Here is a 57,671-nt window from a genome sequence, read left to right as displayed (position 1 = left end):
GAAAGTAGCTTAGGTACAAGTACACTCCCCTTATACCCCGTTGCGCCTGTCACTAAAATTTTTTTCATAAGTCATTTTTCTTGTCTAAATATGTTTTAAAGGCTGCCCACATAAAATCACAAGTATCGGGTTGCCAGAAAATTTTTTGTTGTTTGTGCTGTGCCCAGAAGTATTGACTATCTCTTTCGTCGATAGCATAACGAAGTCTAAAAAACTCTTGTGTTGTACATAACAAAGATTCATCCACTAACTTAAAGACCATGTAATTAACCTTGTGGTTAAAACTAGCTAATGCAACTGGGCCGTTATTGACAAAAAAGTTCATCGCTGCACGCTCGTATAATGCCATTCTTATGCCAATATCTAAAGACGCATTAGAAAAACTTTGATATTTAGCAAGTTTTTCTATCGCTTTCTTACCACAGTTGGCCGTGTCTCGAATAATAACGGGCACAAATCCACAATTTTCTACTTTGGTCAGAAACTTGACGAGCTCATCAATATCGTTGTTTCTTTTAGGTTGGTCTAAGTACTCCCTAAGCGTTACCGTAATCAGGGGTTGATTATTGACTCCAAACATATCTTCAACAAATTTGGATGAACGAATATCAGCCGTAAAATATCCAATAGGTATATTCTTTGGCAACAAAGCTACAGGGTTATGAGTATCTTTAGGTCTGTTTAGATCAACCAGTTTAGGAAAAAGTGCTTTTTCATGTAACAATGCCTCTGCTTCTTCTCGATGCGCTAACACACTGCAACCAATTTTACTTGGTATTAGCGATAAAATAGGTACGAGTAATTTCTCTATTCGCTCTCGAAAGCTTTGCTCGGCGCCTTGATTGTAAAAACTGGCGTCACACAAGCGACCATATTTTAAAATGGGAGGAACTACAACAAAATGAATATTATCAAAGCCTTGTTCACGTCGATAATATTCGGCTGCATTGGCAAATACACAAACGTCGAATGATGCTGGGTTCATTTCCAAATCATAAACTGCATAGAGTGTTTTGTTTGGTTTAACTTGTCTCAACAATGACTCTACAGGCAGTACCGTATTATTGACGTTGTTATAACAATAGACTTGAGCAACATTTATGGTAGAACGCTTAATTTCACAATAGATCTCGTAAAAGTACTGTGAAGCAATCACCACATGATATTCACCACTTGGTAATGTTGAAAATGCAGCTGCGGTTTTATTTAAAAACCCCTCACCACCATGTGTAGTGCAAATACTATATTGCTCAGCTTGCAACTGAAAGTATTCTACCAATTGCTGGCTAGCTGCACCTGCCCCATATATGACTAACTGCGATATTGTTTTAAGGTCTACTCCGCCTACCATAAATAGTCCTCTAAAAATACGGTGTTTACATTATATTCAGACAGACTCTTTACTAATTGCTGCTTTCGCCCTATAACGGTTATGATTAATTCGTTCATCTGACTTGTGTAATCTGCCAACCTGCTGATAGATATAATTTTTGAGCCATTCAAATTTTCCCCATTCAATTTTTCATTGCTATCAAAAATAATAACTTCACGACCTTTAAAGTGTGGCAATATCAATTTAGTGCCACTACCTGCTCCATATAAAAAAATAGTATTCTCTGTAAGTTTTCTTTGGTTTATAAATGATAGAAAGCGATAGATCCCGCTCTGAGTGTTTGTTAAGTGGCTATTGACCTTAGCTTCAGCGTTCAATAACGAATTACTAAGAGGTTGATGTATATCATCAAGAACTGACGTGGAAACTTGTTGCAATTGAAATACTGAAAGTAATGTATCAGGCGTATACTCACAAACACTGATTAATCTGTTCAATGCCTCTTTTGCATCCCATGTCTTCCCACTTTCTTTGGTAAGTTTTAGTTTATCCATTACCCCTTGTTGTACAGTTAACCGTTTGTCATTTTGTACAAGAGAAGCTTCTGATAAAAAGATAGGCTGCCCATCATCATCAAAACCAATACAAGCGGGACTGATTTCACTACAACAATACTCAATAAGTTCTCTAACCTCTGCAACTTGATGAATCTTGTCTTTAAACTCATTGTCTCCATGAATAAACGCGCCGAGATTTTTAATCAGAGTATCAGTGCAAGTAAATAAATAACCAAACAAATGTTCATTTTGATTTTCTGCGTTTAATTTTTTGAATATTGAGCCACGCCAACCAACATCTACTAGACAAGTAATTTCACCTTTTTTGTTGTTGAGCTGCAAATGATTGTTTGCATTGGTTTGCTTTCTTTTAATATCGCCCTCAAAAATACTAACTAATTGGCGGTTAGATAAAAGCTTTGATACTACATCATTAGTTAACAAGTTTTTTTTTGAGTAGTTTTCTTTTTTAAGCCAGGTTTTCAAGTGTTTATCAAAAGAAGTATTCTCTAAACCAAACAAGGTGACAAGTGATAAAACACCTTGATTTGGATAATTACTAACAATTTCACCAAGGACTTTTTCATCAAGCTTTTTAGTGGTTAGTTGGTTGAGAATGATACGGTTTATATAGATATACTCTTTTGCACATTTTTCGTCTAAAAGTAACTTACTTGCCCTATATAGCAAGTGCCCGTCTCTTGCTAAAAACTTAAGAGACTTAATGTTATTTTCATCGGCGTATTGTTTTAGGTAATGAGTAAAAGCACCAATCACGGGGGCCATTACTTGATAGCCAAAAAAGTATAATTGAGTATCTTTTTCTAAATCACTTATATGTGAATCAACGTCAACCTGAAGAGCTTTGATACCAAGGGTTTTGGCCAAATGAACATCTGAATATGAATTATCCCCTATATGTAAGAGACATTCAGGTTCAACATTTTTATCAGTTAAAAGTTTTCGAAATAATTTTCCGCTTGCTTTATTTATTGAAAACTCACTAGAAATATAAACTTGGTGAAACAGTTCTTTAATACCAAGCTTTTCGAGAAAAACACTCATATCTTGCCGAGTGTAATAAGTATCACTTGTTAACAATAGTTTGACACCTCGATTAAACAAAGATGTCATCCAATTTTTAGCACCATTAATTAAGCGTAGATTATTCGCTTCTAGCAGTTTGCGTTTAGCTAAAAATTTTGAGAAATATCTATTATCAATGTTGCTTAGTTCAAAAGCCTTCAGATATATATCATCTATCGTTGCTTCTTGATCTCCACCTTGGTTGGCTGTTAGGTTTCTACAATATGTTTCAGCCTTGTCTATAGCAGAAAGAAAACTTGCCTCATCGATTAAACAACCATTAGCGTGAAGTTCCTCTGCAATAGCCTTCAATATTAATGAGTGCTCACTTACCTCTCGAATCACTAATGTATCGAAGAAATCGAGTGAAACATAATGATACTTTTCAATTTTTTCTTGAGGTATCTCACTAATGTTTGAATATATCAAATACTTCCCCTACCCAACTATAACTAATCAACGTAATTTTCTTCACCAAACGTTGGTGTTGCTAATTCATAAAACACGTTTTATTAAACCTCGTAGCAATTACACTTGCTCAGTACAATGTTGCTTAATTAAGTCAATGCCATCCCACACAGGTGTAAACTCAAGCGCTCTACCTAACTTTACTATTTGTCTATGTGGCCATTTCGTTTGTTTTTCTATTTCATTTTGCACATTGCAGCTTAAGTCAAACACACCTATTGTTTGACAGTGCGACAGCAGATTTATCGGTTCCAGAGACAGAACATTGTGACTTAGAAAAATAAATAAGCCGGGATGAGCGGTTAACAATTCACCGTTAAAATCATCACCTTCTATTACTGTCAAAGTATTGTCATTAAATCCAATAGCGCAGTTGTTATCTGTTAACAAACTCGCTTGTTGCAAAAATAAATAGCGCCGCAAACTGTCGCCGGCAGACAAGGTTAGTTTCGCTTTGGTTATTAACGCTGATACTTGCTGCCAGAATACTTTTTGCAATTCTTGCGCCGTATTTACCCAATAAACCACTTTTGGTGATGCACAAGCTTGTTGAAAAAATGGTTTTACATCAGCGGCAAATGCAGTAGCCGCTGCATTAATTTCAGATACATCGCTTAGCGTTAATATCGAGATGGAATATCTATCAGGGAAACTACAATCAATAGCGCCATTTTTAATGGGCAGTTTTTGTATTGCCGTAACGGCTTCGTTACCCCCCCAAATCACTCGAACATCTGCGAACTTGCTCAACAGCGCAGAAATTTCAGAGGACTTTTCATAGGTAAAAATGACTAAGCGCTCAGCGAGTTTTTTTCCTAGCGGATGACAATTTACAAATTCATTTAACATGGCAAGTAAAGGCGCTGCCGCTTGATGATTTTGATGACTTACTCGCACCATAGTTAAGTTCCCTGTCACTACGGAAATAATGGCTGAATAAAAAAACAAGGTATCAACGTTACCTGGAGCAAAATGAAGTGATATTCCTCGGCCATGTAAACTTCGATACTGCGACTTAAGCATTAGTAAATGTTGCTTTCTCAGCCAAAAGCCAACAGCAATAATATTTGGCAGCTCTCGACCATGTTCTCGTAAAAAAGCCCCTAGCTCAGATAATACATCGAGTACTTCATCAGAAAATGCATTTATGGGCTTTTGTTGAACAAATTGCTCAAGCTCAAATTCATGGTTAATAGGAAACAGTAGTTGTAAATTATTGACCAAATTAAGATTGTGTATCACTGCACCCCCTAATTTCAGCGCGTTTAACGCGCCCCGTCACCTGAAAATACTTCCCTTTTCGCCCACAAGGACAATCGTCGATGCCAACTAGAAAACCGGTATCTTCGGTAAGAATTTTGTGTCCTGGGTAACTGGTAGGTAATAAGGAATGTAATTCAATGATACCGCTTTTCTTTATCGGTAACGGTATCAAGTTATCAGGTGAGACTACATGAACATCGCTCCACGTAGGGCAATGCAAATGACCTTGTTCACATTCCACATGAATGGTGCCAGTTTGCTCAACCATGCCATAAAAATTGTGGACATTTACCGCACCAAGGTATTGTTGAGCCGTTGTTTTAAATTGCTCATTTGATACCGCTTGGTCAATAAGCTTCTTCCAACCACCGCTATGTAATAAAAGCGCATTACTGAGCTCAAAACGTTTTTGGTTTTTATCCAAAAGCTGCAACAAGTATTGCCACACCATAAAAGTAAAACCAAAGATGAAAATTTTTTCATCTTTATATTGTTCAATAAAACCTTCAACGCATGGCCAGTTAATACTCATGTCTTCATTTAATGCATAGGTATGATGGTGCCCAAACAAAGATAACCCTTGAATACCAACACCTCGAGCAGAATATGAAAACCGGTCCTTGATCACATTTGGATGATCTATGATCAACATAGGTAATCGCTTATTCCCTAACCATTCTTTAACAATACTGCTTAATATTTTTTGCTGACGCGCGATATTTGTTTTATCCAGATAAATTTTCGACACTTGCTGGCCAGTAGTGCCTGACGAAGTGGTGACCTTAAAAACATCGTTTTGTTGTATAGAGCGCAGTTCATGAAGTTTAAACATGCTGGTATGTAGGGGCGGCGCTTGCTCAAATGTTTGCTCAGTTAAATGAAAAAAATCGAGAATGTTTTGATATGGCTGACAATGTTCATAATGATGCTTAACGAGCTCATTACCATATTTTGCAAAAATGGCCGCCTTTTCTTCGTGCGATAGCGCATAAGGAGCTAGAGAGATTAAGTTATGCCATGCAGAGTTAATCACTACAATCTCCTTTTAGACATTGTGCGGTTATGCTTGCATAATCAACTTTCCCTGACGACAATCGAGGCAAACTTGTCAGTAATCTAACAACTAACATACTGCCATGTAGTTTTAGAAATTGACCAAGCGCTGATTTTAGCGCTTTACTATCCAATTCAGTTGCTCCTGGCCAAACAAGCAACACAAACAACTTTTCATCTAGTTCTATTACAGCAACACTTTCAATTTGAGAATTTTGCTCAACAATATATTGTTCAATCTCGTCTAGGTTAATTCTAATACCTTGGGCTTTCGCGATTCGTTTTTCTCGTCCTGTTATATAAAAATCACCGTCATCATCAAAATATGCAAGATCGCCTGTCGCCAATTGTTCAGATGATTCAGTAACGACAAGATCATCACGTTGTTGTGCATAACCTAACATCACGTTTTTTCCCTGATAATATAGCTGCCCCTTCTTCTTTGGCTCCGTAATTAAGCAACCTTTATTATCTAATAACCACAACTTACCATTTGGAATTGCTTGTCCAATCGAGTTAGGTTTAGCTAGTGCTTTATTAGGCGGCAAATAACTGATTCGCGCAGTCGCCTCTGTTTGTCCATACATGATAAACAACTGTTTGTGATTATCATGACACCAAATCGCCAGTTCCTCGGCATATTTTTCTGGTAGTTTACCACCAGCAACCGCAAAGTATTCAAGACAATGCAATTTTAGTCGAGCTAAGCCCAAACGACTTAACATGGCAAATTGATGAGGAACCCCATAAAAACAATGGGCTTGATGCAGTTCAAATAACTGCCAAAAATCTTTAGTGACAATACTACTAGCACTCAACACAAGTTGTGCACCACTAGCAAGATGGGTATGTAAAATGGATAAGCCAAAACTATAGTGAAACGGTAAGGTGGTAATGGCAGTACCTTTTATCGGTAAATAGGTACAAATTGCCTGGCAATTGCTGGCTATGTTTTCCACACTTAATTTGACCAATTTGGCGCTCCCGGTTGAGCCAGAGGTCGAAAGTAACAAAGCAAGATTGTCTGCTATAGGAGTATCAATAGGTTGGCTCGTCTTCCGCCAAAATAAATTGCCGTCATCAATCACCATATCAAATTGATAACGTTCAAACCAATTATCTAACACGAGTTGCGACGTTTCGGGATCAATTAACCATGCTGTATGTCCTATACGTAAACATGCCAGGTAATAAACAACAAAATCGATACTTGGCTTAGCTTTAATTAATACCAATAACTTTTTATCAATGGCTAATGACTGTTGAGCAAGTTTTATTGCCGCTTCAAGTTCTTTATAACTTAACTGACGGCCTGTTTGGGCACATGATAGCGCTACGTTGTCAGCATAGCAGTTTGCAAGAACATCGGTTTGCCAAAAGTATTGATTCATTGGGCTAAAGCCTAAGCCCACCATCAACCGAAATAATTTGCCCGGTAATGTAGCTTGCTGCTGGTGATGATAAAAAGCAGGCCACCTTGGCAATATCGTTTGGCGTACCTAAACGTTTAAGTGCTACTTTGCTGGTCAGTGATTTTCGCTGTTCGTCATCGTAATGAGCAACTAAAGGTGTTTCGATAAAACCTGGAGCAATTGCATTGACACGAATGTTTAATGCGCCAAGCTCTTGTGCTAATGACACAACTAAGCCGTCTATTGCCGCTTTACTTGCACAATAGACTGATTGTCCCGCTGCCCCCTGTTTAGCAACAATAGAGCTCATTAGGGTAATAGCGCCTTTTTTCTGACGGATCATTAACTTGCTAATTGCTTGGGTAACTTGAATACTGCTGATGATATTAGTGCTAACGAGATCAGTAATTTCTTCTGGTCGTGTCATCATAAGCGGTGCTTCATGCATCATGCCCGCACAATGCACCATTACATCAATTGAACCCACTTGTTTTCTCAGGGTATTACACATAGCATTGATTTGTTCTGGCTGATTAAGATCAATACATTGCATCGTAGTACTAGCGCTGAATTCACTCTCAAGTGATTTTTTTAGCGTATTTAGTTTATCAAGGTCGCGCCCTACAATAATCAAGTGAGCACCTAATTTAGCATATGCACGGCAAACAGCTGTGCCAATACCGCCGTATGCGCCTGTAACCAGAACATTATCCATATTAGCCCTTAACCATCAAACGATAATGAAGGTTGATATTTGGTCAATATTTCTTTTGCTTTTTTCACTGAACTCATATCGATAATGTCATCAATTTCAAACATAACATCAAAGTCAGCTTCCAGTTGTGCAACAAGTATCATATGTGCCGTTGAGTCCCACTTAGGATGTTCGCTATAAGTAAGTGAATCAACAACCTCTTGCGGTTCAATTTCTAAAGCGACGGCAAATGCTTCAATTAAGGTTTGCTGAGCTGGCATGTATATTCTCTTCTTGTTTAATATGTACGAGCGTTATCCTAGATTATTAGCGCTACGCCTTTGACAATCAACGGTTTTATGAAATTTGCCTAGTAACGGGACAATAATCCACCTATTTTACTTGTCGCTTGCTCAAACTGCTGTGCGCTAAGGTGCATGGTCAATATTTCTTCGCTCGATCTTGTTGAGTCAATGACATAACCTAAACTTTTGTTATACCTCAACGCACTGGTATTCTCCGTTAACACTTGCGCTGTAAATTGTTCACATTGACCTTGAGAAAAAAACTCATCAAGTAAAGCAAGCGACGGTGCAAAGGCTAACAGGCTACTTTTTAGCTGACTGGCCGGGTCTAGGTATAAACCTGGTTCAATAAATTTAGCTTGATAAAGAGCTTGGTTATCTAATGACTTTGCATAAACCACACCAAATTCTTGGTCACGAAACGTAACCATGTAGTAGCATTCATTCAATTTTTGCGATACTGATGAAAACCAAGCTTGCTGTTGTTCTGGCGAAATAAAATCTTGTGAAAACATAAATCTTGAAACCTCAGGGTGGTTTCGCCAGCAACGAATAGTTTCTATGTCTTTTTCAGCAATTGGTGTTAACGAAACACCATACTTATTAATTGTGCTAAACAAATTCGCTCCTGTACTACCAACGTATGATTTCAGTGGCAATTCTTTGCCCACCATCAAGATCAACGAGCCCTTGTGTGGCACTATACATTTTATTTAGTTGCGCTTTATTTTTTAAAAGCTCAATTGCCATACTTATTCCTAACCTTACTTGTTGGTCATCCAATCCATTAACTACGTTACACCAGCCTTTTAATTGGTGCTGCTGCGCCGACATGATTTGGTTATCTGCGACCGTAAAAAACACACTAGGTACACGACAATAAGCTAGTTCATAGACTATACTGCCAGGTGCAGCAACAGCAAAATAACAATCATTAAGCAATTCAGCCATATTGTTGCATTGCTCTGTATAAGTGAAACCGTGTGTTTGTGCTAGCGCCTTTAATCTGCTTTTGTTTGGTGCTAACTGCCCGACCACCACTTCAATTTGCTCAACTATTTTCTTAGGTAATTTAGCAACAAGTTGTTGGCACACATTAAAAGTTAAGCCGCCAATATCACTACCACCAAAACACACTAATATTTTCTGTTTTTCAGCCAATGGCTTTACTTTAATGTGATGAAATTCTTCTCTTAAAAGTGCAAAAGATAATCCTAAAAAAGCTTTTTCCAGATAGGGTGAATTCTGATACATCAGTTGATGAGCATTAGGAAGTGCATTGATAACACCATGACAATAAAGATCTTCAAGTGATTTAGTATCATCAAATGCAATCAGCTTTACCTTAAAGTTGCTCAGTTGCTGCCGATAGGCACTGTCGAAGTGATAACCATCAAGTAACACAATGTCAATTTGATAAACAGCGATAGTTTTTTCTATTTGAGTAAGTTCACTATCAATGGTCTTATCTGCTAAAAGAAGGTAGGTAACACCTGACTTTGTCAATTTTTCTATGAAAAATGAGGGCAATTCTTTGGCGAGAACGTAAACCTCAACACTGGCTTTTTGTAAGGCTTGTATCAAAGCAAAACAGCGCATCGCGTGGCCTGTACCCATTTCTGCATTAGCATCAAACCTAAATAATACCCGTTTATTTATCATGTTAAATGGCGCAATACCTGAAATGCTTCAGCATATGAAACCCCGATACGCATGCCGTGGTAGTTAGCGAGTATTTTTATACCTTCGACAGAACGAGGATGAGGAAATGCTCGAAGTTCGTATTGATAACACTGCATTGCGGTAATTTTTTGCTCTATAAAGTCACTAACATCAACAAACCAATTGGCAGAAAATTTTTGCTCGGTAAATTGCCATTCTGTACTAGATAACACTTCAAACGTTAGAATAGTTTTTACCGAACAATCAGGTTGTGGCCTAAAGGCCGTTTGTACCGCTCTACAGGTAAGCTGATGGTCAATGTTTAAGTCACTGGCATTGTGGGTATAAATAATATCAGGGCTTAAACCTTGGGTTTTATTTTCAATACACTGCACAATATCTAATAACGCGACACTATCTAGTTGGTTATCAGGAAAATCACACTGAACCACCTTATGGATTCCTAGGGTTTTAGCTGCATTACTTAATGCCAGCTCTCGTGATGCAATATCGGTATCATTCGCCCCCTCTCTGGCGGAAACTCCATTAGTTAACACTAACAAATGAACCTGATCACCTTCAGTTACATGTTTTGCAATAGTGGCACCACAACCTAAAACTTCATCATCACTGTGAGCCGCTACAACTAATACTGTTTTCACTTGATATGCTCCCATGTTAGGGCTGTGCCGAGAGTTGCGTCTTTTGTTACCCTTGAGCCTAACACCTGTTGCCAATATTTAGGTGCTAAACCAAAACCAGGACGCACAATTCGAAGGTTTTCTGCAGATAAAATATCGCCTTTTTTGACATCTTTACTGATATAAATTGAGCGTCGGTATTTTTTAGAATCTTGTTCAATAACGGTACCGCCATAGGTAACCATACCAACAGCTTCAAACGCTCTTTTACTTTCTCTCACCAACATGGCTAATTCTTCGGGCTCCAGTGAAAAGGCTGCGTCAACACCACCATGATCTCGTGATAACACAAAATGCTTTTCGATAACGCAAGCCCCCAGCGGTACACTCGCCAAAGCGACTCCCAGTCCTAATGTATGATCTGACAAACCAACAGGACAATTGAAGGTATTGGCTAAATGGGTAATGGTTGCCAAGTTAGCCTCACTAGCCAAGGCAGGGTAAGCACTAGTACATTTTAGTAGGACAAAATCACTACAACCGTTAGTACGCAGGGTATCTACCGCCTCTGATATCTCAGTTAGTGAGGCCATACCGGTCGACATGATGACGGGTTTCCCTGTTTGGGCAATCCGTTTTATTAACGGCAAGTCGTTATTTTCAAAGGATGCTATTTTATAACATGGCACATCAAGTGTTTCTAAAAAGTCTACCGCTGAAATATCAAACGGTGAACTAAACGCAATTAAACCTTTGCTTTTTGCATAGCCAAATAGCGCTTCATGCCACTCCCAAGGAGTGTAAGCTTGTTGATAAAGTGTATGCAACGATTGACCTTTCCAGAGGTTATTTTGTTCATCAATTTGAAAGTCGGGCAACTCACACGCTAAGGTCATGGTATCGGCAGTATAAGTTTGTAATTTGATGGCATGTGCACCTGCTTCTGCAGCGGCATCAATCATGCTTTTTGCGTAGTCAAAAGACTGGCCATGATTACCAGAGAGTTCTGCAATTACAAAGGGAACATGTTGTTGACCAATACTACGGCCGTCTATATATATTTCATTCATCACTTATTTCTCTAAAAAGCACAGTGGCTTTTATTCCTTCCGCGGTTTGCTTGGCATCAGAAAATTCCGCTCGAATTTTTTTCCCTTGCATATATGCCCTGGGGTAGCCTTGAGCATCTAACATTCGAATATGATCATATATTTGAATTAATGGGGCTTTTTCTTTAGTGGATTCAGGATGCAAGTTACTGCCATCAATAAATAACGGTGCAATATCACTTTGCGCTTGATTTCGACGGACAAATATTTCTGACTCACCACTTTGTGCTTCAGGGGTTATGTTATGTTTAATAATCAATTCAATTAAAGAAATTACTAATTCGTCTGCCCGAGCAAAAATTTCAGTGGCAGAACCCTGCAATGATAAAGGTAACTTGGCGTAAATAGGCCCTGCATCCATAGAGCCCATACACTTAAACGCCGTTAATTGTGTGCTTGTTTTACCTCTTACAATTAAGTTTTGTAAAGGGCTACCACCTCGCCCATAAGGTAAATCTGTCATATGAAACATGACACATTGAAAACGTTCCGTTATCTCTTTTGCGATTTTATAGGACCAATGGGGAACAAAAACAAATTGGGGGCTTAGTTCCTGTAACACAGACGCAGTAAATTGCTCTTCATGTTTAATCCAATGCCAATCACCAGGTATTAAACGGCACAAATGCTGATAAGTTACGCTATGCCTACCTTGCTCTGACAAAAATACGTATGAATGCATTTACTCTCCAGTTTTCTTCTTTACGCTTTTAGCACAATAGAACTGTATTGGGCTTTAGTATTTAAACTCACCAAGCTGTCCAGCCACCATCAACTGAAATATTTTCTCCTGTGACATATGATGACGCTTTAGAGGCCAAATAGACAATAGCGCCTTTAATTTCATCAGGTTTGCCAATACGCCCCATAGGAGATTTATCCTGTAATCGACTGATAAACGCTTTGTCTTGTTGCACAATTTTATTGGGAAATGGCCCTGGTGCGATGGCATTTATTCGAATACCTTGTTTGGCAAATTGCACAGCACAGTACCGTGTCCACTGCAATAGTGCCGCTTTTACTGCACCATAAAATGGTGGGTTTGAGCCTTGTTCTGACTCGTAAATAGCAAAATCAGGTGACACTAGACCGTACATAGAAGCGATATTGATGCAACTAGCATTATTGTCTTCAATCACCCCTTGTTCAAGCAGTGGCAACGTGAGTTTAAACAATCGTTGCACACTAACCAAGCCAATGTCATAGGCGTCATGGTATTGTTGCTCAGTAGATGTTTTTATTGTTCCACCAACCCCAGAATAAGCATTATTAACTAATACATTTAATTTATGTAAATTTGCTTGTTCAAAATATTGGGCAGTTGCATCTTTATCAGTGATATCAAAACATGCCTCTTTAACGTCATAAGATAGGGAATTTAGTTCAGCGGCTAATGAAGCAATTTTGTCCTTATCTCGCCCTTGTATAATAACTTGAGCGCCAGCTTCTGCTAATGCGTAAGTAATTGATTTGCCTAAATGCCCATAAGCACCTGTAACTAGAGCAACTTGCCCTTTAAGTGAAAACATATCTATCACATTAACTCTCCCATAGTGCAGGGTTCAGCGTTTTTTCATCTAACATAGGCTTGTTTTTACTTATCTCATTTAACTGCATCTTGGATAATTTTATTTGGTGAAACGTTTCCAAGTTATTTAAAAGTTGTGGCAAAGAGTCTATACCTAACACAATCTTATCCACCCAAGGTTGTGCATTAACATAAGCCAAACATAGCTGCTGCTTGGAGTCACAATGACAGTGTTGAGCCATTTTATCTAGCCAAGTTAAAACGTCTAAGGCTTCTTGTTGATTGAGGTGAGCTTTTTGCCAATGCATGAGATCACTAGAAACTAATAGCCCTTGCAAGAAGACACTGCGCACGTGAATTGAAATAGCAGACTGCTTTTTTAATTCTATTGTTTTGTTGATAGCAACATCCCATCGATGGTCTAACACATTAAATGGCATTTGAATGATATCGACTTGGGGTAATGTTAAAGCCCTTTCCAATTCTTCCGGTGTTTGGACTGATATACCAATCTGCAAAACTTCTTTTTGCTCTTTTAAATTCACTAAATATTGCCAAACCACCCCGTCATCGAGATAGGCATGCTCTAATCTATGTAGCATTAAAGAGCTTAGGTTTTCTTTTAAGTTGTATACCGACTCTGCCAGTGACTCTTTCACCTGCTCAATAAGCGGCTGTTTATTAATGTCGGTCAAAGGAAGCAAATTAGGCGTTAGTTTAGTATTAATAGAAAATGGTTTATCTATTAAACGAATACACTGACCAATACGCTGTTCACTCTCTCCATAGGCTTGTGCACTATCAATGCATTTAATTCCCATTTCATATGCAGTGTTTAAAAATAAATTTAGTTCATCAACAGACATCATTCCAGATTGATTGTTAATGCCGTAATCTAACCCTAACTGAGCGCCACCAAGCATGATTTTACTTGCTTTGTGTGCTTGTGCTTGTTTATTTAATCGTTCGCTAAGTTCAAGCCAGGATATATCAATAGGAGAGCTAACATCTTCAAATAGTGCCGCTATTTTTAAATAATCATCTAACGTATCCACAGTACAAGACAAACTTTCCATGTTTAACTCACGATACTTTTTACACAAATGGTTTTCATAGGTAGCGTAAATAAAAGGCGTTACATGCTCTTTCGAATAATCATCTTTAACTTTGTGATAAGCTTCTCGCAGATGGTGTAACTTAAAAACCTCAGCTGAAACACCATATGGCAGACCACTTCCTGCTCCTGTTGTACCGACATAATCAAGTGAGTACTGTAAATAATAATCAACTAACTCATCAATAAATTGACCATCAGGAAAAACATTGTCGCCGGTTAATCGGACAATGATGGTTTGATCAGTATATTGCTCTGTCGCTAATACAAACCTTTTCAGGGTATTGTCTAAGGACCCACGAACAACGTTAACATTAGCAAGCTTTAGGGTACTGGCCAACATGTCGTCACTGGCTTGATTAGAAGTTGCAACGACCACTTCTAGCCCAGTATTTGCCGCTCTTTTGGCTGCCAGTACAATCAAAGGAATTCCGGCGACAGGTAATAGTACCTTGGCAGGTAAACGGGTTGAGTTTGTTCTCGCTTGTAATATACAAACTATTTTGGACACAAAATTTCCATAAAACTTAAAGCATTACGTTTTAATTATACAAATTACAGACCAACTTGGGTAATTTACCTAAACTTGTACCGTTTGCCCTTGAAAGTTAAAGGTTGTCAGGAGATGAAATCTAAAAATAACTTTCGTAATAGTCAGGGCTAACGTATATTTAAAGCATATGATAAGAAATATATGATTTATCACCAAATACAAGGTTTTAAATGTTCAACGATAAAAACATTTTAATAACAGGCGGCACAGGTTCCTTCGGTAAGTTATACGTTAAAACAATCTTAGAAAGATATTCCCCACGTCGTATTGTTATTTTTTCACGAGATGAGTTGAAGCAATATGAAATGCAGCAAGTCTTCAACCAGCCCTGTATGCGTTATTTTATTGGTGATGTTAGAGATAAAGAGCGCCTTCATCAAGCGATGAATGGCGTTGATTACGTGATTCACGCTGCAGCACTCAAACAAGTACCAGCGGCGGAATATAACCCAACAGAATGCATAAAAACCAATATTACAGGTGCTGAAAATGTTATTTCAGCGGCAATTGCCAACAACGTAGAGAAAGTGATTGCGCTTTCAACTGACAAAGCCGCAAACCCTATCAATTTATATGGTGCAACTAAACTTGCCTCTGACAAACTATTTGTAGCTGCCAATAATATGACGGGTGGGCATGATACCTATTTTGCGGTAGTGCGTTATGGCAACGTTGTTGGCTCTAGGGGCTCTGTTGTCCCCTTCTTTAAATCACTAATAGACAATAATACAGATCATATTCCTATTACCCATATGAACATGACAAGGTTTTGGATTACTCTTCAACAAGGGGTTGATTTTGTATTAAAGAACTTTGAGAGAATGGGAGGTGGTGAAATCTTTGTCCCCAAAATCCCATCTCTACGGATAATCGACCTTGCCAAAGCTATGGCGCCCAATATCCCTATAAAAGTTGTCGGCATTAGGCCAGGGGAAAAATTGCATGAGGTTATGTGCCCTGCTGATGATTTTTACCACACCCTAGAGTTTGATGATCACTTTGTTATTACGCCAACAATAAGTTTTACCCGTCGCTCTAACGATTTTACTACCAACAGAATAGGTGAGGTTGGCCAAGCAGTTAGTGAAGGTTTTGAATATAACTCCAAAGATAATCCAGACTTTTTAACGGTTAAGCAGTTGCAGCAAATTCACGGCGAAGATTAATGATTTTATATGGTCAACAGATCATCTCAGAACAAGACAAAGAAGCAGTATTAGACGTTTTATCTTCTTCTCATCTTACCCAAGGTAAAATGGTTGAACACTTTGAAGAAAAGCTTGCCAACTATTGCAGTGCCAAATATTCCGTTAGCTTTACCAATGCCACCAGTGCCTTGCATAGCGCTTGTTTAGCTCTTGGCGTTACAAATGGAGATATCGTTTGGACAAGTCCTATATCCTTTGTAGCCTCTGCAAACTGCGCTATTTATTGTGGTGCCGAAATTGACTTTGTCGATGTAGAATTGGCAACAGGCAATATGTCAGTCGATGCATTGGAAGAGAAGCTCATTCATGCCCAAAAGATTGGCAAATTACCAAAAGTGGTAATTCCCGTGCATTTAGCGGGACAAAGCTGTGACATGGAAAAAATTCATGCACTAAGTAAGTGTTTTGGATTTAGCATTGTAGAAGATGCTAGTCATGCCATAGGCGGAAAATACCAAAATATACCGGTAGGAGCTTGCCAATATTCAGATATTACAGTGTTTAGCTTTCATCCAGTTAAAATTATCACGACAGGAGAAGGCGGTGCTGCACTGACTAACTCAAGCCAATTACATGACAAACTCAGAAAGCTCAGGAGTCATGGAATTGATAGCAATGAGGCCATGAGAGCAGAGCATGGACCATGGTACTATGAACAAGGTATGCTGGGCTTTAATTACAGAATGACCGATATACAAGCAGCTCTTGGTACCTCTCAGCTTGAGCAGATTGAAAACTTTATAGATAAACGTCACCAACTTGCTAGCCAATACGATACCCTGCTGAAAGGCTCTCAATATGCGCCTCTCAAACGTCAACATAACACCATATCAAGCTTTCATCTTTATATTGTGCAATTTCATGATTGGTCTCTGGCTAACAAAAAGATTATTGTCTCTAAACTACGTAGCCAAGGCATTCAAGCACACGTACACTATATTCCTATTTACAAGCAACCATTTTATCAGCAATTGGGGTTCAATTCTCACTATTGCTCCAAGGCCGAAAACTATTATCAGATATCAATGACCCTTCCAATGCATCCTGCACTAACAGACAAAGACTTGAATATCGTCACCAGTGCCCTGCTGGGTTAAGAAATAGGAATAGATATTGCTTATTAACAAACAATTTAGCACGAGAACGAAACATTATCATGACTGAGTTATACCAAGAACAGATTCAAATAAGTGACTTTAATGAACCTTACCTTTATTCAGTTAATGGTGATAAATTTAGTAAGCAACAATCATCAGAGCTATTCCCTCGAATATTAGAAACGACTCTTTTAGAAAAAAGTCACTTTTTGATTTTTTCGGGTACTGACTCGGGTCTACTAGTTGATTATGTTTTAAATAAAGATATTCATCCTGACTGCCGAATACTTTTTGTAGAACAAGAGCATATTATCAATATGTTAGAGCCAATTCCTGAGCAGTGCAGTAAACAAATAAAAATTTGTCCTGTAAATGAATGGCTTGATGTTGTTAATAAAATGCAAATCATTACTTACGTGTATAAATCACAAGTTAAATTGATTAAATCTTTTGCTGCTCAAGAACTTCACGATAGCACTTACTACTTGATCAACTCTAAATTAAATGACGAACTCGATCTTCATATTTTTAGGGTCAATGCTGAATTAGCAAACCAAGATTTTGCTTTGCAACACTTAAAAAATGCAGGGGAAAACGTTTTAGAAGCCGCGTATTTAAAAAATACTTTTAAAGACAAGACTTGTATTATTTTAGCCGGCGGCCCTTCTCTTGATCACAACCTAGATTGGGTAATACAAAATCGGGCAAATCTTGTCGTGTTTGCGGTTTCAAGAGTGTCTAAAAAGCTATTGAGTCTAAACCTAACTCCTGATTTTGTTTTTGCCGTTGACCCTCAAAAGGAAAACTTTGTTAATAGTCGTGAAATGCTACTATTTCCTAAAACTACAGTACTGATTTATGCGAACACAACTTATGCCCCCATTGTTGCACAGTGGCCTCATATTAAAATGTACTTGGGTAACAAAGTACCATGGAACAGCAAATTTAATAAGGATAATATTGACAATACACCTCCGACAGTTGCAAACACTGCTCTTTCTATAGCTATTGAGATGGGCTTTAAGCAAATATTGCTTGCAGGAGTTGATTTATGTTTTAGTAAAAAAGGAAATACACACGCTAGCGGAAGTGCTGAAGCACAAAGTTTATGTTCCTTTTTTAATTGTATAGGAAAGCAGGTAGAAACTTATGCTGGCGATAATGTTGAAACCACTATTCAGCTACTCGTCGCTTTAGAAGCTTTAAATACACAAGCTTTACACGCTAATAAACATAACGTAAAAATCTTTAATTTGTCAGCAAATGCCGCTAAATCAAGTGGTATTATTTATAGGAATACCGATGATATAACACTCTCGCAGTCTAGCGATAATATGTCTAAGTTACTCAAGACTTTAAGTGAAAAAAATAGTACCGATATTCATATAAAACATTGTCAAACTATTCGACAAGAAGTTATCTCTTTAATTAAAGAATGCAAAGAAATCAAAGCATTAGCTATAAAGGCACTTAATCACAACAAAGGCATTTTTACTCAAGATAGCATAAAGCATAAAAATAAAATGGACAAAGTAGAGCAGACTTTAAATAGAAAGTATGCCATTACCTCTTTATTAGTTAAAACCTTTGGTATCAAATACTTCGTTCAATGCGTTCAACCTTCTGATACTGAAGCATGGAGTGATGAAAAAATTTATCAAACTGCAAAAACTTACTATCAAGCTTATGTCGAAAGCACCAACTCATTGATAAAGCAACTGACTGTTTTGCAAATTAGGCTGACTAATCGTATAGAAGAATATACGTATACTATTGAAACAAACAAACTAATTAATTATTGGCAAGAGTGTGAAGAAACTGGGCGCTCAACTATTTACATGGCCCGAAAGGAAGAGTTTTCCTTGCTAAAAGATAGTGAACAAACTAGCGTTAAAGCTATTAATAGAACGTTTTTGGAACAATTTAACCATCGTACAGAAAAAGAAAAAGCACAAGCAGCTCATCCACCATTCGAATTGGTTAAAGCTAGAATTGAACTGTATTTTAGACAGAGCAATAAGCTTGGTATCGAAAACCTAGTATACGCTTTACAGGAGTTACAAAACCCACTCCCTTACTTAATTTCTACCTATAAATTAGGGTTAGTTTATCTCAATATACTAAAAAACGATTTAAACAAAGCATTAAGTATTTTCCAAGAAATACTGCCTCGACATCTCTCTATTTTCGACTACAAGCAGCTTGTTGGAGTTGCTGCAAAAGTGGGTAACATTGAACTCGTTGTCAAATATCTTGAATTAATCTGTCAGCATGATATCAACTACTTGCCACAACTTGCTAAGGCACTCTCAGTTCAAGGTAATAACAAAGATGCAATTGAAATATACAGCCAATATTTAGATCTCAACCCTACAGATAAAGAAGCTTGGAGAAGCATTGGTAAACTGTATCATTCTTTAGAGATATTTGAAGGAACTCAAATCGCATTTGAGCAGGTATTATCAATTGACCCAAATGATAGTGAAGCGAAGATTTTTTTGAATATTGATCACTAACTTTTAGTGTTGTAGTAAAGGTTTTAGATTACTTTTTAAGGAAAATAATAATCAGAACACATAAAAACCTCTGCGTGACTTTTGATGCTCGGAGGTTTAAATATGACTTTTGTATGCGTTTATCGCAACTTTGCGTTTAGCTTGTTTTGATGATTTTTCTAAGTGATTTTGTCGAGCGTTCGTTGCCACTTGCATCAGTGGCAAATCAAATACCTGAATAGACCTTAAGAAGTCGTGATATGCCGTCAAGGAATCCCCTGAAAGATTATCTTCCTTCACCTTAACATCTATTATCTTTAGTATAGCCAAGCGCTTGGTTAATAAATTACTAGCCAAGTCATAGGATTCAATTTCTATCGCTGATGCAATATCTTTTGATAAAGCATCAACTTGTTGAATTTCATCGTAAGTCAACATTAATTCATTTAAGCTGACGCACTAGCTTTAGCATTCTTTTGATCAAGCAGTGACAAGCCTTCTTGTTTACTTTGTTCTGGCATTTCTCTCCAAGCATCTCTTAGTGGTTTTAACAAACCATGTACTTCATCTAGCGCGGCAATATCTAGACTAATACTTGCATCATTTAGCTTGGTAATACAGTAATCATACAGAAAGCCAAAATTCTCTGCGATAGCAGGCGCAGCTTCTGGATCTAATGCATTTTTTAATGCGGTCAATATATTGACAGCCTTTGTGAGTGCAGTGCTCTTAAGCGCAAGCTCTTTACGCTCAATGGCACCTTTGGCAATAACAACGCTTTCAAGCGCACCATCAAACATCATGACGATGATTTGGTGAGGATCTGCTGATAAAATTGAGCTTTCAATATTTACACTTTTGTAAGCTTTAATGTTCTGTCTCATAAGTAACTCCCGTGAGAACTGATCTCATTATTTTTTGCTACTACTCGTTGGGCTATTGGCCAAAGCGTTGGTAATAAAATCTCCAGTCGCATTAAAAACAGCTACCGTTTGATCTAAAAAGGCAAAACGTTTACGCAACGTATCTTCATAGTCTCTCAGCCTGTCTTCTAATGCCTGCCACTCATCTTCCAAGCCTTTAACTTCTGCGCTCAAAGAGGTTTTTCGGAGTGTCAAACTACCATCACTGCCATTATAACTTTCTACAAGTGTTAACAATTGGCTAGTAACACCATTACTAGAAGCAAAAAGCTCGCCAATTTCATCAAGATTTGATTCTAAAGCGGAATCTAGTTTTTCACTACCGCTCGGCATTGTACCAATTGGAATGCTAGATGCTTCAAGGCGACCATCTTTATTTAGAGTTATCCCTATGTCACCTAATGAACTTATTGAACCAGATAAACCAGAAACAGCATCGATTACTATAGTGCTCATCTGACCTTTTATCGCCCGAATATTTGGATCAAAAGCTAACTTACCGTTCTCAGGCTCTGATAAAAAATCAAGGTTATCGATTAATGTATTATAACTTTTAATAAAATCATCAATTAACTTCTTACCATTCTCTTTATCTTGAGTTACCGATAACTGAGATTTATCACCTGCCGTTTCTTTAACCGCGGTAATAGTGACGTCTTCAATGATGTTTTTAAATACGTTTGACGCTTGAGATACGCTATTGCCATCAACCTCAATTATCGCGTCTTGTGCTGTTTGGGTTTGAGTTGCCGAAGTGGAAATTGCCGCCAAAGAGGCATCTGAAGTGCTTACAGTTAAATTATTTGTTGCACCGGTCAGCTCTGACGTGTAAGTAAGATATGAGCCGCCATCCACATTAATTACGTTGGCAACAATACCAATATTGTCTGACGCTTCATTAATTTTGTCTCGAATAGCTTTTAAATCATCAGTTGCATCAATAGCGACATTAAATGAATTACCACCGGCATCAAACGTCAAAGTGCCAGAGCCTACGGTAGTAGGGTCAGATGTTACAAGTTGAGACTGGTATTTGCTGCCAGTTGCCAATTGCACTACATTGATTTCAAAATTACCATTGCTGGCGAAACCGTTAGTTTCAGCAGTAATATCACCATTGCTTACTGAAACATTTTGTTTATTGAAATCACTAGTATCTGACAACTTTTTAAGGATAGATTCAAAAGAAGATAGAGCAGACTTAAATTGGCCAACACCAGACAGCTCCGTGTTAAGACGCTCTTCTTTTCTCTGAAGGCGAATTTCTCTAGGAATAGCTTCAGCATTTATATAGGCCTCAATTATCCCTTCTAGGTCTAATTTTGAACCAATGCCTGCTTGAGTAATATTCATTTCGCCTCCTATGTCAGAAAAAACTGACTTACCTTAAACTTTCTCATCAAGAAATATACCAGATTGCAAGTCGAGATCTTGACGCAATCCATTGATTTTTTGAGCAACTTTAATGAGATCTTCAGATGGGAATTGTTTAATGAGTTCTTTACTATCAGCATCGAACACTTTGATAATAGTTTTATCAGACTTCTCATCTAACGAGAAGTTAACATTACGATTGTACATCGACATAAAATCAGAAACAGTTTCAACAGCTTTTTCAAGCTCCTCTTGTTCTTCCTGTTGTGATTTTTGTTGTTTCTCAACGATACTTAGTGCGTCTTGCTCATTGTCCTTTTTAGCGACAGCCTGATCTCCTCGAGGAAAATTAACCTGAGTAGCATTTTGAGCTTCACCAACCTTGGCCTCTGATTGTTGCTTAATATCGTTTTGAGTAGACGATTGTGCAAGCTCAGATACCTGGTTACTTAAAGCAAAATCAACCGATACTGATCTAACCATGACGAACCTCCTACCTTAGTATAGAACAAAATGGCACTCGTGGAGTGCCATTTAGATTACCCGAAATTGAACCCTAATGGCAATTACAGTAACGATAACGCTATTTGAGGCTGTTGGTTAGCTTGAGCTAACATAGAGCTTGACGCTTGTTGCAATACTGACGTTCTTGCAAGTCTTGCTGTTTCAGCAGCGAAATCAGTATCTTCGATACGTGAACGAGATGCAGATACGTTTTCAGCCGTGTTGTCATTACTACGAATAATTGATGCAAAACGGTTTTGCTTAGCACCCAGGTCAGCACGAGTTGAGTTAACCGTTGTTAATGCAGCGTCAACTTGGCCGATAGCTGATTGAGCACCGGCAAAAGTTGCTAAACTTGCACTTATACCAATGCTTGCAGCATCAAAGTTTTGGCTAACGGTTACACTGATAGTTTGTCCAGCGTTTGCACCAATTTGGAAAGCTTCACTGTATGAACCATCTAATAATGCTACACCACCAAACTCTGTTTGAGTTGAGATACGTGTAAGTTCTGTACTTAACTCACTGAATTCAGACTGAAGTGCAGTTCTGTCACCCGCGTTGTTTGAACCATTTGACGCTTGTACCGCAAGTGTACGCATACGTTGAAGAGTGTTTGTATATTCATCTAACGCACCTTCAGCAGTTTGCGATAATGAAATTGCGTCATTCGCGTTACGTGATGCTTGGTTTAGACCATTAATCTGCGCTGTTAAACGACTTGAAATTTGAAGGCCAGCAGCGTCATCTTTTGCGCTATTAATGCGCTTACCTGATGATAAACGTTGATAGCTAGTAGCCAAATCATTAGTTGAGCGCGATAGTTGGCGCTGTGAGTTTAGTGATGCAATGTTACTATTTACGACTAAAGCCATGATAACTTCTCCCGGGTATTGACCCTTACTGTTATGTAAATTTCGAGGGTTAATGCAAGTAGTTAGCAGCGCCTCTTGATACTTTTATCGGAAGAAATAAATTTATCTTTAAACTTTTTTTTTAAAAAATAGTAATTAAATTGTGTGTATGAATATATACCCATGAAAAATAAAACAAAAAAACCTCTTAAAAAAAAGAGGTTTTTTCATTTTTATCAGCTTGTTTTTACTATTATTGCAATAATGATAGTGCAATTTGAGGTTGCTGATTTGCCTGAGCAAGCATTGAACTAGAAGCTTGCTGTAGTACAGATGTTCTAGCTAAGGCTGCTGATTCTGCAGCAAAATCGGTATCTTCAATACGTGAACGAGATGCTGATACATTTTCCGCTGTATTTTCATTACTTCGGATAATAGAAGCAAAACGGTTTTGCTTCGCACCCAGATCAGCTCGAGTTCCCGTTACCGTCGTCAACGCAAGGTCCACTTGACCAATAGCAGACTGTGCACCTGCAAACGTATCGATACCTGCGGTTAAACCAATAGAAGCTGCATCAAAATTTTGACTTACTGTTACACTGATAATTTGACCAGCGTTAGCACCTATTTGGAAACCTTCATTATAGTTACCATCTAATAACTTAACGCCACCGAACTCTGTATCAGCCGAGATACGTGTAAGTTCCGTTAACAATTGAGAGTATTCAGCATTCAAAGCTACTCTATCGCCAGCGTTGTTAGAACCGTTTGACGCTTGTACGGCTAGTGTACGCATACGCTGTAATGCGTTGGTGTATTCATCAAGCGCACCTTCAGCAGTTTGAGCTAACGAAATACCATCGTTTGCGTTACGTGCAGCCTGGTTCAAACCATTAATTTGTGCTGTCAAACGACTTGAGATCTGAAGACCTGCCGCGTCATCTTTAGCACTATTAATACGTTTACCTGAAGATAAACGTTGATAGTTGGTTTGTAGATCATCAGTCGAACGTGTCAACTGACGTTGTGCATTCAAAGATGCAATATTACTATTTACGACTAATGCCATTGCTATCATCTCCTAGTTTATAGGTCGTGGTTCTTTGTTGATAACAACGTATGGTGGAACCACTTACAAAAATTTGTCACTTAATAACCAAGCAAGCTAAGTGCCAACTTTAAATGTAATTAAATAAAGTTAAGCCTTTTATCTGTACAAAAGTTTGTTGTGCCGCTTGCAATGCGACCTGTGACTGTTCAAATGTTGAAATTGCCTTAGCAAAATCTAAATCTTCTATATTTGATCTACCCTGCTCTAAATTAAGCAAGGCGTCTTGATGGTTATTGTCTTGATTTTCAATGAGTTTCAGTCTAACTCCAGCTTCAGTTCGCTGAGTAACTGTATGATTTAGAGCGGCATTTATCTGGTCTAGTATCTCACCATATTCAACATTATGTTGAGTTGAGTTTGCTGGTGATTGCCCTGCTTCCACCCATTCAATTGCAGATTTGATTGTGTCAAAAATGCTGATTTCTTCTTCAGCATCCAAAGTAAAGTTGTCACCCGGCAAAGGGTTGCCATTTAACTGAACTTCTACACCATTAAAGGCAACGGTTTGCCCTGGGACATAAGTTGCCGTGCTATAAACTGTCACGCCATTATCATCTGTAACGGTTAAATCAGTAGCTGAAGAGAAGTTAAATGTATAACCAGGAGGGTTTGTTGCCGGGTCATAAGAACCAGGTGTTGCAATGACCGCTTTATTTACCCCAATCCCTGATGTATTGCTGTTATAGGTTGGAGAAAAATCTCCCAAATTGTTTTTTACTTTTTCAAATGCGTAGTCACCAGGGATATTGGTATCTACAAGGATATTTTTTGCCACCTGCAACTGTCTTTGTCCGCTGTCCCCGTTGTAAGATACGGAATTGTCAGGCTGCAATGAAAAAGGCTGAACATCAATTTGAAAGCCAGAAAAGATAAAACCCCCTGTTTCATCTTTAGTATTGGCAATATCTAATAACTGATCTTGGCCATCTTTGATAATGTCAGCCAATGCTTGCAGATCAGAATCAGACAAAGTGCCGTTATTTGCTTGGATAAATGTTGTTTTTAGCTCTTGAAGTATTCTTTCAGCGTTACCAAACGACGTTTCAATTAAACTGTTTCTATTTTCACCAATGGTAATATTACGTTGGTACTTCTCAATGTTTTCTATTTCACTTTTATAGCCAGTCAATGTGCCAAAACTTACCGCATCATCTTTAGCGGTAAGCACTCGCTTACCAGATGAGATATATTTCATTTGGTCATTAACATTGGATTGCTTATCAGTCAGTCTTTGGCTGTTTTGATAATAGAACTGTGCAGTTGAAATTCTCATGGTTTAATCCTCATTAAACCGCGGCTAGCAATGTGTCGAATATTGTATTGGCCACGGAAATGATGCGAGATGACGCTTGATACGCTTGTTGAAATTTCAGCATATTCGCCGCTTCTTCATCTAAATTTACGCCTGACGCTTCTTGTACTCGGTTGTATGCTTGTGTGTGTAATGCTTGAGCAGTTTGCGATACCAATTTAGCTGAGCTCGCCTTAGAGCCGACTTCAGCCGTAGAAATACCAATACTCTGATTAAAAGATTCTTTACCGCCAGAAATAATGCCTTGTTCTTGGGTTAGCGCCATTTTTGTTGCATTGCCGCCATTACCTTGTCCAAAAGCGTCTTTTAAGAAGAACTGCTCTCTCGCTAAACTTCCTTGCCCAGCAGGCTCACCTGAAATTTCAATTTCAAAAGCAGGCGTTGGGCCAGGTGGTAGTGCAATAGTTGCCGAAGAGCCTGCAGCGAAAGTACCTGTCGTGATCACAGGCGCAGGCGGTGGATTTGCACTGTCAAAAACTCGGTAAGTGAAGGTACCGGGAGCACTCTCATACACATCAACGGTTATTTCGCTGTTGGTCGTATTAACATATGTTTGTGCTGCCACTGGATCTAGCACATTGGTAATTTTGAGCTGCCCATCACTAACATTATTTTCAGAGACATGAACACCAACAGGTGTACTTGCAGCGATACCAGCGCCGTCTTGTAAGGTCACATCAATTAATGAAGCACTGTTCTCAGTAGGCCTAACAATAAAACTATCGCCTACGGCTGGAGTACCTGAATCAATATTAAAAGAAAACCCCAAACCCGTGTCATATTCATTTGGTGGCGTTAACGTCAACGTCTGTGATGCTCTTGTATCTAAGTTAGTCATCACATAGTTAGTACCGTCCCATTCGATCTCAAATTCGTCAGTTGGCACTTTAGAGATATCTGTAATTTCAACGCTCGCCTGAACGCTACCAGTATTAGTTGAAGGTGTTAACACACGACCTTGCATTAACTGGTTCGTATTAATATCGGTAAATATATTGAGTCCAGTTTGGCCATTTAAATCTAAACCTTGTGCTTGTGAGCTATTTAAGGTGTCAGATATTGCCATGGCAATGCGGTTAACTTGGCTTCGCAAATCCGCTAAGTGCTCATCACGATATTCAAATTTTGCCTCTAGCTTGCCGCCCACCGTCGCGCCGTTCAAGCCGACATTACCGTTAGCACCCACAAGCTGTAATTGCTTTTGGTTCGGATCCGGATCGCCAGAAGTAACAGCTACGCGCAGTGGGGTAATACCTGCGACCAAGGTATTACCTGAACCAATCATTACAGTCATCACACCATTTTTATCAGTAACGGTATTTACATTGGCATATTCACCAAGTTCCATGATCAATTGATCTCTGCGATCCAACAGATCATTAGCTTGCCCAGTTACCTCAGGGCCGCTTTGTGACAAAATTTGCTCATTAATTTTGGCAATTTCAACTGACATTCTAGAAACTTGAGCGGCTATTTGTTCTATTTCACCGTTGGCAGAGTTTTCAAGTAGATCGAGGTTTTTATTCATTGCTTTGAAATCACCAGCTAAGATTTCTGCTTGGCTTAAAGCAATATTTCTCAATCCAAGATCGCTTGGGTTATCTGAAATGCTATTAATGGCTTGGTAAAATCTATTGAGAGAGTCATTTATCGATTTACCAGAAAAGGTCATGATTTCATTCAACTGATCCAAATCACGATTTAATGAATCGGCATAACCAACTTTGCCAGTATTTACCAGCTGCTCTCTGTAAGAAAACTTATTGAAAATACGAGCAACATCTTGAATATAAGTACCAGAGCCTAGGTATTGATCGCCAAATGCTGTACCAATTGCAGCACCTTGTTCAGCTCGCTGACGGTTAAAACCTTCAGTATTTACATTGGCAATATTATGACCAGTTGTCGCTAACTGTTGTTGAGCGGCAAGTAAACCACTGACTCCAGTTTGATATAAATTCACCGACATATCTGATACTCCTACAAAGACTTAAACTTAGGTAGTAAACCTATTCGTTCAATATGCTGGTTACTTTGCTCAAGGTTCCCATAATTTTCTTTGCGTAATTGGGATCCGTCGCATAACCGGCTTTTTGTAGTCCTTGCAGGAAATGTTCCACATTGCTAGATTTGTCTAGCGCGTCTTTATATCTATCGCTATTTGAAAGGAAATTAATATAGTCGTTAACACTTTCCATCATGTTTTTGTACACGCGGAATGGTTCACGCTTTTTCACCATACTACCTTGTTCATACTCCAGCGTTTCTTTCATTGTTTTGTCGCCGTCCCAACGGCGATCCGCTTTAATATTGAACAAGTTATGTGAGCTTTGTCCGTTTGGCTGCTCAATTATTTTTTGCCCCCAGCCTGTTTCTAAAGCAGCTTGGGCAATCACGACTTGATAAGGTACCTTAAGTTTTTTCTCGACCAATTTAGCCGGTTCAGCAAGTGCTGTGACAAAATCTTTGGGCTCATTAAACTGAACCCTTGCCTCAGTATCACTCTCTCCAAGCTTCATTATAGAAAAGTCAGTATTTTGACGGTACTTAGGCATATTAAATTGGCGAGCTTGCTCACTGTCACCATAAGTTTTTATGGCATTTTCTTTAAATACAGATTTTGGTGTGAAGTTTTCGCTATCACCACCCAATTGGCGAACAATCAATTCTGCCAAGCCTAATGAGCCATTATTAGACAGTTCTAGCGCCATTTGTTGGTCATGCATGTCGCGATAAAACTTTGTTGATTGGCTATTAAAAGGGCTATCTGACTCCAAAACTTCTTGGGCACTACGCATGCTTTTAAGCAACATTTGCATGAAAATAGATTCAAATTGTTTTGCTGCCTGCTGAAGTGCTTGACCTTTTTCAACACTGTTATCGGCTTTAGACTGTAAACGAATGTCGTTTAAGCCATTAACATCGAGAAAGTTTTGTGCGTCGGCGATACGATTACTCACGATAATAGCCTCGAGTTAAATAATCACTAACTCGCCTCGAAGCGCACCTGCTTGCTGCAGCGCTTCAAGAATAGCCATTACATCACCAGGTCCCGCTCCAACATTGTTTATTGCACGAACTAACGCGTCTAATGTTATCCCTGGATTAAAAACAAACATGCGATTGTCGTTTTGATTAACGTCAATAACACTTTGATTTGTCACTACCGTTTCACCTTCAGCAAAAGCGTCAGGTTGAGTCACTTCCGGGTTTTCGTTAATGGTGACGGTAATACCACCATGAGTTACCGCAGCTGGCAACAATCTAACATCAGCGCCGATCACAATAGTGCCAGTTCTTGAATTAACAATCACTTTGGCAGAGGGAGAGTCGGGTTCAAATTCAATATTTTCTAACATTGAAAGAAAGGTAACACGCTGATTTGCATCACGTGGCGCAGAAACTTGCACTGACGTTGCATCAATAGCACGTGCGATAAAAGTATTTGGATCACTTGGATTAGCAAATTCTGTATTGATCGCTTTTTCTAAGTTTTTCGCTGTAGTGAAGTCAGGGTTACGTAAATTAAAGGTAATATGGTCGCCCATCGCAAACGGTGATTTAACTTCACGTTCAACTATCGCGCCATTGGCAATACGACCAACCGTAGGTGTATTGACCACAATTTTAGAGCCGTCTAAACCTTCAGCACCTAAACCACTGACCACTAAGCTACCTTGTGCTACAGCGTAAGCATTGCCATCAATACCCATTAAAATGGTTTGTAATAAAGTACCACCTCGTAAACTTTGAGCGCTGCCCATAGAAGACACGGTAATATCTATCGTTTGTCCCGGTTTAGTAAAAGCTGGAAGTTCAGCATGTACCGCAACAGCGGCAACATTTTTAATTTTTGGTTTTAAATTAGTTGGCATGGTGATACCAAAATTACTCAACATAGTTTTGAAACTTTGCTCAGTAAACGGGCTTTGCTCACCTGTTCCCGGTAAACCAACAACAAGTCCATACCCCACCAATTGGTTGCTGCGAACACCTGCAACATCAGCTAAATCTTTTACCCGTTGCGCATGGCTTACAAACACTAAACTGAGTGTTGATACAAGTGCGATAAGTTTAATTAACAATTTCATTACTGCTTTCCTCACTTGTGCAATTACAATGGCCACCAAGAGCTATTGAAGAATTTAGACAACCAGCCTTGCTCTTGTACATCAGAGAAACTACCCGTACCTGAATATTGAATTCGAGCATTAGCAACTTTTGATGAAATAATGGTATTAGCAGAGGTAATATCTTGCGGTCTAATAATGCCGGTTAAACGAATATATTCGTCACCGTTGTTAAGCGTTAGCCATTTTTCCCCGCGGATCATTAAGTTACCGTTAGGTAAAACACGCAATACATGAACAGATATATTGCCGTTTAAACTATTACTTTGATTTGCTTTAGAGTCGCCTTTAAAGTTTGAATCTTGATCTATACCAAATTGTATAGAATCGCCTTTAAAAGTCGCATTAGCGCCACCTAAACCAACGATGGGGTTCATCGTAGTATCAGCTGACTTTTTAAGTTCAGTTTTGGCATTTTTCTGTGCTTGTGTATTTTCACTGAGAATAACAGAAATAATATCGCCTACACGATGCGCCTTTGAGTCTGAATAAATATTGTTGACGTAGTTGGTTCTAAACAAAGAACCAGTAGGTACCACAGGCTCCTCTTCCATTTCAGGTAGAATTGGTGCAAATTCAGGATCATCAGGTAAAATTTTTGCCTGCTCAACACTGGCACAGCCAGTTAACGTCATCCATGTCGCCAAAAGTAAAGTGACTTTTTTCATGTGACGCCTCCACTTATTAAAGTTGCTGATTGATATAACTAAGCATTTGATCAACAGCTGAAATTACTTTTGAGTTCATTTCATAAACACGTTGGCTTTCAATCAAATTCACAAGTTCTTCGGTCGTGTTAACGTTCGAGGTTTCTAATGCGCCTTGCACTATCATGCCAAAGCCTTCTAACCCTGGAACACCTTCTTGTGGCGCACCGCTTACCGCAGTTTCAACAAACAGGTTTTGACCAATTGGCTCTAAGCCACTTGGATTAACAAAGTTAACGGTATTAATTTGGCCAATAACCGCAGGCTCTGCTTGCCCTTGCAAGCTCACAGAAACTTCACCATCTTGTGAAACATTAATATTTTTTGCATCTGGTGGAATTGTGATTTGAGGTTGAACTAAATAACCAGCCCCTGGAGTAACCATGTTACCTTCTTCGTCCATGGTAAATTGACCATTACGAGTATAAGAAAGTGAACCGTCAGGCATTTGTACTTGGAAAAAACCTTCGCCTTGAATCATCAAATCCAATGCGTTATCGGTATTAAGTAAGTCACCTTGGGTATGAATTTTTTGCGTCGCAACAACTTTGGTACCCGCCCCTAACATCAAACCAGAAGGCATTTCAGTATCTTGTGCCGAACGACCACCCGGTTGATTCACTGTTTGATAAAGTAAGTCTTCAAACACGGCACGACTCTTCTTAAAACCAACTGTGCTGGCGTTGGCTAAATTATTTGAAATTACCGCAATTTCTTTCGTTTGTGCGTCTAATCCCGTTTTACTAATCCATAATGCTGGGTTCATAAATCACCTCAATAATCAGTTAGAAAGCACGCAATAGCGACGCACTTGCAGAATCAATTTCTTCTGCGGTTTTCATTAATTTCAATTGCATTTCAAATTGGCGTTGCAAGGAAATCATTTCTGTCATTTCACCTACAGGGTTAACATTGCTCGATTCCAACATGCCATTTTGTATTACCACACCAATATCAGCCTCTTGGTTACCTGGCAAAGTAGAGCGAAATAAACCATCGTTACCACGTTGCAATGTTGCCACGTCAGGGTTAACTAATTTAATTCGACCAACTTCTTCTTGCACTGCTGCTGGAGCACCAGCCGGTTGAACCATGATAGTGCCGTCATTAGAGATTTTGATGTTGTTAACTGGTAATGGCAGAAATACCGGTCCAGTATCCCCCATCACTAAATCGCCATTTGGTGTTTGCAAATTACCTTCTTCGGTAATCGTTAAATGACCATCACGGGTATATGCTTCTGTGCCATCTTTCGCCTGCACGGCAATCATACCTTGCCCCTGAATAGCGATATCTAGATCGCGACCAGTCGTTAATAAAGCACCACTGTCAAAATTTTGGCCAGGCTTTTCTGTCATCGCAAACACACGTGTAGGCAAGCCTTCACCAAAAGCTTGCATGCTGCGCGCCTGTGCTAAGTCTGCCTTAAACGCTGTGGTCTTAGCATTTGCTAAGTTGTTGGCACTGATGGCTAACGCTTTCATGTTTTGCTTAGCGCCGCTCATTGCGACATAGAGCATTTTGTCCATGATTGCACCCCGTAACATTAATCTTATTGAGATAAATGCAAAGACAATGCCAATAGAGTAGTTAATACGCTGATTTTTAATCTGAGATAACGAGAAGAAGGAAAGTGAATCTTGATGTTATTAATAAAAAAGCCCGTGAACTTGGCACGGGCTTAAACATGATGTTATCAGTTATCGAATCTGTAAGATGGTTTGGTTTAACTGGTTATCTACTTCCAATGAACGCGAGTTCGCTTGGAAGTTACGCTGTGCTGAAATTAAATCAATCAGCTCAGTGGTTAAGTTCACGTTCGACTGCTCAAGCGCAGACGACTGCACGGTACCAAAAGTACCTGTACCTGCCTCACCCGCTAACGCTTCACCTGAACTAATACTTTCTTTCCATGAAGAGTTACCCACTTGTGTTAAACCTTGCTCATTAGCAAAGTTAACCAAAGCGATACGTGATAACGGCTCTGAAGTACCGTTACTGTAGGTTGCACGAATCAAACCGTCGGTATCAATATCAATGCCCGTTAAGCGACCAACCGCTAAACCATTTTGCTCTAATGCGGTTACTTCAAAGTTTGAAGCAAACTGCGTTGGTTCATTTGGATTAGGGCCACCTGTATCTAAATTAAAATCAATGGCAATAGTTTGTAATGGATCTGCGCCATTGGCAAGAATTGTTGAACCAAGTTGTTCAGTAACAATTCCACCTACGCCCGGTGCAGGAATCATACTAATAAAGTCACCGGAAGTGTCAAAGGTTAGCTGCGCTCCACGAATACCACCAGGAGCTAATGGACCAGATGCAGTACCACCTACAGGGTTACCAGCTGCACCAGGGTCAGCAATTGGTACAAGCGTGCCATCAACTGCCGTAAATAGATCCCATTGGTTTGGCGCAGATTTGACAAAATAATAAGTCATTACATGACTGTCACCTAAAGAATCAAATACGGTAACTGAGGTCGAGTGGTTATAAGTTAATGGGTCAGTATGGTCAAAATTACCCGGTGCACCAGTAATTACGGCATCACCTGCGGGTAAATTCATGCGAATATCAACTTCACTGGTTTTTGTCGGCGCACCTGAAGAGGTAGGTATTAAAATAGGTGATGCTGTACTTAAACTGACTGACGCCGAAGAGCCATCAGCATTTACTGGAAAGCCCAGTAAGTGCTCACCTTGCGAATTTACCACAAAGTTACTGTCATTTAATTTAAATTGACCTGCACGTGTATAAGAAGTTTCTAAACTGCCTAATTCAGGCACTGTTGCAAAAAAACCGTTACCAGTAATCGCTAAATCTAGTGCGTTGTTAGTAAACTGAATACTACCTTGCGAAAACTGTTGAGCAACATCCGATGTCAACACACCGTCACCCACTTTAGTTTTACCCGCCGCTAATAGTGATGATGCGTAAACATCAACAAATTCTGCACGCGATTCTTTAAAGCCAACTGTATTTACGTTAGCGATGTTATTTGACGTAACATCCAAATCTTTCTGCGCAGCGTTTAAACCGCTAAGTGCTATATTAAAAGACATAAATCACCTCTTTACTCAATTCTTGTCAGCAACGATTGCTAGGCAATGCCATTAAACTTCTGAAACTTCTTTCACTTCTGATAGCTTCATCGTTGAACCACCATTAAGGTTCAAGAAAATACTGCCACCTGCACCCGATAAAGTTACGCTATCCACTTTTCGGTAGGTCATGGCTTGCAATTCGGCGCCTTGATAAAGCACATTGCCGGTTTTTGCGTCTACTTCAGGCACTAGGCCCTTAATTTTAAACTTGTATATGCCTGTAGGTGCTGGGTTACCATCAGCCATTTGACCGTTCCAAACAAAACCAAATTCGCCTTTGTTAACATCCCCAACAGGAACTGTTTGCACCACTTCACCAGCAGCATTTTGCACAAATATTTTTACGTCTCTAGTTGGTGTATCAGTAACAAGTTTACCTTTGACTTGTTGACCTTCCGCCATACCAAATACTTCATCATCAACTAACACACTACGACCAACCAGTGATGACGCTTGCAATGCTTGCCCAGACGACATTGAAGCTGCAAAACTATCAAAACTCTCATTGAGTTTGGATACGCCATCAGTTGTTGAGAATGCTGTCATTTGTGAGATCATTTCGTTATTTTCAACAGGTTTAGTTGGATCCTGATACGAAAGCTCTTTTGTTAATAACGCAAAAAAATCTTCTTGGGTCAGCATTCCGTTGTCTTCTTTTTTTGCTTTGTAGTCTTCTTGTTGCCAACGCATTGCATCAAGCGCGTTACTACCTTTTACTGTTTCCATATCAGATACCGCCTATCAATTAACGTTGACCTAACATCAAGGTTTTATTCAGCATATTTTTTGCCGACTCAGCCAATTGAATATTGGTTTGATACGAGCGCGATGCTGAAATCATGTTGGTCATTTCTTCTATCACATTAACATTGGGTTTATAGATGTAGCCGTTTTCATCTGCCATAGGATGATTTGGTGAATACTCAACATTTAACGGAGCATCACTTTCAACAATTCCCATAACCTTCACACCGACAGCATCACCATCACTTTGTCCTGCGGCAGCTTTTTGCATCTCTGCGGCAAAAACCGGATGACGTGCGCGATAGGTTGCATCAACACTGCTACTAACACTTTCTGCATTAGCAATGTTACTGGCGGTGGTATTTAATCGAACCGATTGCGCTCTCATTGCCGTAGCAGATACGTCAAATACGTTGAATAAGCTCATTAACCTTGCCCTCCACCAATAGCTTTTTTAAGCGATTTAATTTTACCGTTCATAAACTGAAGACTCGCTTGATAATGCATTGAGTTTTCTAGATACAAGTTTCGTTCCATTTGTACATCAACGGTATTACCATCACCCGTATCTGGTTGATTTGGAACACGATATTCAGTTCCACTGTTCGCCTGTGACTTCACATCAAAGTGTTTTTCATGAGTACGAGACATTGCCGATGTTTGCCTACTTGCCGCTTTGGACATTGCCGCTTGGAAATCTAATCCTTTGGCCTTGTAACCTGGGGTGTCTGCGTTGGCAATATTACTTGCAATGACTTCGGCATTTTGCGCACGAACACGCAAAGTTTGTGGATGAATACCAAATGCTTTTTCGAAACTGATGGCCATAAAAGCTACCTCCAATACTATGAAAGTAGCTATTCAATAATTATGCCAAGGAAAGATTTAACGAGAGGTTATGTTTTTTTTCGGTAAACAATACCAGGATTGCAGCGCAGCATTTCAAAATCTTGGCTCAATCCAGAAAGTGACTCAGAAGCCCCTAAAAATAAGTACCCACCACTATTTAGTACACCATGAATTTGCTTGAGAATTTGCGTTTTTATTTCAGGCGAGAAGTAAATAAGAACATTTCGACAAAACACAATATCAAAACGCCCCATCAAGCTATAACTACCCAACAAATTTAATTGACGAAACGACACCAATTTTTTGACGTGCTCTTTGACTTTCATCATGCCATTGTCGCCATCTTCAAAAAATAGTCGTTTTCGTTCTGCCGATAAGCCGCGAGATAATGCCAATGAATCGTAGTGAGCGTACTTACAGTGTTCCAACATGGTGTTGGAGATGTCAGTACCTATGATTTGCACACCACCGGGTAAGCTACCAGGGTTGAGCTGCTGAAACTCTTGTGAAGACATAGCAATTGAGTACGGCTCTTGTCCCGAAGAGCTTGCCGCAGACCAAATTTTCACAGGCGTGCGTCGCCCTTTAAATTCAGGAAATATTTGTTTTTTTAGCAGCTCAAACGGATATTCATCCCTAAACCACAGGGTCTCATTGGTTGTCATTGCGTCAATTACCGCCGAACGCAACTGTCGCTCTACTGGACTGAGAGTACGAGTAACTAAGTCTCCAATCGAAGATACATCAAATTTAGCCATCAGTGGTGCTAGGCGACTTTTCACTAAATACTGTTTATTGTCACCTAAAACGATACCACATTGTTGCTCTAAAAATTCCCGAAACTGATGATAGCTTTTATCATCTAGCTGTTTTGACACTATTGGTTACCCTGCCTATTTTAATAAGGTTTATTATTCAGCTAACTCTTCTACTTTTAGCCATTTTTTAACTGCGGTTGCCAGTTCGTCAGGATGGAACTTAGGAATAAAGTCTTCTGCGCCAACTTTTTCAACCATGGCATTATTAAAAACACCACTTAATGAAGTATGTAAAATAACAGGCATTTTACGTAATACTTCATTTGCTTTTATCTCTGCCGTTAAGGTATAGCCATCCATTTCTGGCATTTCAATATCTGAAATCAGTAAAGCAACTTTTTCATCTATTGAACTACAGCCTTGGGCGAGTTCTAGCAACTGATTTAAGGCATCTTGACCATTTTTAGCCAATACCATTTTTAGCCCTAGTGGCTCTAGTGCTCTTTTAACTTGGTTACGTGCTACGGTTGAGTCGTCGGCAATCATAATTACGCGGTCGCCAATACTCGCCCCTACTGTATCATCAACAACGTCTTCACTTAATTCGGTTGAAACAGGGTTTATTTCATTGAGAATTTTTTCCACGTCCAAAATAGACACCATTTCATTGTCTATTTCAGTTACCGCCGTCAAATAACTGGATTTTCCAGCACCTTCTGGAGGAGGCATAATATCTTGCCAGCGAATATTGATAATACGTTCAACACCTGCAACTAAAAACCCTTGAACACTGCGGTTATATTCGGCAATGATGACAAAGGCATTATCATCTGGATTGATTTCAGGGCCGCCAGTCGCTTTACTTAGATCAATGACTGAAATGGTTTGCCCCCTGATATGCGCAACACCTTTAACGTATTTGTCTTGTTTAGGTAAACTGGTTAATTTGGGGCAAGGCATTACTTCTCGTACTTTGAAAACGTTTATACCAAACCTTTGGCGCCCAACTAATTTAAACAACAATAACTCTAGTCTGTTTTGTCCAACCAGCTGCGTTCTTTGGTTTACCGAATCTAAAATGCCTGCCATAAAAACCTCTTACTCAATTTCCTGCTCGCTATAACGGCCAACAGGCACATTTCTTGATAGTACCTAATAGAAACGTTTTTTAGTGTATAATTATTGACACATAATTTGATAAATACTTGCCTTTTATTAAGCATAGACGAGTATTTTTATTTCCCTAGTATTAGATTACAAATTTTATGAGCAAATTAAAGATATTTATAACATTTTCTATTTTGCAGCTAGTTTGGTTCACATCGGTAGATGCAAAAACACTAAGCCATGAAGAAATCAAAGCATTTGCAAAGCAATATGTCGAAAATAATTTACCTTCAATTGCTCAAGGTAAACGCATTGTAACACCGGCCGACCTTGACCCTAGAATAACCATCAAACCATGTTCAGAACCGTTGCAGGCGAATATACCTGAAAACTATCGGTCGAGAAATGTAAATGTTAAAATTTTTTGTTCTGGCTCAACCCCTTGGTACATTTATTTACCGGTTAACGTATCAACTGAAATCCCAGTATTGGTAGCACAAACCAAAATAGAAAAAGGCACAGTGTTAGACGAAGAAAACGTAGCAATTGTTTGGAAACCACAACACCAAACACGTGGTGAAGTGATGGAAGATGCCACTTCTGTTTATGGCGCAAAAAGCAAACGCAGCCTAATTGAAGGTACTGTGATTACAAAAAAAATGTTTTGCGTTGTTTGTAAAGGTGATACGGTAACTATATTGGCCAAATCTGACAGTTTAATGATTAAAACTCAAGGCATAGCACAAACTAGCGGCGTAATAGGCCAACAAATTCGTGTTAAAAATAAACGCTCTGGTCGCAGTATAACGGCGAGGGTCAACACTATTAACCAAGTCGCGATTAATCTATAATAAATTTATTAAAGATATAAACGTTTTTGCCGATAACAGGATAGAAACTAATTTTATTTGCCGATAAGGTTTAATTATGGCTATTAATATCAACAACTTGTCAAACACAAATCAAGTTAAGCAAAAGGTTGATCAGCAAAACCAAGTAAAACAACAGGCCTCACAAAGTAATGTTGTTGCTGAACAAGCAAAGACGGCTAGCAAAGATTCAGTCTCGATCACTCCTCAGGCAAAACAACTTGGCGAATTACAGAAAAAAGCACAAGATGCACCTGTAGTGAATCAAAAACGAGTGGAGCAATTGAAAAAAGCGATTATGTCTGGCGAATACAAAGTCGACGCAGATAAGCTTGCAGCTAGCATCGCTAAATTTGAGTTTGATTTTACTAAGGCTTAGCTTTTAAGAGAGCAAATGTGACAGCGCAGACTGATTTTCAAACATTGTTAAATAATCAACTAGGGCAATTAACTGCTCTAGAACACTTAATTGATGAAGAAAAAGCTGTTCTGCAAAAAAACAGCCCTGACGCATTAGTAGACATTAGCGAAAAGAAAAATCAGTTACTTGTAGATATTCAAGAGTTAGATCAGCATTTTCGCCAAAGCCCAGAGTTTACCGCTGCTAAAAAAGCGGGTCAGTTTGCTGACACTTTGACGGCAATTGAACAAACGCTTCTGCGTTGCAAAGAAAAAAACCATGTTAATGGTATGGTCATTCAACAATCTCAACTAGCTGTTGAGCGAATGAAAACTGAATTACTACAGCAACGTAATAAGTCGTCAGTTACCTATGACAGTAAAGGTAAAACCTCGGGTGGCTTAAGCAGTTTAGGTATTAAGGCCTAAATGCTACAACAAATGATTAAATAAAAACGCCGCTAAAGTTAGCGGCGTTTTTATTTAATAATACTTAACATCTTTAATTTGCTTTTGCCTACTTCGCGTTTGGTATATCTGCCAAACGTCTTTAAAGTCTAACTCAAGCTCGGTGGTATATGTATCTCCAACAGGATAACTTTTTACTACTTTAGCACCTCGAATTAAGCCTTGAACTGAAGCACTCAACACTTGATCATCTAAGATCATATTGCGCATGGTAAGTTCACCTTGCACTTGTTGACCATAAACTTGTTCTGCTAATTCTGCATATGCAGCAATTTTTGACGCTTTAATTGCCATTAACATTTTCTGTGTTTTATTTTCTGACTTTTGCAAACTGATCGGCGCTTGACCAATTGCCGTTAACACAGGAAATGAGTCTGGCTTTACGGTTTCCCATTGCACATGTTTGTCGTACATTGACGAACACCCAGCTAGCGACAGGGTAACTGACAGGGTAATGGCTGAGGCAAATGTTTTTAATTTCATGGTTATCCCCTACTGCTGGATCTCAACCGCTCTTTCATCGCTCATCAGGGCCTGGTTATCTCTAATGATCATGCCATCTTTCATTCGAACATTTTCACGACTTTCCAACTCAGTGCCTAATACCCACTCAGGAATGAACGATTGCGCAGTTGCAACTACCACACGCGATTGCATACCAATCATTCGTGCATTTACCATGACACCGCCGTCTTGCTTCATCATGGTGCCTGACACTACGTAGTCAATTATCTGACGTTCAGGTAACTCTTTCCAATCACGACTGAAAACATAATCACCTTCTTTTGTGACACGAATATGCCCTGTTGTTTTATAGTCGACAACTATTAAGCCATGACGTTGTAATTCATGAACAAAGCTCTCAGATAGCTGATTACCCAACCAATTAGTTGACTCTAGACTCTCTAGATCAACAAATGATGCTACCGCAACGGGTGTTTTAGGCGTTACAAAAGAGCTGCTCTCAAGCATTTGAAACGCAAGTCCTTTGACTACATCATTAATGGCGTGCCTAGGTAGAGCCATTGCATCTATTCTATCTTTTACTTTGTGTGATGCTCGATAAAAGTCGTCTTCTTCAACAGAATTCATACTGCAAGACATCACGCTGGGGATTAACATTAACATTAACCACTTTTTCATTGAGCTACCCTCAAAAACCACTCATTATGTTATCGTGTATTCCAAGCATTATTTACGCCAACTTTTTTAGCCAGATGAACATTTATTCAACTAGGCACATTTAATGCATTAGCCATACCAGAGGCTGGGTTAGCAAAAAATTTGACACAGCAATCAACGAATAAACCAGAACACTGATATTAAGTTACTTGTATCAAGGTATAGATGAACAATGCGGTATTTACTTAGTTTACTTTTAATTTGTTGGCAAACAGCAGCTACAGCTCAGTGGTATGAAACACAGGGCCATGCTTATGTAACTCAAGGCAATAAAGAAAACGCCCGAAGCTTAGCTATTGAGAATGCGCTTAAAAAGGCATTGTTAGTTGCAGGTGCATCTGTGTCGAGTGTTCAACAGGTAGTAAATGGCTTATTAACTCAAGATGAAGTGAATATACGAGCGACTGGGAATGTAAACGCTTTTGAAATTGTTAATGAGACCTACCAAGGCAATATGTTATCGGTAACCGTTAGAGCCGATATTATTCCGCAGTCTAGGCAATGTTTTTCCGCTGATTACCGTAAATCACTACTGCTGACAAAAAGTCATTTATCACATCGAGAGCAAGCTAATATAGGTAGCATCTATAAAATAGACAGCGCGTTAATCAAACGCCTTGCTAACAAAATTCAACAACAAGGCTCCTATTTAGCGCCAAAACTTTCGGTAAAATCAAGCAATGAGTTTTCTCGCTATAACAACAGTTTAGATATAGAAAAAATTAAACATATTTCAATGTCTCTCGGCGATATGACTGACAGTCAGTACGTTATGTTTTCAGAGATAGATGACGTGTCTTTTGCACTTGAGCCAAATAATGGTTGGCAGTTTTGGCAAGAAGATGAGTTTGAACGCCACTTTAAACTAAACGTGCATATTTATAATGCCAATAATGGCGAACTGGTTTTTCAGAAACAATATCAAAACTCAGCGCCTTGGACATTTACTAAACGAGCAAGAGTCGACGTTAATTCAAACACCTTTTGGCAAAGCCAATATGGGGCGGTATTAGATCAAACCATTAACCAGGTGATTACAGATATTGACGATAATATGATGTGCCAGCCAACACGCGCTAAAATTGTTGATGTGCAGGGTAACCAAATTCGATTTAACTTAGGTGAACGCCACGGTGTGAAACTGGGTGACAAATTTTCACTGCTACATGTGAAAAACTTTACTTCAGATAAAGGTAAATCATATGCCGGCTTTAACGTAAGTCCATTCAACGTGAAAGTGGTGCAAGTATCAAATGCTAGTGCCGTTGCGCAAACTGAAGATGGCAAGATATTAGATAGTATTCAACTAGATGACTTAGTAGTACGTCACTAATCGCTGTTGATTTTTACTCACTTCCATGGTTTATTACAGATGGATATTTTAGCGTCCTCATAGTTTAACCGGATAAAACTGCGGCCTCCTAAGCCGCTGCTCCAGGTTCGAGTCCTGGTGGGGACGCCACATCTAATTTCAACGTTATGCCAACAGCTTGTTGTGATTTTTAACGCCTTCTTAAATCAACAAAGTTTCCCTGGCGATCAAATGAAAGAATTGCCGTCAAGTATTGTAAATGCTGACGATCAACCTTGTGTAACATGTCACTGTCAGCAAACATCGTTTTTAATTCGATATAATTAAACCGTGTTAGAAACAGCTTAGTGACCTCGGCTTGTGATAGCGGTTGGTCTTTCATATAAATTGAAATATTTCGACGATTTTTTTCATCATATCCGATAGCTAAGCGATAACGACTTTGGGCAGTCTTGTTTTTGTTTTGAATAAAAGAATATATTTCTTCATCCGAATTGGTCGCGACAAATAATGAATAAAGCTCGGCAAAGCCTTCATCAACCAGTGCTGAATAGTATGTATTTTGATCGTCTAAATCGTACTTGAAATAGGCTTCTGGATAGCTTATTTGCGGGAGCTGTTCTTCTTGAATAGGTGTGAATATTTCAGAAATTGAGCGTTTACCTTTGGCCACCTCAACTATGGCGGCTAACGACAGTTTACCGTCGCCTTGTAAACCAAAAGTGATAAACGTTAAACCAAGTAGAAACAAACAACTTACCGACAGCAATATTTTATTATTCATTAAAACAGCCTAATGATCTTCCCTATTCACCTACGACACAGTAGTTCTTTTTTTAACCAATTACAACTATCAAGCGTAATAATACCATTTAGCATAAATACTATTAAACCAATGATGATTATGAGTTAGTACCATTCAATAGGTATTATTCTTAGTATTTTGAATAAGCTGAAAGCAAAAAACTCGCCGTAGCGAGTTTTTTAATAAGACTAGTAAGCTAGCTTGTCGATTCTGTTGTCACTTCCATGTCGTCGGCCACTGACGTGTTGCTCATTAATGCTGACAAAGCAAGAATAAGAACAGCAAAAATTACCGTTGTCAGTTTGATCCCTTTTGATGACGACTTGTTCATTATTAGGTCCTAAGCAAATTTATTTTTATTGTCAAGCTTAACGCCGAATAACGTTATATGATAACAATTGCAAATTCAATCGTTTAAAGCACAAAAATGTGAAATATTTTTGACAATAAACAAATTTACTTAAATTCATTAAAAAGCCTGTATGTTTAGTCAGTTTTTTCTGAGGTTTTATTGCATATGCGACAAGGCTTTTATCCAAGTCAACAAAAGTATAATAAATCCAACAATAACATTTGCAGTCGCTCACTTAGTGCGTAAAAATAAGCCCCTTAAAACACCCTCAAAATAAATAACTAATTAATTCAGTTGGAGCAATTATGCCGTCGCGTAAAGAACTCGCCAATGCAATCCGTGCTTTGAGTATGGATGCTGTTCAAAAAGCTAACTCTGGTCACCCAGGTGCCCCAATGGGTATGGCTGATATCGCCGAAGTCCTATGGAGAGACTTTTTAAAGCACAACCCTAACAATCCAAATTGGGCAGATCGCGATCGCTTTATTTTGTCAAATGGCCACGGTTCAATGTTGATCTATTCTTTATTGCATTTATCTGGCTATGACTTACCGATTGAAGAAATCAAAAACTTTAGACAACTGCATTCTAAAACACCAGGTCACCCAGAATATGGCTATACACCAGGTGTTGAGACAACCACAGGCCCATTAGGCGCAGGTATTTCAAATGCGGTTGGTATGGCTATCGCTGAAAAAACACTTGCAGCACAGTTCAACCGTGAAGGTCACGACTTAGTTGATCACTTTACATACTGCTTCCTAGGCGATGGCTGTTTAATGGAAGGTATTTCTCACGAAGCTTGCTCATTAGCTGGGACATTAGGCCTAGGTAAATTAATTGCGTTTTGGGATGACAACGGTATTTCAATCGACGGCCACGTTGAAGGCTGGTTCTCTGACGACACACCAAAACGCTTTGAATCATATGGCTGGCATGTTATCGCTGACGTTGACGGACATGATCCTGAAGCAGTTGCAAATGCGATTAAAGAAGCACAGTCAGTAACAGACAAACCAAGTATGATTTGTTGTAAAACTATCATTGGTTTTGGTTCTCCAAATAAATCAGGTTCACATGACTGTCACGGTGCTCCATTAGGCGATGAAGAAATTGCCGCAGCGCGTGAATTTTTAAACTGGCCACATGCGCCATTTGAAGTACCTGCTGATGTATACGCTCAGTGGGACAATAAAGAAAATGGTACCGCACTAGAAAACAATTGGAACGACAAGTTTGCCGCTTATCAAAGTGCTCACCCTGAATTAGCAGCAGAATTTGAGCGTCGTGTGATCAAAGGTGAACTTCCAGCAGAATTCGAAGCAAAGGCGAATGCTTTTATTCAAGAGTGTCAGGCAAAATCTGAAAACATTGCCTCACGTAAAGCATCACAAAACGCAATTGAAGCTTTTGGCGCTATTTTACCTGAATTAATGGGTGGTTCAGCTGACTTAGCAGGCTCAAACTTAACGCTATGGTCTGGCTCTAAAGGTATTCAAGATGATGCCGCTGGTAACTATATTTTCTACGGCGTACGTGAATTTGGTATGTCAGGCATTATGAATGGTATTTCATTGCACGGTGGATTCATTAACTACGGCGCAACTTTCATGATGTTTATGGAATACGCCAGAAATGCGGTTCGTATGTCTGCTTTAATGGGCATTCAAAACATCTTCGTTTATACGCATGACTCAATTGGTCAAGGTGAAGATGGTCCAACACATCAACCTATCGAACAATTAACTAACTTACGTACAACACCAAATATGGTGACATGGCGCCCAGCCGATGCCACTGAATCGGCAGTTGCTTGGAAAAACGCAGTACAACGTCAAAATGCACCAACTTCATTGGTATTTTCTCGTCAAGGCTTACCTGCTCTTGCGCGCAATGATGAACAAGTTGCACAAATCGCTAAAGGTGGTTACATCTTAAAAGATAGCGTTGGCACACCTGAGGTCATTTTAATTGCAACAGGTTCAGAAGTCTCACTTGCACTTAAAGCCGCTGAGCAATTAGGTGATTCGGTACGTGTAGTTTCTATGCCGTCAACAAACATTTTTGATGCACAAGACGCTCAATACAAAGAATCAGTTTTACCAAGTACTGTGACTAAACGTGTGGCAATTGAAGCCGCTCATACAGATTTTTGGTACAAGTACGTTGGTTTTGCCGGTAAAGTAGTTGGCATGCAAACCTTTGGTGAATCAGCACCAGGTGGCGTGTTAATGGAGCACTTTGGTTTTACCGTTGACAACGTGGTTGCAACCGTCAAAGGCTTGTAATCTTTTTGCGCCACAGTTAATGTGGCGCTTTATTCTATCCGCACCTTAAAAATTATGCCCAAAAGAATAGCAATCAATGGTTTCGGCCGTATCGGTAGAAGTGTTGCGCGTGCGCTATTTGAAAACAATCACAGGCAAGATCTGCAACTCGTCGCAATTAACGAACTTGCTGATCCCGAAGGTATTGCACACTTACTAAAGTATGACAGCACACATGGACGCTTTGCCTTTGCCGTTACCAGAGAAAACAATCGGTTGAACATTGCCGGTGATGATATTCAACTAATGCATCACCAAGCGATCGAAGACATTGATTGGCAAGCACTTGATGTCGATGTTGTACTCGATTGTACAGGCGTGTTTGCAAACAAAGCCGACGGTGAACTGCATTTAAAACAAGGCGCCAAAAAAGTACTTTATTCACACCCGGGTTCACACGACCTTGATGCCACTATTATTTATGGTATCAATGAAAAAAGTCTAAGCAGCAATGACAACATTGTGAGTAACGGTTCTTGCACAACTAATTGTATTGTGCCGGTGATCAAAGTCATCGACGAAGTATTTGGTGTAGAAAGTGGCACTATTACCACCATTCATTCATCAATGCATGATCAACAAGTGATTGATGCCTACCACCCAGACCTTCGAAGAACACGAGCAGCTAGCCAGTCAATTATTCCAGTTGATACTAAATTAGCTGCAGGTATTGAGCGTATATTGCCGCAATTTGCCGGTCGATTTGAAGCCATTGCCGTTCGAGTACCTACGATAAATGTTACGGCGATGGACTTGAGTGTTACGGTTTCTACCGACGTGACCATTGCCGATATTAACCAAGCCATTAAAAAAGCACAAAATAACGGCTTGCAAGGGATCCTTGGCTACACTGAAGAGCCTTTAGTCTCGATAGATTTTAATCATGATCCACATTCAGCCATTGTTGATGGCAACCAAACTCGCGTCAGTCACAAACGACTGGTCAAAATGTTAGTTTGGTGTGATAACGAATGGGGATTTGCCAATAGAATGTTAGACACTGCCAAAGTTATGGCAAATTTAAGCTAATCAACACAGGAACAATACTATGTCTGTAATTAAAATGACGGATTTAGACTTAGCAGGTAAGCGCGTATTAATTCGCGAAGATTTAAACGTACCTGTTGCTGACGGTAAAGTAACATCAGACGCACGCTTAAAAGCTGCACTACCAACAATCAAACACGCTTTAGCATCAGGTGCTAAAGTGATGGTGATGTCTCATTTGGGACGCCCCACAGAAGGCGAATACAACCCTGAATTTTCCATGCAACCCGTTGCTGACTATTTAGATGAAGCATTGGATGCGCCGGTTCGTTTAGTTAAAGACTACCTAGACGGTGTTGAACTTGCAAACGGCGAATTAGTGATTTTTGAAAATGTACGTTTTAATGTGGGTGAAAAGAAAAACAATGACGAGCTAGCACAACAACTTGCCGCTCTTTGTGACGTATATGTTATGGACGCTTTTGGCACCGCTCACCGCGCTCAAGCAAGTACACACGGCGTGGCAAAATTTGCTCCTACCGCTTGTGCAGGCCCGCTGTTAGTGGGTGAATTAGATGCCCTTTCAAAAGCACTAGACAATCCTGCTCGCCCATTAGTTGCGATTGTTGGCGGCTCAAAAGTATCAACTAAGTTAACCGTACTTGATTCACTATCAAAAATTGTTGATCAGTTAGTTGTCGGTGGAGGGATTGCCAATACCTTTATTGCGGCTGAAGGTCATAATGTTGGCAAATCGTTATTTGAAGCAGACTTAATTGATGAAGCCAAACGATTAACCGCTGACGCCAAAGCTAACAATGGTGATATTCCTGTACCAACTGATGTTGTTGTTGGTAAGGAATTTTCTCCAACGGCAGAAGCGACTTTAAAATCAGTAAATGAAGTTGCTGATGACGAGATGATTTTTGATATTGGCCCAGACTCAGCTCAAGCTCTTGCTGAAATTCTAGCCAACGCTGGTACTATTGTATGGAACGGCCCAGTTGGTGTATTTGAATTTGACCAATTTGCCAAAGGCACTGAAATTATTGCTAACGCCATTGCACAATCAAGCGCATTTTCCATCGCTGGTGGCGGTGATACGTTAGCGGCAGTAGATAAATATAATATCGCTGATAAAGTCTCTTATATTTCTACTGGTGGTGGCGCATTCCTTGAGTTCCTCGAAGGTAAAAAATTGCCAGCCGTGGCAATTTTAGAAGAGCGAGCAGCGCAAGCTTAATACCAATAAAAACCTCAGACTAAGCGCTGAGGTTTTTTTTAAAAAAACTTAAAATAATTTTTGTTGTAAACTTCCAAAATCTAGCCACTATTTTTTCCTTAAAACCTCATTAACACCCTTACTATTTTCGTAATTCTTACACAAAACAGAACATTTCTAGCAAAAAAGCTCAAATATCAAAATTGCATGCGATTTCACCCTGATGCAAACCATGAAAACTTTCTGATACAATTACAAAATGAAACATAATGCTTTCGGTTTGAAAGTATTAATATTGTATTAACCCATAAACGTAACGTGTTTAGGAGTGATTCATGGCCTTAGTTTCCATGCGCCAAATGTTAGACCATGCAGCTGAGAATGATTATGGTATTCCAGCCTTTAATGTAAACAACTTAGAGCAAGTTCGCGCTATCATGATGGCAGCAGATGCAACCGATAGCCCGGTTATTTTGCAAGCGTCAGCAGGTGCAAGAAAGTACGCAGGTGCGCCATTTTTACGCCACCTAATTTTGGCTGCTATTGAGGAATTCCCTCATATTCCTGTAGCTATGCACCAAGATCACGGTACGTCTCCAGCAGTATGTCAACGTTCAATTCAACTAGGCTTCTCGTCAGTGATGATGGACGGCTCTTTGATGGAAGATGGCAAAACGCCATCAAGCTATGAATACAATGTAGATGTTACGCGCAGAACAGTTGAAATGGCACATGCTTGTGGTGTTTCAGTTGAAGGTGAATTAGGTTGCTTAGGCTCACTTGAAACAGGTGAAGCTGGTGAAGAAGATGGTGTTGGCGCTGTGGGCAAACTAACCATGGACCAAATGCTGACTGATCCAGAAGAAGCGGCTGACTTTGTTAAAAAGACACAAGTAGATGCCTTGGCTATCGCTTGTGGTACTTCACACGGCGCTTACAAATTTACTCGTCCACCAACAGGTGACATTTTAGCGATTGACCGTATCAAAGCCATTCATCAACGTATTCCTAATACACACTTAGTTATGCACGGTTCGTCATCAGTTCCTCAAGACTGGTTAGCTATCATCAACGAGTTTGGTGGTAATATCCCTGAAACTTATGGTGTGCCGGTAGAGCAAATTCAAGAAGGTATTAAAAACGGTGTACGTAAAGTTAATATTGACACCGACTTACGTTTAGCTTCAACAGGTGCTATTCGTCGCTTTATGGCTAACAATCAAAGTGAGTTTGATCCGCGTAAATATTTAGCAGAATCAACTAAAGCCATGGCAGACATTTGTAAAGCACGATATGAGGCGTTCAATACCGCTGGCAACGCGTCTAAAATCAAGCCTATTTCATTAGACGGAATGTATGAGCGCTACTTAACAGGTGAACTAAACGCCTTAATTAAGTAACATGACAACACCATTAACCTAGTTATGGCGCAAACATAGGTCGATAAAACCTAAGTAAAAATGTCATAACTAAGGTATTGCTAAGTTCCCGCCAAAGCCCATTTATTTTTGCTTAAAGCAAATTTAAATGGGCTTACTTTATTAAATTGATTATAATTCCGGCCGATTACCTTAAAAACAAAAACCAGGGAGACAGTTATGGATAAAGCCATACAGTGGATTTCAGACAATCAAGAATTGTTACTTAGTTATCTAATTAACATTGTTATCGCATTACTGATATTTGTTATTGGTAAATGGGTTGCAAAGTTGATCACTGGCGCACTAAGAAAAGTCCTTAAACATAAAAACGTCGACAATACTGTAAGTAGCTTCATTTGCAGCTTAACTTATGGTTTATTAGTACTAATTGCTTTTATTGCGGCAATTTCACACTTAGGTTTTAATACCACGTCTCTTGTTGCCATTGTTGGTGCTGCAGGTCTAGCTATTGGCTTAGCGTTACAAGGCTCATTGTCTAACTTTGCATCTGGTATTTTGTTAATAACGTTTAAACCATTTAAAGCGGGTGACTTTGTTGAAGTTGCTGGCAAGTCAGGCATTGTTGAAGAGGTTCACGTTTTCTCTACAAAACTACGCACGCCTGACAACAAAACAATTATCGTCCCTAACGGCGCTATTACTGGCAGTTCAATTACTAACTTTTCGACTAAAGATACACGTCGCATTGATTTAGTTATCGGCGTAAGCTACGACGCTAATCTTGCAGAAACAAAAGAAGTATTAACTCGCGTCATTAATAACGAAGAACGAATTTTAAAAGAACCAGCGCCAACAATTGGTGTACTTGAGCTTGCAGATAGCTCAGTTAATTTTGCCGTTCGCCCTTGGGTGAAAAGCAGTGATTACTGGCCAGTATATTTCGACCTATTACAAACCATTAAAGAAGAGTTAGACAATGCAGGAATAGAAATTCCATTCCCTCAAATGTCTGTTCATATCAACCAAGAGAATACCGATGAATCATAAACTAGCAATAGCAGCAATCTGTTGCGCTCCTCTACTTGTTCAAGCTGAAGAAAAGAAAGCTGAGGAATCTCCATTTAAAGCATCTGCTGAATTTGGTGCCCTGTTTAAAACAGGTGATACCAAAAGTGGTGACCTTAAAGTAGGTTTAGATTTTGGCTATGAAGAAGGACAGTGGCGCAGCACATTAGATTTCGACGTGCTAGTTCGAAAAACAGAAAAGGAAGTCGCGCAAGATGATGGCACGACTTCAGATGAATTTGAAACAACAGATCAAAAATGGACAATTGTTTCACAAACTAACTACACCATTGAGCCAAAAGGCAAAAACTATGTTTATGCTAATGCCTCGTATGAAGAAAACCGCTTTAGCAGCTTTGATAGCCAAAGCTCAATTTCAAGTGGTTGGGGTCGTCGCTGGTTTGAAAATGAAACAACAACGCTAGACGCAGATATTGGTCCTGGTTACAAGCGTGAAGTGTTAAAGGAAGCTGACGAAAACGGTGAAACAACACAAGATGCTTTCATTGTTCAAGCGCAAGCTTTATACAAACACAAAATCAATGAACATGTTGAATTTAAGCAGCTAGTTGTCGCTAAGTATGCACCAAAAGAAGGTGAGAACAGTACTTACAAAGCTGAAACGTCAATCACTACTAAACTGATTGAAACGTTACAACTTAAATTCAGCTTTAAAGTTGATCACAACACAGATGTTGATGTTGGCAAAGAAAAAACCAACACGCAAACAGCTGTAACGCTAGTGTATAGTTTCTAAAAATTTATTAGATTAAGTAAAAGGCCAGCATCAATGCTGGCCTTTTTATTTCAATCGCTGTTCAAGCCATTGTGCACACGCACTGGGACTTTCAAGCGGTAACATATGGCCGGTATTTGGCAATACGGTTAACTTAGCAAGCGAATCAGTTTGCACATAATTGTTTAGTGCTGACAAAGACACTAAGGCATCTGACTCCCCCGCACAAAAATGCTTGTTTATCGCTAGATTTGGTAAACCTGTAAATAAGTTTTCTCTTAACGTGGTCGCTTTTAACTGCTGTGTTAATACCTCACCACCTAGGTCCGCATCCATTTGCTTAATAAGTGAAATAATGCCTTGGTTTAGATGATGGCTTGGATCTAACAGATTAAGTACCCTTTTTTGCGGAATACCTTTGTAGCCGTGTGTTTTAAGCCAATTGATCGTTCGAGTGCGTTCTTTTACTTCCGCCTCTGGCAAAGCGCATGGCATATTGGCCATGACAAATAAATTTAACACACGCTCTGGGTAGCGCATTGCTAGCGCTGTTGCTAAATAACCGCCCAACGAAAAACCTACTAAGTTGATTGGCGTATTAGGTAACTGCAAAACAACTTCATCCACAATAGCTTCGATAGAATTGAGCATTGGAATAGACAAAAACGTTGCATCAATGTCGACGGTTAAACTCGATAACATGGGCTGCCACATACGTTCATCACACATGGTGCCAGGCAAAAAATAAACAGGAGTCATTGATTTGTCTTCTCTTTATACCAAATTAATTAAATATTTGATCAACTTAGAACATCATCACTAAATCAACACAATAGCCAACCAGCTAACATGTATTAAAGTACCACATGCTGGCGACACCGAAAACAACTGTAACCAATTGATACACGACTAACATTTACCTTATTGTCGCTTAGGAGTATGATTCTTTATATTTGCTGAAAAACAGCGTTTTTATTCGCCGAGCCTTTGTCGCTAAATTTAGCCGCTAAACATGTGATCTAGGCCGTGATTTTTTAATCGCCAGGGTTAGTAAGGAAACGCACTAGCCTCCCGATATTGGAAAGGTGAACATGTTAACCGATACATTCGGTCGTAGATTTTATTATTTACGGCTATCAATTACTGACGTGTGCAATTTTCGTTGCAATTACTGTCTGCCTGATGGATATCAGTGCGATCATGATCGCAACTTTTTGTCATTAGACGAAATTAAGCGTATTGCAGCTGGTTTTGCAGGACTAGGCACTGAAAAAATTAGAATAACCGGTGGGGAACCCTCACTGCGAAAAGACCTGCCAGAAATTATCCACGCATGTAAAAATACACAAGGAATTAAACAAGTCGCGATAACCACTAATGGTTATAAACTCAGTTCGCAGATTTCAGATTGGCTTGATGCTGGCCTTGATGCTCTCAATGTCAGTATCGACAGTTTAGATGCTAGGCAATTTCATACCATTACAGGCCATAACAAATTAGATGAAATCCTTGCTGGCATTGATAAGGCACGCTCGCTAGGTTTTGAAAATATAAAAATCAATAGTGTGTTGTTAAAAGGCTTTAACGGCAATGCCTTACAAAGCTTTTTAGATTTTATCAAAACAACCCCCATTACTTTACGTTTCATTGAGTTAATGCAAACAGGCGATAACGCGACTTTTTTTGAAGAACAGCACGTACGAGGCAGTGATATTAAGAGTCAATTATTATCGTCTGGATGGTTGCCATTACTTCGAGATAAAACGTCAGGCCCAGCTCAAGAATTTTATCACCCAAGTTATGCGGGAAAGATAGGGTTAATAATGCCCTACAGCAAAGATTTTTGTGCTAGTTGCAACCGACTAAGAGTAAGTGCGTTAGGCAAATTACATTTGTGTTTATTTACCGAACAAGGGCTTTCTATTCGTCATCATTTACATTGCGACGATCCCAGAGAATTACAGCAAGCTATTGTAGCTTTATTGAGTGATAAAAAAGCCAGCCATTTTTTGCAAGATAAGCTCACCGGTGCTACACGAAACCTTGCTATGTTAGGAGGTTAATTAAGTGAATAGTCACTTAACTTGCCTAGGTGTTGTGCTCGCAGGAGGAAATTCAACACGCATGGGGCAAGACAAAGCAAGTCTTACCTTTGCAAACAATAGCTTGTTAGCACATACCAAAGCAATCATGCATCACGCAGGCATTAAAGAAACCGTGGTCAGTGGCAATAATTACCAAGTTGCTGATTTATATCCTAACCAAGGGCCTGTATCGGGCATCTTATCGGTTATTGCGCAATATCGTCCGCAATCGCTGATAATTCTACCGGTAGATATGCCACTGATAACAAGTGACCTGATAAAACAGTTGATCATGCACGGGCAGCTTAAACAACAGGCAACTTTTTATCAAGGCAACCGTTTACCGCTATTTTTACCAATTAACGGTTTTACCGAATTGGCCATGAACAAAGTAAAGCAACAAATGTCGCTCAACAGCAATTCGCAACAAACCAAAGGGCCTTCAATTCAAGACTTTCTTGAAAACGTACCGCAACAAGCACTAAAAATAAGTGACGAGCGCCTTTTAATAAATACTAATACCCCAAATCAATTGCAACTTGCCCTGCAACAATACAGCAAGAGAAATAAACATGAGCAGTTTAAAGCCAACAGATAACTTATTAACACCACTAAACATTGCCATTTTAACGGTGTCAGATACACGTGACGAAACAACTGACACCTCAGGACACACATTGGTAGAGCGCGCCACAAGTGCGGGACATAACGTAGTCGCTAAAAACATAGTGAAAGACGATATTTATCAGTTACGTGCTATCGTGTCGCAGTGGGTTGCTGACAATAATATCCAGGTTATCATTTCTACTGGCGGTACCGGCTTTACTGTCAGAGATAATACTCCAGAAGCAATTACACCACTTTTTGATCGTCAAATTGAAGGATTTGGAGAGCTATTTCGTGCCATCTCTTATCAAGAAATTGGCACTTCTACTGTGCAATCAAGAGCGTTTGGCGGCATGGCAAACAACACGGTCATATTTTGCGTACCTGGTTCCACAAATGCATGTAAAACGGCGTGGGACAAGATTATAGCTGAGCAGCTAGACTCCGCACATAAACCTTGTAACTTTGTGCCACATTTAAATATCGAGAAGTAAGTTTATGACTGATAAAAATGTTCAACTTAGCCATATCAATGCACAAGGTGACGCAAATATGGTTGATGTCACAGACAAGCAAATGACGTCGCGCACAGCAACAGCCGAAGGCTATATAAAAATGACTGCTGAAACCATGTCATTGATCCAGTCAGGTGACAACAAAAAAGGTGACGTGCTATCCGTCGCCCGTATCGCTGGCATTCAAGCGGCAAAAAAATGCAGTGATCTGATCCCACTATGCCACCCGTTAATGTTGACTAAGGTCGGCGTAAATTTTGAATTAGATACCATAAACAATCATATTCGTGTTGAATCTCTTTGCAAACTCACCGGACAAACCGGCGTAGAAATGGAAGCCTTAACTGCCGTATCTGTCGCTTGTTTAACTTTGTTTGATATGTGTAAAGCTGCTGATCCTGGTATGGAAATATTTGGCATCAAAGTCTTAAGCAAACAAGGTGGTAAAACAGGCCACTGGCAATCAGCAACGGAAAACTAATATGATCAACGTATTATTTTTTGCTTCACTTCGTGAACAACTAGGCAGTGAAAAGCTTGAACTTTCATCAGATGGTATTACCGATGTACAAAGTTTGCTAAGTGCACTTACTAAACTGCACCCTAACTACAACAATGCCTTTAATCAATCGATATTAGTGGCGGTAAACCAAGAAATGTCGACACGCGAACAAACGCTAAAACCTGGTGATGAAGTTGCCTTTTTCCCACCAGTAACCGGTGGATAACAATGACAAATGACAACATTGTGATAAAAGTGCAACAACAAGACTTTGATTTGGGCGCAGAAATGAATAAACTTCACCAAAACAATGTTGACGACGGAGCAACTGCAACATTTTGTGGGCGCGTGCGAAACAATAATCTAGAGCAAGATGTCATAGGCTTGTATTTAGAGCATTATCCACAAATGACCGAAAAACAGCTGTTGCAAATAGCCCAACAAGCAAAAAGCAAATGGCATTTAGGACGAGTTTGTATTATTCACCGTATTGGCATGTTAAATGTGGGTGAACAAATAGTGTTTGTTGGCGTCACCAGTAAACATCGTCAAAGCGCCTTTATGGCGTGTGAATTTATCATGGACTTTTTGAAAGTTAAGGCAACATTTTGGAAAAAAGAAGTGCATGCCAATGGGCAAAAACTTTGGCTAGATGCAAAACAATCGGATCAAAACAAAGCAAATAGCTGGTAAAAATTTCATGTTATCAACGCAAGAAAAACTAAGATATAGCCGCCAAATCATGTTAAACAAGGTGGGTGAACAAGGGCAGTTAAAGTTACGTAATGCCACAGTACTGATCGTTGGCATGGGCGGACTGGGCAATCCAGTTGCTCTATATTTAGCGGCCGCTGGGGTTGGTAAGTTACTGATCGCTGATGGTGACGAGGTAGATATTACGAATCTACAACGTCAAGTCCTGTTTAGTCAACAAGATGTAAAGCTCAATAAAGCTGATACAGCTAGCGAAAAACTGCAGTTAAATAACCCAGACGTCGACATTGAAGTGATTGATGAAATGCTCGATGAAGAGCTTGCTGATTATTATATTCCTAATGTCGATTTAGTCATTGATTGCACAGACAATATAGCCGCTCGTTATTTACTTAATAAGGCTTGTTTACAACATAAAAAACCACTGATCCTCGGCGCAGCCACCGGTTTTGATGGTCAGCAAATGGTCATTGATCCAAACAATCAAGAAAGTGCTTGTTATCAATGTGTATTCCCAAGTGCAGAAAATGCCCCCGTTAACAATTGTCAGACCATTGGTATTTTGGGGCCAATTTTGGCCGTGATCGGCGGTGTACAAGCAACTGAAGCTTTAAAAATATTAATGGGGTTGCCAGTAAAGACGAACCGACTTGCCCTATACGATGGTCTTAATCAGCAGTGGCAGTATTTTAATGTAAAAAAACAAACTTCATGTACTGCTTGTGGCCATAGTAAATAACTTAGGTTGAAGTGATGTTAATTGAATTAATATCCATTAAAAGATATACATTTATCAACAATCAGTAACGAAAAAGCCCTCACATTGAGGGCTTTTTCGTTACTGATTAATATTGTGTAGCGTCACTTATATAAACCGGCGTTTCTATCTGTCATGGCCTCTCGCCAACCACCGAGCCATTCTGATTTTGCGTTTGCGTTTTGATAAGGGCAATTGTCTTTATGTCTGCCTGCAATGCCTGCTTGATACCCATTTGAATACGCTCTATCTAAACGATCTCTTTTTTGTCTTCTCATAGATGAGTCTCCATAATCTACTGAAATACATAGGTTTTAAGGAAAGTTTTTGACCGATTACGAACTTCAATCGATAATTAATTTAAGAATATTTGAAATTTGAATGCAAGCAAAAATATTGTCATCAAAATGTAAAAATAGTGTGCTAGCGAACTAAAATTCATGCCAATGTTTTAACTAATTTATAAGCACCTGAATTTGTATTGGTTATTTTTACAACGATATTTCGGTAGGATCTTAAAACAATTTTGGTTATGAAAACTTTATATAGAAGTAAATGGCGAATTATTCCCTCAACAAAGGACGAACAATTTTCTCTAAACCATTTAACTTAATTTCATAAATTAGTGCTAATTGCTCACCAAGTTTACCTTCTGGAAAGCCATTACTATGGAACCAAACTAAATAAGGCTCAGGCAATTGCAATAGTTTACGACCTGCATATTTGCCAAATGGCATAGTTTGATTAATCGCTTCAATCAGTTGTGCATTATTCGTCATAGGGTAAATCAATGATTTTAAATAGCTGGCGAGGTTAAGGGGTTTTGCTAAAAGATGCAAGCAAGGGCTAATAGCTTGTGTTTAATAAAACACAATGCAACAAAACTGACATATTTCACTTTATTCTAGAGACATTAATAAGCGAACAATGACTGTTTTTGTGCATATATTTCGTCAAAACTGACATAAAAGTGTCACATGCAAAAACTATAATCGCCGCAACTTAAGACTTCAGTGTCGGATTACTATATGTCAATTGTACGCAAGCGCAGTGCCGCTCATAAGGCCTTTGTGCCAACAAATGCACGTGATAACCAATATATTTTAGCAGAGTTCCCCATTACAGATGAGCTAATACAAAGTATTTCTCCAGATTTGGATCCTCAAGCACCGCAATCATACTTTCAGTTTTACCAAAGTTTATCGCAGTTGTTATTTACACTGAGTAACGACTTTAACATCAAGGGTTGTGTTTTTGTTGCCAACGACAAATTAGTTCGTGTGCGGTACAGCCAGGAGATGCACCAATGGCAGACCAGTCAACAGATTTTGTTTTATTATGATCCGCTAACACATGAATTACAAAACTCGTTTTTTGATGCCAATGTGCGAGCCAAAAAAGTTACCATGCTGTTTCTAGCAACAGGTGAAGATATTCGTACAAACGCCGCCTACTTTCACGACAAAGTGTTTAAGCTTCTTACGAGTTACCAACAAACGCTTGCTATCCCTGCTAACAGTATTAGAGTGAGGGATCACCAACATTTAACTTACGACTTATTTGCTAAAAACAAAGGTTGTATGGGCGTTGGTGCCTATAAGATGCGAGCGATAAGCGAACGTTATGCTAGCCAAGGTGTTGAACTTCCTAAGGACAACTCACCAATCACTTATGCCATTGTTAACTTAGCCGTTAATAATCGTTTGTTAAACATGGTGGAAATTGACCCTCATTCACCAGATCCATACAACCCGCTTTATACCTTTTTAACCGATACATTTTCATTGATTGCAAAACGTTACAACCTTAACAATGGCGCATTGATTGCCAATGGCTTAGTCCCCATCGTCAGATACAGTGAACAAGAATTGTTATCACGTGTAGGCGAGTTACAAATGCTAGGTTACAACCCAGAAATGAGTCCGTGTGGCATCATCAGCAAATGGCAAGCAGACCAATTAGCTGACAATGTTCAATTGATATTTGTTGCTACGCGAGATAATTACGATGACCATGGCTTTGGTCGCTTTTTAAACCAAATTGAGCAAGCAACTCGTTTATTGGCCACAGAGTTAGAGATCCCACCAGAGAAAGAAGAGCTCACGGTTAGATTCCATCAACATATTGCCTACAATATTTAACTGTTCACTCGGCTAGCGTTCAACCCTGAGCGCTAGCCAGTTTATTAAACCAAGCACGAAGCATTTTGTCCTTTTCCCGTTCCAATATATAATACCGATCCGCATAAAGAATTACCCACTTAGAATGGTATGGACGGCATTAGAACAAATGAAATAAGTGAAGATATAGTTGTTCTACATTAAGCTTATTT

General features: G+C 39.3%; 62 protein-coding genes, 1 tRNA gene and 1 riboswitch (1 of these 64 running past the window's edge). Of the genes, 22 read left to right on the top strand and 41 right to left on the bottom strand.

Annotation, left to right across the window (positions count from 1 at the left end; translation table 11 throughout):
- The 15 genes from IE199_RS02325 to IE199_RS02255 all read right to left on the bottom strand — a co-directional run.
- Positions 1-68, bottom strand: partial view of an NAD-dependent epimerase/dehydratase family protein gene (locus IE199_RS02325; RefSeq protein WP_189767094.1) — the start only. Its footprint begins 874 nt before the window's first position; 68 of the gene's 942 nt are visible here — the first part of the coding sequence; its start codon is at positions 66-68; the stop codon falls past the left edge of the window.
- Positions 65-1,351: a hypothetical protein gene (locus IE199_RS02320; protein ID WP_189767093.1), complete on the bottom strand. Its 1,287-nt coding sequence runs from the start codon at positions 1,349-1,351 to the stop codon at positions 65-67. Before IE199_RS02320 ends, IE199_RS02325 begins: the two co-directional genes overlap by 4 nt.
- A complete protein-coding gene (locus tag IE199_RS02315; RefSeq protein WP_189767092.1) occupies positions 1,345-3,405 on the bottom strand; it encodes an HAD hydrolase-like protein in 2,061 nt (686 codons plus the stop codon). The genes IE199_RS02320 and IE199_RS02315 overlap by 7 nt, the downstream gene beginning before the upstream one ends.
- Positions 3,406-3,504: 99 nt before the next feature.
- Entirely contained in the window at positions 3,505-4,686 is a 1,182-nt protein-coding gene (locus IE199_RS02310; protein ID WP_189767091.1) for an acyl-CoA reductase, read from the bottom strand.
- Complete coding sequence (locus IE199_RS02305) at positions 4,670-5,740, bottom strand: LuxE/PaaK family acyltransferase (protein ID WP_189767090.1); 1,071 nt, start codon at positions 5,738-5,740, stop codon at positions 4,670-4,672. Before IE199_RS02305 ends, IE199_RS02310 begins: the two co-directional genes overlap by 17 nt.
- Positions 5,733-7,151, bottom strand: a complete 1,419-nt coding sequence (locus IE199_RS02300) for an AMP-binding protein (protein WP_189767089.1) — start codon at positions 7,149-7,151, stop codon at positions 5,733-5,735. The genes IE199_RS02305 and IE199_RS02300 overlap by 8 nt, the downstream gene beginning before the upstream one ends.
- A gap of 4 nt (positions 7,152-7,155) precedes the next feature.
- Complete coding sequence (locus tag IE199_RS02295; protein ID WP_189767088.1) at positions 7,156-7,887, bottom strand: SDR family NAD(P)-dependent oxidoreductase; 732 nt, start codon at positions 7,885-7,887, stop codon at positions 7,156-7,158.
- A gap of 8 nt (positions 7,888-7,895) precedes the next feature.
- Complete coding sequence (locus tag IE199_RS02290; RefSeq protein WP_189767087.1) at positions 7,896-8,147, bottom strand: acyl carrier protein; 252 nt, start codon at positions 8,145-8,147, stop codon at positions 7,896-7,898.
- An 89-nt stretch (positions 8,148-8,236) separates the two neighbouring features.
- Positions 8,237-8,791 carry a GNAT family N-acetyltransferase gene (locus IE199_RS02285; protein WP_189767086.1) on the bottom strand — a complete coding sequence of 185 codons (555 nt, stop codon included), beginning with the start codon at positions 8,789-8,791 and terminating at the stop codon, positions 8,237-8,239.
- Positions 8,792-8,804: 13 nt separating this feature from the next.
- A complete protein-coding gene (pseG, locus tag IE199_RS02280) occupies positions 8,805-9,833 on the bottom strand; it encodes a UDP-2,4-diacetamido-2,4,6-trideoxy-beta-L-altropyranose hydrolase (RefSeq protein WP_189767085.1) in 1,029 nt (342 codons plus the stop codon).
- Positions 9,830-10,495, bottom strand: coding sequence for a PIG-L deacetylase family protein (locus IE199_RS02275; RefSeq protein ID WP_229854489.1), 666 nt, complete (start codon positions 10,493-10,495; stop codon positions 9,830-9,832). The genes pseG and IE199_RS02275 overlap by 4 nt, the downstream gene beginning before the upstream one ends.
- Positions 10,492-11,544 carry a pseudaminic acid synthase gene (pseI, locus tag IE199_RS02270; RefSeq protein WP_189767083.1) on the bottom strand — a complete coding sequence of 351 codons (1,053 nt, stop codon included), beginning with the start codon at positions 11,542-11,544 and terminating at the stop codon, positions 10,492-10,494. Before pseI ends, IE199_RS02275 begins: the two co-directional genes overlap by 4 nt.
- On the bottom strand, positions 11,537-12,265 hold the full coding sequence (locus IE199_RS02265; protein ID WP_189767082.1) for a formyl transferase: 729 nt from the start codon (positions 12,263-12,265) through the stop codon (positions 11,537-11,539). Before IE199_RS02265 ends, pseI begins: the two co-directional genes overlap by 8 nt.
- A gap of 67 nt (positions 12,266-12,332) precedes the next feature.
- Positions 12,333-13,112, bottom strand: a complete 780-nt coding sequence (locus tag IE199_RS02260) for an SDR family NAD(P)-dependent oxidoreductase (protein WP_189767312.1) — start codon at positions 13,110-13,112, stop codon at positions 12,333-12,335.
- A gap of 10 nt (positions 13,113-13,122) precedes the next feature.
- Positions 13,123-14,736, bottom strand: coding sequence for an aldo/keto reductase (locus IE199_RS02255; protein WP_189767081.1), 1,614 nt, complete (start codon positions 14,734-14,736; stop codon positions 13,123-13,125).
- 212 nt (positions 14,737-14,948) lie between these two features.
- Here IE199_RS02255 and pseB point away from each other — a divergent pair, with 212 nt between their 5' ends.
- Genes pseB through IE199_RS02240 form a run of 3 tightly spaced genes read left to right on the top strand, consistent with a single transcriptional unit; the run spans position 14,949 to position 19,599 of the window.
- Positions 14,949-15,944: a UDP-N-acetylglucosamine 4,6-dehydratase (inverting) gene (gene pseB / locus IE199_RS02250; RefSeq protein ID WP_189767080.1), complete on the top strand. Its 996-nt coding sequence runs from the start codon at positions 14,949-14,951 to the stop codon at positions 15,942-15,944.
- Complete coding sequence (gene pseC / locus IE199_RS02245) at positions 15,944-17,083, top strand: UDP-4-amino-4,6-dideoxy-N-acetyl-beta-L-altrosamine transaminase (RefSeq protein WP_189767079.1); 1,140 nt, start codon at positions 15,944-15,946, stop codon at positions 17,081-17,083. Before pseB ends, pseC begins: the two co-directional genes overlap by 1 nt.
- Before the next feature lie 59 nt (positions 17,084-17,142).
- Positions 17,143-19,599: a 6-hydroxymethylpterin diphosphokinase MptE-like protein gene (locus IE199_RS02240; protein ID WP_189767078.1), complete on the top strand. Its 2,457-nt coding sequence runs from the start codon at positions 17,143-17,145 to the stop codon at positions 19,597-19,599.
- A 96-nt stretch (positions 19,600-19,695) separates the two neighbouring features.
- Here IE199_RS02240 and IE199_RS02235 read toward each other — a convergent pair whose 3' ends face one another.
- From IE199_RS02235 to IE199_RS02145, 19 genes are all read right to left on the bottom strand, one after another.
- The gene (locus IE199_RS02235; RefSeq protein WP_189767077.1) at positions 19,696-20,016 is read right to left on the bottom strand and encodes a hypothetical protein; all 321 of its coding nucleotides are present in this window, start codon (positions 20,014-20,016) and stop codon (positions 19,696-19,698) included.
- Between the two features lie 8 nt (positions 20,017-20,024).
- Entirely contained in the window at positions 20,025-20,462 is a 438-nt protein-coding gene (gene fliS, locus IE199_RS02230) for a flagellar export chaperone FliS (RefSeq protein WP_189767076.1), read from the bottom strand.
- Positions 20,463-20,489: 27 nt separating this feature from the next.
- Entirely contained in the window at positions 20,490-21,854 is a 1,365-nt protein-coding gene (gene fliD, locus IE199_RS02225) for a flagellar filament capping protein FliD (RefSeq protein WP_189767075.1), read from the bottom strand.
- 33 nt (positions 21,855-21,887) lie between these two features.
- Complete coding sequence (locus IE199_RS02220) at positions 21,888-22,358, bottom strand: flagellar protein FlaG (protein ID WP_189767074.1); 471 nt, start codon at positions 22,356-22,358, stop codon at positions 21,888-21,890.
- 83 nt (positions 22,359-22,441) lie between these two features.
- Positions 22,442-23,254 carry a flagellin N-terminal helical domain-containing protein gene (locus IE199_RS02215; RefSeq protein ID WP_189767073.1) on the bottom strand — a complete coding sequence of 271 codons (813 nt, stop codon included), beginning with the start codon at positions 23,252-23,254 and terminating at the stop codon, positions 22,442-22,444.
- Between the two features lie 232 nt (positions 23,255-23,486).
- Positions 23,487-24,302: a flagellin N-terminal helical domain-containing protein gene (locus IE199_RS02210; protein ID WP_189767072.1), complete on the bottom strand. Its 816-nt coding sequence runs from the start codon at positions 24,300-24,302 to the stop codon at positions 23,487-23,489.
- 109 nt (positions 24,303-24,411) lie between these two features.
- Positions 24,412-25,617 (bottom strand): flagellar hook-associated protein FlgL, encoded by a 1,206-nt coding sequence (gene flgL / locus IE199_RS02205; protein WP_189767071.1) that lies wholly within the window; start codon positions 25,615-25,617, stop codon positions 24,412-24,414.
- Positions 25,618-25,630: 13 nt separating this feature from the next.
- Entirely contained in the window at positions 25,631-27,625 is a 1,995-nt protein-coding gene (flgK, locus tag IE199_RS02200; protein ID WP_189767070.1) for a flagellar hook-associated protein FlgK, read from the bottom strand.
- Between the two features lie 40 nt (positions 27,626-27,665).
- Positions 27,666-28,616 (bottom strand): flagellar assembly peptidoglycan hydrolase FlgJ, encoded by a 951-nt coding sequence (gene flgJ, locus IE199_RS02195; protein ID WP_229854487.1) that lies wholly within the window; start codon positions 28,614-28,616, stop codon positions 27,666-27,668.
- A 15-nt stretch (positions 28,617-28,631) separates the two neighbouring features.
- Positions 28,632-29,747, bottom strand: a complete 1,116-nt coding sequence (locus IE199_RS02190) for a flagellar basal body P-ring protein FlgI (RefSeq protein ID WP_189767069.1) — start codon at positions 29,745-29,747, stop codon at positions 28,632-28,634.
- 23 nt (positions 29,748-29,770) lie between these two features.
- Positions 29,771-30,454 carry a flagellar basal body L-ring protein FlgH gene (gene flgH / locus IE199_RS02185; RefSeq protein ID WP_189767068.1) on the bottom strand — a complete coding sequence of 228 codons (684 nt, stop codon included), beginning with the start codon at positions 30,452-30,454 and terminating at the stop codon, positions 29,771-29,773.
- Between the two features lie 16 nt (positions 30,455-30,470).
- Positions 30,471-31,259, bottom strand: a complete 789-nt coding sequence (gene flgG / locus IE199_RS02180; RefSeq protein ID WP_189767067.1) for a flagellar basal-body rod protein FlgG — start codon at positions 31,257-31,259, stop codon at positions 30,471-30,473.
- A 19-nt stretch (positions 31,260-31,278) separates the two neighbouring features.
- On the bottom strand, positions 31,279-32,022 hold the full coding sequence (gene flgF / locus IE199_RS02175) for a flagellar basal-body rod protein FlgF (RefSeq protein WP_189767066.1): 744 nt from the start codon (positions 32,020-32,022) through the stop codon (positions 31,279-31,281).
- 171 nt (positions 32,023-32,193) lie between these two features.
- On the bottom strand, positions 32,194-33,555 hold the full coding sequence (gene flgE / locus IE199_RS02170; RefSeq protein WP_189767065.1) for a flagellar hook protein FlgE: 1,362 nt from the start codon (positions 33,553-33,555) through the stop codon (positions 32,194-32,196).
- A gap of 51 nt (positions 33,556-33,606) precedes the next feature.
- Positions 33,607-34,323, bottom strand: a complete 717-nt coding sequence (locus tag IE199_RS02165) for a flagellar hook assembly protein FlgD (RefSeq protein ID WP_189767064.1) — start codon at positions 34,321-34,323, stop codon at positions 33,607-33,609.
- Between the two features lie 19 nt (positions 34,324-34,342).
- Positions 34,343-34,768 (bottom strand): flagellar basal body rod protein FlgC, encoded by a 426-nt coding sequence (flgC, locus tag IE199_RS02160; RefSeq protein WP_189767063.1) that lies wholly within the window; start codon positions 34,766-34,768, stop codon positions 34,343-34,345.
- Positions 34,768-35,169: a flagellar basal body rod protein FlgB gene (flgB, locus tag IE199_RS02155; protein WP_189767062.1), complete on the bottom strand. Its 402-nt coding sequence runs from the start codon at positions 35,167-35,169 to the stop codon at positions 34,768-34,770. The genes flgC and flgB overlap by 1 nt, the downstream gene beginning before the upstream one ends.
- Positions 35,170-35,237: 68 nt before the next feature.
- On the bottom strand, positions 35,238-36,071 hold the full coding sequence (locus IE199_RS02150) for a CheR family methyltransferase (protein ID WP_189767310.1): 834 nt from the start codon (positions 36,069-36,071) through the stop codon (positions 35,238-35,240).
- A gap of 30 nt (positions 36,072-36,101) precedes the next feature.
- Complete coding sequence (locus IE199_RS02145; protein WP_189767061.1) at positions 36,102-37,037, bottom strand: chemotaxis protein; 936 nt, start codon at positions 37,035-37,037, stop codon at positions 36,102-36,104.
- Between the two features lie 176 nt (positions 37,038-37,213).
- Between IE199_RS02145 and flgA the strand changes: the two genes are divergently transcribed.
- From flgA to IE199_RS02130, 3 genes are all read left to right on the top strand, one after another.
- On the top strand, positions 37,214-37,906 hold the full coding sequence (gene flgA, locus IE199_RS02140; RefSeq protein WP_189767060.1) for a flagellar basal body P-ring formation chaperone FlgA: 693 nt from the start codon (positions 37,214-37,216) through the stop codon (positions 37,904-37,906).
- Positions 37,907-37,982: 76 nt separating this feature from the next.
- On the top strand, positions 37,983-38,303 hold the full coding sequence (gene flgM / locus IE199_RS02135) for a flagellar biosynthesis anti-sigma factor FlgM (RefSeq protein WP_189767059.1): 321 nt from the start codon (positions 37,983-37,985) through the stop codon (positions 38,301-38,303).
- Positions 38,304-38,320: 17 nt separating this feature from the next.
- The gene (locus tag IE199_RS02130; protein ID WP_189767058.1) at positions 38,321-38,752 is read left to right on the top strand and encodes a flagella synthesis protein FlgN; all 432 of its coding nucleotides are present in this window, start codon (positions 38,321-38,323) and stop codon (positions 38,750-38,752) included.
- A gap of 54 nt (positions 38,753-38,806) precedes the next feature.
- Here the strand turns inward: IE199_RS02130 and IE199_RS02125 are convergent, their stop codons facing one another.
- Together IE199_RS02125 and IE199_RS02120 are read right to left on the bottom strand one after the other, a co-directional pair.
- Positions 38,807-39,274 (bottom strand): LPP20 family lipoprotein, encoded by a 468-nt coding sequence (locus tag IE199_RS02125; RefSeq protein ID WP_189767057.1) that lies wholly within the window; start codon positions 39,272-39,274, stop codon positions 38,807-38,809.
- 9 nt (positions 39,275-39,283) lie between these two features.
- Positions 39,284-39,934 carry a FlgO family outer membrane protein gene (locus IE199_RS02120; RefSeq protein WP_189767056.1) on the bottom strand — a complete coding sequence of 217 codons (651 nt, stop codon included), beginning with the start codon at positions 39,932-39,934 and terminating at the stop codon, positions 39,284-39,286.
- Positions 39,935-40,145: 211 nt separating this feature from the next.
- Between IE199_RS02120 and IE199_RS02115 the strand changes: the two genes are divergently transcribed.
- Both IE199_RS02115 and IE199_RS02110 read left to right on the top strand, forming a co-directional pair.
- Positions 40,146-41,306: a flagella assembly protein FlgT gene (locus IE199_RS02115; RefSeq protein WP_189767055.1), complete on the top strand. Its 1,161-nt coding sequence runs from the start codon at positions 40,146-40,148 to the stop codon at positions 41,304-41,306.
- 53 nt (positions 41,307-41,359) lie between these two features.
- A tRNA-Arg gene (locus tag IE199_RS02110) sits at positions 41,360-41,435 on the top strand.
- Positions 41,436-41,475: 40 nt separating this feature from the next.
- Here the strand turns inward: IE199_RS02110 and IE199_RS02105 are convergent.
- Entirely contained in the window at positions 41,476-42,069 is a 594-nt protein-coding gene (locus IE199_RS02105; protein ID WP_189767054.1) for a hypothetical protein, read from the bottom strand.
- A gap of 217 nt (positions 42,070-42,286) precedes the next feature.
- A complete protein-coding gene (locus tag IE199_RS22060) occupies positions 42,287-42,421 on the bottom strand; it encodes a hypothetical protein (RefSeq protein ID WP_268245313.1) in 135 nt (44 codons plus the stop codon).
- A gap of 326 nt (positions 42,422-42,747) precedes the next feature.
- On the opposite strand from IE199_RS22060, the gene tkt reads away from it, so the two are divergent.
- The 6 genes from tkt to IE199_RS02075 all read left to right on the top strand — a co-directional run bounded on the left by tkt (position 42,748) and on the right by IE199_RS02075 (position 50,182).
- Complete coding sequence (gene tkt / locus IE199_RS02100) at positions 42,748-44,730, top strand: transketolase (protein WP_189767053.1); 1,983 nt, start codon at positions 42,748-42,750, stop codon at positions 44,728-44,730.
- Between the two features lie 54 nt (positions 44,731-44,784).
- A complete protein-coding gene (epd, locus tag IE199_RS02095; RefSeq protein WP_189767052.1) occupies positions 44,785-45,798 on the top strand; it encodes an erythrose-4-phosphate dehydrogenase in 1,014 nt (337 codons plus the stop codon).
- A 19-nt stretch (positions 45,799-45,817) separates the two neighbouring features.
- Positions 45,818-46,999 (top strand): phosphoglycerate kinase, encoded by a 1,182-nt coding sequence (locus IE199_RS02090; protein WP_189767051.1) that lies wholly within the window; start codon positions 45,818-45,820, stop codon positions 46,997-46,999.
- A 314-nt stretch (positions 47,000-47,313) separates the two neighbouring features.
- Positions 47,314-48,378, top strand: coding sequence for a class II fructose-bisphosphate aldolase (fba, locus tag IE199_RS02085; RefSeq protein ID WP_189767050.1), 1,065 nt, complete (start codon positions 47,314-47,316; stop codon positions 48,376-48,378).
- Between the two features lie 198 nt (positions 48,379-48,576).
- A complete protein-coding gene (locus IE199_RS02080; protein ID WP_189767049.1) occupies positions 48,577-49,407 on the top strand; it encodes a mechanosensitive ion channel family protein in 831 nt (276 codons plus the stop codon).
- Complete coding sequence (locus tag IE199_RS02075) at positions 49,397-50,182, top strand: DUF481 domain-containing protein (RefSeq protein ID WP_189767048.1); 786 nt, start codon at positions 49,397-49,399, stop codon at positions 50,180-50,182. Before IE199_RS02080 ends, IE199_RS02075 begins: the two co-directional genes overlap by 11 nt.
- 45 nt (positions 50,183-50,227) lie before the next feature.
- Here the strand turns inward: IE199_RS02075 and IE199_RS02070 are convergent, their stop codons facing one another.
- On the bottom strand, positions 50,228-50,920 hold the full coding sequence (locus IE199_RS02070; RefSeq protein ID WP_189767047.1) for an alpha/beta fold hydrolase: 693 nt from the start codon (positions 50,918-50,920) through the stop codon (positions 50,228-50,230).
- A gap of 210 nt (positions 50,921-51,130) precedes the next feature.
- A riboswitch (molybdenum cofactor riboswitch) is annotated at positions 51,131-51,265 on the top strand.
- On the opposite strand from IE199_RS02070, the gene moaA reads away from it, so the two are divergent.
- The 7 genes from moaA (at position 51,253) to IE199_RS02035 (ending at position 55,321) form a co-directional block, all read left to right on the top strand.
- Positions 51,253-52,224 (top strand): GTP 3',8-cyclase MoaA, encoded by a 972-nt coding sequence (gene moaA / locus IE199_RS02065; RefSeq protein ID WP_189767046.1) that lies wholly within the window; start codon positions 51,253-51,255, stop codon positions 52,222-52,224. Its footprint overlaps the riboswitch before it by 13 nt.
- A 4-nt stretch (positions 52,225-52,228) precedes the next feature.
- Positions 52,229-52,843 carry a molybdenum cofactor guanylyltransferase gene (gene mobA / locus IE199_RS02060; RefSeq protein ID WP_189767045.1) on the top strand — a complete coding sequence of 205 codons (615 nt, stop codon included), beginning with the start codon at positions 52,229-52,231 and terminating at the stop codon, positions 52,841-52,843.
- Positions 52,818-53,345, top strand: coding sequence for a molybdenum cofactor biosynthesis protein B (moaB, locus tag IE199_RS02055; protein WP_189767044.1), 528 nt, complete (start codon positions 52,818-52,820; stop codon positions 53,343-53,345). The genes mobA and moaB overlap by 26 nt, the downstream gene beginning before the upstream one ends.
- A gap of 4 nt (positions 53,346-53,349) precedes the next feature.
- Entirely contained in the window at positions 53,350-53,847 is a 498-nt protein-coding gene (gene moaC, locus IE199_RS02050) for a cyclic pyranopterin monophosphate synthase MoaC (RefSeq protein WP_189767043.1), read from the top strand.
- A gap of 1 nt (position 53,848) precedes the next feature.
- Complete coding sequence (moaD, locus tag IE199_RS02045) at positions 53,849-54,094, top strand: molybdopterin converting factor subunit 1 (protein ID WP_189767042.1); 246 nt, start codon at positions 53,849-53,851, stop codon at positions 54,092-54,094.
- A gap of 2 nt (positions 54,095-54,096) precedes the next feature.
- Positions 54,097-54,561, top strand: a complete 465-nt coding sequence (gene moaE, locus IE199_RS02040; protein ID WP_189767041.1) for a molybdopterin synthase catalytic subunit MoaE — start codon at positions 54,097-54,099, stop codon at positions 54,559-54,561.
- 7 nt (positions 54,562-54,568) lie between these two features.
- Positions 54,569-55,321, top strand: a complete 753-nt coding sequence (locus tag IE199_RS02035) for a HesA/MoeB/ThiF family protein (RefSeq protein ID WP_189767040.1) — start codon at positions 54,569-54,571, stop codon at positions 55,319-55,321.
- A gap of 122 nt (positions 55,322-55,443) precedes the next feature.
- Here the strand turns inward: IE199_RS02035 and rmf are convergent, their stop codons facing one another.
- Together rmf and IE199_RS02025 are read right to left on the bottom strand one after the other, a co-directional pair.
- Positions 55,444-55,617 carry a ribosome modulation factor gene (gene rmf, locus IE199_RS02030; protein ID WP_189767039.1) on the bottom strand — a complete coding sequence of 58 codons (174 nt, stop codon included), beginning with the start codon at positions 55,615-55,617 and terminating at the stop codon, positions 55,444-55,446.
- A 285-nt stretch (positions 55,618-55,902) separates the two neighbouring features.
- Positions 55,903-56,118: a DUF3820 family protein gene (locus tag IE199_RS02025; protein ID WP_189767038.1), complete on the bottom strand. Its 216-nt coding sequence runs from the start codon at positions 56,116-56,118 to the stop codon at positions 55,903-55,905.
- Between the two features lie 249 nt (positions 56,119-56,367).
- On the opposite strand from IE199_RS02025, the gene IE199_RS02020 reads away from it, so the two are divergent.
- A complete protein-coding gene (locus tag IE199_RS02020; RefSeq protein ID WP_189767037.1) occupies positions 56,368-57,480 on the top strand; it encodes a DUF3083 family protein in 1,113 nt (370 codons plus the stop codon).
- Positions 57,481-57,671 lie beyond the last annotated feature (191 nt).

It is taken from the genome of Thalassotalea marina (assembly GCF_014656435.1).
In the GTDB taxonomy this organism is placed as follows: Bacteria; Pseudomonadota; Gammaproteobacteria; order Enterobacterales; family Alteromonadaceae; genus Thalassotalea_C; species Thalassotalea_C marina.
This window is presented reverse-complemented; position numbering and strand designations above follow the sequence as displayed.

Bases quoted from the DNA above. Each gene is read 5' to 3' on its own strand.
- pseG (WP_189767085.1), bottom strand. From the start codon at position 9,833: ATGATAAATAAACGGGTATTATTTAGGTTTGATGCTAATGCAGAAATG.
- moaB (WP_189767044.1), top strand. From the start codon at position 52,818: ATGAGCAGTTTAAAGCCAACAGATAACTTATTAACACCACTAAACATT.
- tkt (WP_189767053.1), top strand. From the start codon at position 42,748: ATGCCGTCGCGTAAAGAACTCGCCAATGCAATCCGTGCTTTGAGTATG.
- flgG (WP_189767067.1), bottom strand. From the start codon at position 31,259: ATGAACCCAGCATTATGGATTAGTAAAACGGGATTAGACGCACAAACG.
- IE199_RS02240 (WP_189767078.1), top strand. From the start codon at position 17,143: ATGACTGAGTTATACCAAGAACAGATTCAAATAAGTGACTTTAATGAA.
- fliD (WP_189767075.1), bottom strand. From the start codon at position 21,854: ATGAATATTACTCAAGCAGGCATTGGTTCAAAATTAGACCTAGAAGGG.
- IE199_RS02190 (WP_189767069.1), bottom strand. From the start codon at position 29,747: ATGAAATTGTTAATTAAACTTATCGCACTTGTATCAACACTCAGTTTA.
- IE199_RS02165 (WP_189767064.1), bottom strand. From the start codon at position 34,323: ATGGAAACAGTAAAAGGTAGTAACGCGCTTGATGCAATGCGTTGGCAA.
- epd (WP_189767052.1), top strand. From the start codon at position 44,785: ATGCCCAAAAGAATAGCAATCAATGGTTTCGGCCGTATCGGTAGAAGT.
- flgL (WP_189767071.1), bottom strand. From the start codon at position 25,617: ATGAGAATTTCAACTGCACAGTTCTATTATCAAAACAGCCAAAGACTG.
- flgB (WP_189767062.1), bottom strand. From the start codon at position 35,169: ATGGCCATCAGTTTCGAAAAAGCATTTGGTATTCATCCACAAACTTTG.
- fliS (WP_189767076.1), bottom strand. From the start codon at position 20,462: ATGAGACAGAACATTAAAGCTTACAAAAGTGTAAATATTGAAAGCTCA.
- IE199_RS02295 (WP_189767088.1), bottom strand. From the start codon at position 7,887: ATGGATAATGTTCTGGTTACAGGCGCATACGGCGGTATTGGCACAGCT.
- IE199_RS02120 (WP_189767056.1), bottom strand. From the start codon at position 39,934: ATGAAAAAGTGGTTAATGTTAATGTTAATCCCCAGCGTGATGTCTTGC.
- moaA (WP_189767046.1), top strand. From the start codon at position 51,253: ATGTTAACCGATACATTCGGTCGTAGATTTTATTATTTACGGCTATCA.
- IE199_RS02105 (WP_189767054.1), bottom strand. From the start codon at position 42,069: ATGAATAATAAAATATTGCTGTCGGTAAGTTGTTTGTTTCTACTTGGT.
- IE199_RS02075 (WP_189767048.1), top strand. From the start codon at position 49,397: ATGAATCATAAACTAGCAATAGCAGCAATCTGTTGCGCTCCTCTACTT.
- flgF (WP_189767066.1), bottom strand. From the start codon at position 32,022: ATGGACAAAATGCTCTATGTCGCAATGAGCGGCGCTAAGCAAAACATG.
- IE199_RS02080 (WP_189767049.1), top strand. From the start codon at position 48,577: ATGGATAAAGCCATACAGTGGATTTCAGACAATCAAGAATTGTTACTT.
- flgH (WP_189767068.1), bottom strand. From the start codon at position 30,454: ATGAAAAAAGTCACTTTACTTTTGGCGACATGGATGACGTTAACTGGC.
- IE199_RS02320 (WP_189767093.1), bottom strand. From the start codon at position 1,351: ATGGTAGGCGGAGTAGACCTTAAAACAATATCGCAGTTAGTCATATAT.
- IE199_RS02125 (WP_189767057.1), bottom strand. From the start codon at position 39,274: ATGAAATTAAAAACATTTGCCTCAGCCATTACCCTGTCAGTTACCCTG.
- IE199_RS02025 (WP_189767038.1), bottom strand. From the start codon at position 56,118: ATGACGAATAATGCACAACTGATTGAAGCGATTAATCAAACTATGCCA.
- pseB (WP_189767080.1), top strand. From the start codon at position 14,949: ATGTTCAACGATAAAAACATTTTAATAACAGGCGGCACAGGTTCCTTC.
- IE199_RS02260 (WP_189767312.1), bottom strand. From the start codon at position 13,112: ATGTTTTCACTTAAAGGGCAAGTTGCTCTAGTTACAGGTGCTTATGGG.
- flgC (WP_189767063.1), bottom strand. From the start codon at position 34,768: ATGAGCTTATTCAACGTATTTGACGTATCTGCTACGGCAATGAGAGCG.
- pseC (WP_189767079.1), top strand. From the start codon at position 15,944: ATGATTTTATATGGTCAACAGATCATCTCAGAACAAGACAAAGAAGCA.
- IE199_RS22060 (WP_268245313.1), bottom strand. From the start codon at position 42,421: ATGAACAAGTCGTCATCAAAAGGGATCAAACTGACAACGGTAATTTTT.
- moaC (WP_189767043.1), top strand. From the start codon at position 53,350: ATGACTGATAAAAATGTTCAACTTAGCCATATCAATGCACAAGGTGAC.
- IE199_RS02035 (WP_189767040.1), top strand. From the start codon at position 54,569: ATGTTATCAACGCAAGAAAAACTAAGATATAGCCGCCAAATCATGTTA.
- IE199_RS02220 (WP_189767074.1), bottom strand. From the start codon at position 22,358: ATGGTTAGATCAGTATCGGTTGATTTTGCTTTAAGTAACCAGGTATCT.
- fba (WP_189767050.1), top strand. From the start codon at position 47,314: ATGGCCTTAGTTTCCATGCGCCAAATGTTAGACCATGCAGCTGAGAAT.
- flgM (WP_189767059.1), top strand. From the start codon at position 37,983: ATGGCTATTAATATCAACAACTTGTCAAACACAAATCAAGTTAAGCAA.
- IE199_RS02145 (WP_189767061.1), bottom strand. From the start codon at position 37,037: ATGGCAGGCATTTTAGATTCGGTAAACCAAAGAACGCAGCTGGTTGGA.
- flgA (WP_189767060.1), top strand. From the start codon at position 37,214: ATGAGCAAATTAAAGATATTTATAACATTTTCTATTTTGCAGCTAGTT.
- moaD (WP_189767042.1), top strand. From the start codon at position 53,849: ATGATCAACGTATTATTTTTTGCTTCACTTCGTGAACAACTAGGCAGT.
- IE199_RS02265 (WP_189767082.1), bottom strand. From the start codon at position 12,265: ATGCATTCATACGTATTTTTGTCAGAGCAAGGTAGGCATAGCGTAACT.
- IE199_RS02290 (WP_189767087.1), bottom strand. From the start codon at position 8,147: ATGCCAGCTCAGCAAACCTTAATTGAAGCATTTGCCGTCGCTTTAGAA.
- flgE (WP_189767065.1), bottom strand. From the start codon at position 33,555: ATGTCTTTTAATATAGCACTTAGCGGTTTAAACGCTGCGCAGAAAGAT.
- IE199_RS02210 (WP_189767072.1), bottom strand. From the start codon at position 24,302: ATGGCATTAGTCGTAAATAGTAATATTGCATCTTTGAATGCACAACGT.
- moaE (WP_189767041.1), top strand. From the start codon at position 54,097: ATGACAAATGACAACATTGTGATAAAAGTGCAACAACAAGACTTTGAT.
- IE199_RS02070 (WP_189767047.1), bottom strand. From the start codon at position 50,920: ATGACTCCTGTTTATTTTTTGCCTGGCACCATGTGTGATGAACGTATG.
- IE199_RS02300 (WP_189767089.1), bottom strand. From the start codon at position 7,151: ATGAATCAATACTTTTGGCAAACCGATGTTCTTGCAAACTGCTATGCT.
- IE199_RS02090 (WP_189767051.1), top strand. From the start codon at position 45,818: ATGTCTGTAATTAAAATGACGGATTTAGACTTAGCAGGTAAGCGCGTA.
- flgK (WP_189767070.1), bottom strand. From the start codon at position 27,625: ATGTCGGTGAATTTATATCAAACTGGAGTCAGTGGTTTACTTGCCGCT.
- pseI (WP_189767083.1), bottom strand. From the start codon at position 11,544: ATGAATGAAATATATATAGACGGCCGTAGTATTGGTCAACAACATGTT.
- IE199_RS02235 (WP_189767077.1), bottom strand. From the start codon at position 20,016: ATGTTGACTTACGATGAAATTCAACAAGTTGATGCTTTATCAAAAGAT.
- IE199_RS02020 (WP_189767037.1), top strand. From the start codon at position 56,368: ATGTCAATTGTACGCAAGCGCAGTGCCGCTCATAAGGCCTTTGTGCCA.
- IE199_RS02115 (WP_189767055.1), top strand. From the start codon at position 40,146: ATGCGGTATTTACTTAGTTTACTTTTAATTTGTTGGCAAACAGCAGCT.
- IE199_RS02215 (WP_189767073.1), bottom strand. From the start codon at position 23,254: ATGGCTTTAGTCGTAAATAGTAACATTGCATCACTAAACTCACAGCGC.
- rmf (WP_189767039.1), bottom strand. From the start codon at position 55,617: ATGAGAAGACAAAAAAGAGATCGTTTAGATAGAGCGTATTCAAATGGG.